Source organism: Pseudoclavibacter sp. 13-3 (genome assembly GCF_021168475.1).
GTDB lineage: Bacteria > Actinomycetota > Actinomycetes > Actinomycetales > Microbacteriaceae > Pseudoclavibacter_A.
Genome location: NZ_JAJOZT010000001.1, coordinates 286,184 through 343,854, shown reverse-complemented (window position 1 = coordinate 343,854; position 57,671 = coordinate 286,184). Strand labels below are relative to the sequence as shown.

The following is a 57,671-nucleotide window of genomic DNA, read 5'->3' as shown; positions in this document are numbered from 1 at the left end:
CACGTCGCGGGTGAGCTCCAGGGCGACGAGCACGTCGTTCTTGGCGCCGTTGGGGCTCGATCCGTCGAGGTTCGACATCTTGCGGATGATGCTTCCGGGCGAGCGTCGGAACAGTCGCGCCAGCTGCGGCACCGGTGGGGGAGCGGCGGTGATGTTCGCCCCGCCGTAGCCGTGCCCGTTGACGCGGAAGCTGGCGCCGAAGCACAACAGCGTCTCGACGGGGAGGAATGCCTCTTGCCTGCCACCGGGTGCTGTGGGGCTGCGTGTCTGGGTGCGCTCGAACTGCGCCCGCGCATCGACTTGCGACAGGTGCAGGTAGGCTGCGAGCGGGAAGGGCATGAGGCCAGGATAGTGCGCAAGAGTCCCCGGTCATGCCACCACAGTGAAAGACGGTCATCGAAGCATGCGCTAGACCTAGCCGTCTACTCAGTAGATCGATGCGGTGGTGTCGTCGAGGTCGCTGCTGGCATCTACACGCTGGCAGCCTAGACGTCTGTCAGGGAAGACTCCACACAGGTGATCGCGAACTCGATCTCTGGGTCTCTGACGTCGCTGGTGGCCTGCCTCGCAAGAGGTAGGAAGCTCTCAGCCCTTAGCCGGTGATGACGTTCCGGCGCGGGGCAGATGAACAGGGCGGCGACTCGTAGCGCTTGATGGATCTCGTCGGGGGAGAGTTCGGCGCTGAGAGAAAGCGTGACCTCTCTGATGGGACTCAGTGCCTTATACACTTGCGCTTTGATACTTGCAGTATCTGCGCTCGTGCTCATCTCTGGTAGGAGATCTGATGCTTCTTCTGTATTGAGCGTCGAATCGTCGGAAGGCAGGAGCAGAGTGCACCAGATATGGGACTGTCGAATGGCGTTCTTCTGATTATCTATTAGGTAGTTGTGTCTCAATAGTGCACCGCTTGGCTTTACTCCCTCTTCGAGAATTCTGTGCGTTGCGGTAAGAGTCCGTGCGTTGCGATGATCAAGCCTTGAAAGGTACCTGATGCTCTCGCTGAGCAGGAGATCGCTGGCCGGTTCTGCTGAGGCTACCGCTCTTCGTGATCTTGAACGTCGGCTGTGCGCTGACTTCAACGCCTTGTGAACTGTCTTTCTGCCACGCAGGCCCGGTGCTGAGGCGGCAGAACTGCAGACAGCGATTCTTCTCGTCTGTCGGGAGTCCATTTCCAATCGCTCAGGCCATTTCCCCAATCGAATGCTCTTCCATGTCGCGATTTTGTCTGGGTGTTGAGCGAGGTCCAAGAGCCCAGGCCAGCGATGCATGGCCCCACCACATGTTTTGCAGGCGCAGCTATGATGTCGCGCGTTTTCGCATTGGTCTCGGTTGCTCTTCCTGCTGTGCATAACGTCCCCTTCGTTTTTCCGAGGAAACCCTCGGAGGAAACAAATCTACCATCATTCCTCTAAAGCAGATTAGTTCAGCATAAATGTAGTGCTAGGCGACTAGGATTATTTGATGTCTGATCCTGCTGAATGAGGTGGGGTGATCCGTAATCTGCTTTCAGATAGGGAGCGGGATCATAAGATATCCCCGCCCAGGCGGGGGTGGGGCCTGTGTCCACCAACGTTAATTGGTGGACACAGGCTGTCCTGCCCTTGGTGGAAGAAATGCCCGTGGGCGGGGCAGGCTGCTCAGAACTGTTCCAGCAGCTGTCGCGCGATCGCCGACCCCAGTGGAATCGGAACGGCATTGCCGATCTGGTGGGCGATGGCTGTCTTCGACCCCACGAAGTGGTGGGAGTCTGGAAAGCCTTGCAGCTTGGCCGCTTCGTAGTGCGTGATCGCCCGGTTCTCCGTGGGGTGCAGGTAGCGGCCCTTCTCAGGCTTGAAGAACTCTGTGCGGATGGTCACTGACGGCCGATCCTCGTGAAGGCGGCCCATGACGTCGGCCGAACCGGTCTTGTGCTTGATCCAGCACGGGGCCAGCAGTGACTCGGGTAGATCGAAGCGGTTGCCGCCGACCGGAATCTCGGCGAACCGGTCCAGGGAGAGCTGCCGGTAGCTGCGGCTCCAGTGCAGCTCACGCGGGCGAAAGGCCCCAGCGAAGACACGACAGCCCACAGTAACTTCGCGCAGGTCGAAGAGCGCGTCTTTGTCCGGCGTCAGTGGGATGCCGATGAAGGCGTCTCTGACGGTTCGGTACGGTTTGAGCCCGTTACCGCCGGTGCGCGAATGCGTGGGCTCGGGGAACCCCGGGAACGGGAGGCTGCGCAGATATCCGATGACGACGGTGCGCTTCCTGGCTTGGGGCGCCCCGTAATCGGCCGAGTTCAAGACCTGGTACTGAAAATCGTAATCCTCGAGCTCGCCGCCCGGCTCGGTCGCCTTCTGAAACTGCTTGAACTGCGGAGATTTCGCGAAGGCGGCGACGTTCTCGACGACGAAGTACTTCGGTTTCACGCGTGTCAGTGTCTTCGCGTACTGCTTCCAGAGGAAGTTCCGTTCGTCCTCTTCGTCTTGCTTGCCGAGCGTCGAGAATCCCTGGCAGGGCGGGCCGCCTATGACGATATCTGCCGATTCCGGTACGAGGTCGGTCTCGAGCCAATCCTGGATCGTGCCCTGGTAGACGAGTCCTTCACCGAAAGTCGCCTCGTACGATGCCGCGGCAGCGGCATCCATCTCCACGGCCCCGATGGTCTGGAAACGCGGCGACGCCTCGTGGAAACCGGCGGTGAGACCGCCTGCGCCTGCGAAGAGGTCGAGTACCCGGATGCGCTCGTCGAACATGTCTTCGATCCTAGCCGGCCGGAGCCCGGCTTGCCAGCTGGCGCGCCGGCCCGTCGACGAGCGTTCTGTTCGCAGTGTCTGTGGCCCAGACTAAGATCGATGCTGTGAGCCCGCTGGGGAGTTTTCGGGCCTTGCAACCGAAGATTTTGGCCCGACCTGGAGTGGAATTGAAGAAGAAGCTGATCGAGGTGGCCCTGCCACTCGATGCCATCAACGCACAGTCTGCGCGCGAGAAGTCCATCCGGCACGGGCATCCGTCGACGCTTCATCTGTGGTGGTCGAGGAAACCATTAGCCACGGCGCGCGCCGTGCTCTTCGCACAGCTGGTGGACGACCCCTCGGCCCGCGAGAGAGAGTTCCGAACAGAGGCCGAGCAGCGCGGTGAGACGGATGCGGATGCGTACGTCGCGGCGCGGATCGAGTCGGAACGGGAGCATCTGTTCGCTCTGATCACGCGCATGGTCGACTGGGACAACCTCGGCGATGAGCGCCTGTTCGATGCCGTGCGTGCGGAGATCGACCGTTCCACGCACGGGAAACCACCGGCGATTGTGGATCCCTTCGCCGGTGGCGGCACGATCCCGCTCGAGGCGCAGCGGCTCGGTCTCGAGGCGCACGCCTCTGATCTGAATCCGGTTGCGGTCCTGATCGACAAGGCCCTGATCGAGATCCCGCCGAAGCTCGCAGGGCAGCCGCCGGTGTTCCCGGATGCGGCAGAGCAGAGCAACGATTGGCCCAAGGCGACGGGCCTCGCCGAAGACGTCCGTCGGTACGGCGCCTGGATGCGCGACGAGGCGCAGCGGCGCATCGGTAGTCTCTACCCCAAGGCCGTGCTCGACGACGGCACTGAGGCGAACGTCATCGCCTGGGTCTGGGTGAGGACTGTGACCTGCCCGAACCCGGCCTGCGGCATTGAAATGCCTCTCACCAGCAAATGGTGGCTCGGTAAGAAGAAGGGTAAGGAGGCGTACGTAATGCCCAGCGTCGTCGGCGGGCACGTGGAGTATTCGATTGGGCATGATCCGGCCAAGGCCCCGACAAAGGAGAATGACGGGACAGTAGGGCGGCAAGGCGCGACGTGCATCGCCTGCGGATCTGCTGTGCCGCTGAATTACATACGTCATTTCAGCAGAGAAACAGGTCTTGGCGCAGAGCTGATGGCCATCGTGGCGGAGGGAAAACGGAGTCGTATTTACCTGGCGCCGAACGAGGTTCACCGGCAGGCAGCAGAGGAGGCTGAGTCGCACGACGCGCCTCGAGGCGAACTGTTCGATTGGCCTGGGCGGATCAACGTGGTCCGCTATGGGTTGACTGAGTTCACCGACCTGTTCACGAACCGGCAGTTGACCGCGCTCACGACGTTCAGCGACCTGGTGAGTGAAGCGCGCGAACGGGTGCTCCACGATGCGCTGGTTGTTGGCCTGCCCGAAGGCGATCGCCTCGAAGCAGGCGGCACCGGTGCCGCAGCCTACGCTGATGCCGTCGCCACCTATTTGGCGGTAGCGACTTCTCGGTGCACGGATTATTTTTCAACTATTAATACTTGGGCGTCTACAGGCGAGTTCGTCCGAAATGTATTTGCACGTCAAGCTATCCCCATGGTTTGGGACTATGCCGAGACCAATCCTTTTTCAAGGTCCTCGGGTAACTTCGACGGCCAGATCGCATGGGTGATATCCGCGATAAAAAATTTGCCTTGTGGCTCTGGGATGTATGCCGAGGCGCATCAAGCGGATGCCGCAACCCGTAGCTATTCTAAGTTGCTCATTTCGACAGATCCTCCGTATTACGACAACGTAGGGTACTCGGATCTCTCCGACTATTTCTATGTTTGGCTTCGTCGTTCATTGAAAGACGTCCACCCTGAGCTGCTCAGTACAGTGCTTGTCCCGAAGACTGAGGAACTCGTCGCAAATCCATATCGACGCGACGGCAAAGAGGGGGCGAGAGAGTTCTTCGAAGACGGATTCGAGCATGTATTCGCAAAAGCTCGAGGAACCGCCTTGCAAGATTATCCGATCACTGTGTACTACGCGTTTAAGCAATCGGAGAAAGATCCTACTGGCCAAGCGTCTACGGGATGGGAGACCATCCTCGGCAGTATGATCCATGCGGGATGGATGATCACCGCGACTTGGCCCGTTCGTTCAGAACGGGGTGGCCGCATGAACAGCGTCGGCACCAACGCTCTTGCTTCCTCCATCGTCCTGGCCCTGCGGCCACGTCCCGAAGATGCCCCACCTGTTGACAGGCGCGGGTTCACCGCAGAGCTCCGGTCGACGCTGCCGGAGGCCCTCCGCTCGTTGCAGCAGGGGAGCGTGGCCCCTGTCGATCTGGCCCAGGCCGCGATCGGGCCGGGCATGGCCGTCTATTCGAAGTACTCCGAGGTGATCGAGTCCGACGGGTCGAGCATGCCCGTGCGCGAGGCGCTGCGGCAGATCAATACTGTGCTCGACGAAGTCGTCTCCGAACAGGAGGGCGAATTCGACGCGGATACGCGCTGGTGCGTCTCGTGGTACGAAGGCCACGGCTTTGACGAAGGCACCTACGGCGAGGCCGAGACGCTTGCGAACGCGAAGAACTCCAACGTCGACGGGCTCCGCCGCTCCGCCATTCTGCACTCCGGTGGTGGCAGGGTGAAGCTGCTGGCTCCTGCGGAGCTGCCGGCCGGTTACGATCCGATGGATGACGACCGCATCACGCTGTGGGAGGTCGTGCTGCACATCACTCGGGCGCTCGGCGACGAGCATGGCGGGCTCGATGCGGCCGGTCGCATCCTGGCACGGGGTGAGACACGCGGCGTCGATACCTCGTCGGCCAGGCAGCTCGCCTACCTGCTCTACCAGGTGAGCGACAAGAAGAAGCGCACGGCCGACGGCATCCTCTTCAACGATGTTGCTGCTTCCTGGACGGAGATCCGTGCAGCGGCGCGCGTCTACGAGCAGTCAGGGGCTCAGCTCTCGGCCACGGACGCTCAGCTCGACTTCGATTCGCTGGAAGAGGGGGAATGACATGGCGCTCAGCAACAGGGAACGCGTCGGACGTGGCCTCGAGGCGCTCAGCACGGCGCTCGGCCCGTTCATCGCAGAGGTACTCGCGCCGTATACGCCGAAGGGGTACGACTGGACGGTCATCCTCAAGAAGAAGGACGGCGGCACCCGCGCGGGGCAGAACTACGACCCGGGAGACCCCTCTGTGCAGCTCCGCGCGCTGACCGAGCGGCTTGACAGCTTCGGGTTCCCCTTCAGCGATCGGTTGTCGCGAGGTGAGCAGAACCTCGCCGGAGAGATGCGCGACTGGCGGAACAAATGGGCGCATGAGGCGAAGCCCATCAGCGGCGATGACGCGTATCGAGCGCTCGACACCTGCGAGCGGCTACTGCGTGCCATCGGTGCGCCTGCGCAGGCCGATCAGGTGCGGAAGCTGCGCAACGATGTGCAGCGTTCGACGTATAGCGAGGCGACGCGACGGGATGTGCGCGCCGCGGCATCGGACATGCCCGACCTCGCCGACGCGGAGCTGACGCCCTGGCGCGAGGTCTTGCAGCCGCATCCGGACATAGCAGCGGGAGACTTCGCCCGGGCTGAATTCGCAGCCGACCTGCACCAGGTCGCCACAGGCAAAGCCTCGCGGGAGTACAACGACCCGATTCTATTCTTCGACCGCACCTATCTGACCGAGGGCCTCAAGACGCTGCTCACCATGAGCGCGAAGCGCATCTCGGGCGACCCCAACGCGCAGGCCGTGATCAATCTGCAGACCACGTTCGGCGGCGGCAAGACCCACTCCATGCTGGCCGCATGGCACCTGTTCAGCGGCAACAGGCTTACCGATTTCACCCAGCAGGTGCAGGAGCTCATCGGTGCACCGGAGATGCTCGAGCGCGACGTGCACCGCGTTGCCATCGTCGGCAACGAGATGTCGCCGGGGCAGGCCTCGACCAAACCCGACGGCACGGTCGTCAACACCATGTGGGGCGAGCTCGCCTGGCAGCTCGGCGGTGTCGAGGGCTACGCGCTCGTCGCAGACGCCGACCGGACGGGCACGAACCCTGGTGAGGCACTGCGCACGATGATCGCTCGATACTCGCCGGCGCTCATCCTCATCGACGAGTGGGTCGCCTACGCGCGGGGGCTCTACGGCAGGGAAGGGCTGGTCGGCGGCACCTTCGACGACCAGTTCACCTTCGCCCAGCAGCTGACCGCGGCAGTGCAATCGGTGCCCGGTGCGCTGCTGCTCGTCTCGATCCCGGCATCGGACGTCCGCTTCGACGAGACCGAGGCGACGGCTTCCGACCTGGAGGTCGGAGGCAAGAACGGTCGAGAGGCGCTGCAGCGGCTGCAGCACGTGGTCGGTCGCGTCGCGCACAACTGGACGCCGGCATCCAGCGGGGAGTCGTTCGAGATCGTGCGGCGCAGGCTCTTCGTCGAGCCCGACGCCGACGCGCAACGCAAGATCGACGCGACGGTGAGGCGCTTCACCGAGTACTACCGGGGTCAGACCGGGGAACTGCCGCCCGAGACCCGCCAGCTCGAATACGAGGGCAGGCTGAAGGCCGCGTACCCGATCCACCCCGAGCTGTTCGACCGGCTCTACGGAGACTGGTCGACGCTTGAGAGGTTCCAGCGTACGCGCGGCGTGCTGCGCATGATGAGCGCCGTCGTTCACTCGCTCTACGAGGCAGAGGACGACTCGCCGCTCATCATGCCCGGGTCGATGCCGCTCGATGATCCGGCCGTTCGCGACGAGGTCACCGCCTACCTCGACGACGCCTGGCGCACCATCATCGAGACCGACGTCGACGGGGACAATGCGGCACCGCTGCTCGTCGACCGCGAACGTCCGCTGTTCGGCCGACGCGCGCTCACCAGACGCATCGCAAGGGCGCTCTTCCTCGGTTCCGCGGCCACCCTGGGCAGCGGGCACAAGGGCATAGAGCGTCAGCGGGTGTTTCTCGGCGTCGCCATGCCGGGCGATACCATCGGCAATTTCGGCTCGGCGCTGCAGATGCTCTCCGATAGGGCCACATATCTGTACTCGGAGGGGACTAGATATTGGTACGACCGGCAGCCCTCGGTCAACAGGATGGTCGCCGAGCACGCACAGGCCTTCGACGTTGAAGATGTCTACGCGAAAGCCGTGGAGTTGCTGCGCAGCGTCGCGGGCCGCGCGCCGGAATTCGGCGGCGTCGTCATCGCTCCGGCTGCGACGTCAGATGTTGCGGAGGCCGAGGAGGTGCGGCTGGTCGTCCTGCATCCGCGGTACACGATCGCCTCCCGTGGGAAGGATGGGACGGCCCGAGCATTCGCCGACGACCTCTTCGGGCACAGGGGGAGCGCCGCTCGGCAGAACGCCAATACCGTGATCGCACTCGCGGCCGATAAGAACCGATGGGACGAGGTTGAGGAGGCACTGCGCACGCACATGGCCTGGGCCGAGATCGCGGCCTCCGTGAAGGCTCTCGACCTGACGCAGAGCCAGGCCGATCACGCGCGCAAGATGGAGCACGAGACGCGGGCGCGCGTCGACCAGCGACTCTCGGCGGCCTGGTCGTGGGCGCTCTACCCCGTGCAGACCGACGGGGCACAGCCCGCGACGACGGACATCGTCAAGGTCGAAGGCGAAGACAAGCGCATCGCGGTGCGCGCCGGACAGCGTCTCGGGCGGGACGAGATCGTCTACACACAGACATCGCCGGTCTCACTCTGGCTGACGTTCGACAAGTACTTGCGCAGCCGGTGGAACCGCGGCTACCTCTCCGTCGGCGAGCTCTGGCAGTACCATCTGCAGTACCCGTACATGCCGCGACTCCGGGACAAGCGCGTGCTGCTCGACGCCATCCGCTCGGTGATGACCGACGCCGGGTGGAGCCAGCGCGGCTTCGCTCTGGCCGACGGCTACGACGAGGCGACTGGTGACTTCACCGGTCTGCGCGTGCCGTTCGAGCAGCTGGACGCCGGCACGATCGATGATTCGACGCTGCTCGTCGCACCGCGGCTCGCCGAGGAGCAGGTCGCCCGCGAGGAGGAGGCTGCTCGGAGTCTCGAGGAGAGCACGCGCGGGGATTTTGTGACACTGCCGGGGGCTGCTGTTCCCTCGGCAGCCGGGCCGTCGCGCACCCCGAGCCGGACCATGCCACGGCCAGAGCCCGTGGTCATCGAGAATGTGCGCTTCGAGAGCAACATCGATCTGCGGCCGCGGGAGGACCTGCGCGCCCAGGTGATCGAACTCGTCGACGAGGTGCTGGTGCACCTACAGGCGGCGCAGCCCGACGGACTCGAGATCCGCGTCGACGTGGCCGCAGACAAGGCCGATGGATTCGACCAGGGCACGGTCAGAACGGTCTCGGAGAACGCGCGACAGCTCGGCATGTCATCCAGCGAGTTCACGGAGGGGTGAGCGGTATGGGGGCGCAGGACGAGGGCGCGGTGCAGGCGATCGGTTCGCGGCGGGTGCCGCCCGACCCGAGCATCGCCGAGGCCGTCGGTAGGCATCATTCGCTCGCCACGGCCATCGCCGATCTGGTCGACAACAGCATCGACGCGGGAGCCGGGCACGTGCACATCCGCTTCCTCTCGCACAGTGGCGTCGTCGACGGCCTGCGGGTCATCGATGACGGGCGGGGCATGGACGATGCGGCTATCGATCGCGCCATGACGTTCGGCGGGCGCCGCGACTACGACGAAGACGACCTCGGTAATTTCGGTCTCGGCTTGAAGGCGGCCTCTCTGAGCCAGGCCGACGCCCTCGACGTCTACAGCATCGAGGCTGGCGGTTCTTTGGCTGTGGGCAGGCGCATTCTCGCGGAGGACCCCACGACAGTCGCAGAGCTCGACCCCGAGAACGTCGCAGCGGCACTCGAAGAAGGGCCTGCGCACATCCCCGGAACCGACCGAGAGCACGGGACAGTGGTCGAGTGGCGCAGTGTGCGCACTTTCCTGAGCTCGTCCGACGAGGACGATCGTGCGGCCTGGCTGGCGGATACAGTCGAGCGCATCCGCACCCATCTCGGACTCGTACTGCACCGGATCATTGCACGAGGAGACGTCGCTATCACCATCGACGAGTTCGACCTCGACGCGAGACGCCCGGGTGTGACCAGGTCGGTAGAGCCGATCGATCCGCTCGGATACCGTTCTGTCGGGCGACGGCCCGGAACGCTGCTCCGCGGGAGGATCGATGGCGAGGGCTTCGACCTCGATGCGCATGTCTGGCCGGCGTTGCAGAAGGGATCGCCTGCCTTCCGCCTGTTCGGGATCCACGGAGGCCAGTACCAGGGGTTCTTCGTCTATCGCAACGACAGACTGCTGCAGACGGGCGGTTGGAACGGAGTTGCGCACCGCAACCAAGACCTCGACTACGCTCGGATCGCGCTCGACATAGACAGACTGCCGCCGAAGCGGGTGACGATCAACCCCGAGAAATCTGGCGTCGAGTTCGATGCGGACTTCCGAGAGGCTGTGGAGGCGAGCATCGCATCCGACGGCACGGGGTTTCGCGACTTCCTCGAGTTTGCCGAGGGGGCATCCAGGATTTCTCGGAAGCGGCACCGACGGCCGGTGATTCTCTCGGGCGTGACACGGGGCCTCAGCCCTGCGCTCAGGAACGACCTCGAGGACATCGTCACGTCTCCTGAACAGGGACCAATCGAGATCCGCTGGCGCACGATGCGGGACGGTGCTCTGGTGCGCGTCGATCTTGAGAGGAGAACGCTTTGGCTCAATTCGACCTATCGTGAGTACCTCGGTGCCTCAACAGGCGAGGCCGATGACGCGCCGTTCGTGAAGATGCTCCTGCTGCTGGTCTACTCGAAATACTTCGAGGGCGAGATGCTCGGAGTCAGGGAGAAGGACGAGCTCAGGGCGTGGGAAGAGCTGCTGCATGGCGCTTTGGACGAGGAACTGGAACGCAGGTCGTATGGTGAGGAGACGAACGATGGACGTTGAGACCGGCCGGATGCTGAAGCCTGAAAACTTGGAGCAGTACCTGCGAGCGGAGGCAGAGCTAGTGCTGCCGCTGTCGGCGATGCCGCAGACGAGGATGCTCATTGAGCCACGCAATCAGACGCTGACGCTACGATCGCCGAAATCGGGGCCGTTGCCGGACGTGGGCGCCTACGACAGACTGTCGATCGATGTCGTCGAGGAGCCCGGTGAAGACGAGGATTGGTACGACCTGCGGGTCGACGTCGACGGCACCGGTTACGAGGGCTATTCCTTCATCATGAAGGTGGTGGACCAGCTCGAAGCTGGCCGTTCGCTGAAAGGCGCCATCGGCGAGGCCCTCGTAACGTTCAAGGAGCTCTTGTCGAAGAAGCGGAGACTCAGCGACGAGCAGGAGATCGGCCTGTTCGGCGAGCTCGGCATGTTCGCGCATCTGGTCGAGGGAATCGGTGAGGAGGCCGCTACTGCGGCTTGGCTCGGCCCGGACAGTGAGGAGCATGACTTTGTGCTGCCCGGGTTCGACGCGGAGGTGAAGACCACGCGCACGGAGGCGCGGGTTCATGTCATCGGCAGCGCGACGCAGCTTGAGCCCTCGCCGGGGCGGCCGCTCTACCTGGTATCGATCCAGGTGACTTCTGCAGGCGCTGCAGCCGAGGGTGAAACGCTGACCGAACGGGTGAGACGCGTCCGAGGGCTTCTGGAGCGCTCCCTCCGCGTCTTCGATGATCGGCTGCGGGGACTCGGATGGGATGTGCGCACTGCCGACGATCTCTACACGCGCAGGTACCTCTCCAGGAGCGAGCCGAGGGCCTACACTGTCGATGCTGACTTCCCGGCCATCGGTTCTGAGGACATCGCGAGTATCGTTGCCCGACCCGAGCTTGTCGTAGGTCTGGTCTACCGTATCGATGTGACAGGGCTGGAGGCCGCAGAGCCTCCGGCTGAACTCACTGGTTTCTGCGAGAGAAAGGCCGACCATGGCGAATGACGACGAAGCGGTCCGGACCGTTCTGAAGGTGCTCAGAGGGCTCAGAGGATACGGACCGGAGAACATCTTAGAGAAGGCGCAGTTCGAGCTGCGCCATTCTGACACCTCGCTCGGCGAAGAAGGACTGGTCGAGATCCTCACTGATGAGGACGTGAACAGCGCCGTCGTCGTGGAATTCCGCATACTGCTCGGGCAGTGGGATGCGGTGGACGACGAGCCTTGGAGCGCAGGGACGGCGCCGCACACCTCAGAGCGCAGAGCGCACGTCTATGACCTGCTCGGGTTCTGTCAGGCTGCAGTGGAGAGTATCGACGAGGCATATCCGCCGAGGCTCAAGGGGGATGTTTTCATCGTCGATAAGGATTGGACTCCGTGGTACACGCCGGAGCGGCGGCGCGATCACGACTTCTACTGGACCGAGTATGCGAAGGTGCTCGGTAGGAAGCTTCCATCCGAGTCTGTCATCGACATCGATACGGCGACGACAAAGATCGTGTCCCGACTTGCGGACCCGACGGCGGCGGCGCCGTATCAGTCGAAGGGACTGGTGGTCGGACACGTGCAGAGCGGAAAGACTGCGAACTTCACCGGTGTGATCGCAAAGGCGATCGACGCAGGGTACCGCCTCATCATTGTCTTGACTGGTACCGTCGAGCTACTCCGAACGCAGACGCAACGCCGGCTGGACATGGAGTTGATCGGCAAGGAGAACATTCTTGGCGGTCGTGACGAGAACAACTCTGATGCGCTGAGCGATGTCGACTACGCGCATGACGGCGATATCGATTGGTACGACGGAAAATTCGTCTCGCACGGCATTGACTTCGGCTCAGGAGGTGCGGCTCCCGCTATCAAGCGCCTCACCGGGAAGAGCGGCGATTACAAGAGTCTGAAAGCGGGACTGGATACGCTGGACTTCCGCAGTGGAAATGAACTGCGAAAGCCCGCGCTGCCTGTGTGGAATGAGCAGAACGTCTTTGGAACTGACGTGCGGATCGCCGTTGTCAAGAAGAACAAGAGCGTACTGAAAAAGCTCGTCCATGATCTGAAGAATGTTCGTGCCAGTCTGAATGAGATACCCGCGCTGATCATCGACGATGAAGCCGATCAGGCCTCGGTGAACACGGTGAATCCGAAGAAGAGACAAACCCCTGGGAACTCTGACAGGACGGCGATCAACAGTCTCATCTCGCAGCTACTGCACGAGCTCAAGAGAGCGCAGTATATCGGCTACACTGCGACTCCGTTCGCCAACGTCTTCATCTCTCCGGAGGACTCAGAGGACATCTTCCCGCGTGACTTCATCGTCAGCCTGACCCCTCCGAGCGAATACATGGGTGGGCGGAAGTTTCACGATCTTGAGCCGCTCTCGGCCGAGGCGAAGAGAGATCCTGCGTTCTCGAATGAGGCGGCCTTCGTCCGCGGGATGGTCGCAGATGACGAGCAGGGGGAACTCGATGAGCTCCGTGCTGCTCTCGACACATTCGTATTGACCGGAGCGATCAAGCTCTGGCGCAAGGCTCACGGGTTCAAGGTCAAAACAGACCACCATACGATGCTGGTGCACGAATCCGTCAAACAGATCGAGCACAAGGCGCTTGCATCCCTGATCGTACGGGAATGGTCTCGTGCGGGCTTCTCCTCTCCACGAGGGCTTGAACGTTTGAGGGATTTCTTCGAAACGGATATCCGCCCGGTCTCTGAGTCGAGGCTATGGGATGCCCCCTTGCCCGAGCGGTTCGAAGAGCTGAAACGGTTCATCGGTAAGGCACTCGATCAGATCACAGTTTCCAGGGACCCAGTTGTAGTGATCAACGGTGATAAGGAATCGGAGTACGAGCAGATCGACTTCGACAAGGAGCACGTCTGGAGGATTCTCGTCGGTGGCACGAAGCTGAGCCGGGGGTTTACTGTTGAGGGCCTTACAGTGACGTACTATCGCCGCCGGTCCATGCAGGCAGACACACTGATGCAGATGGGGCGCTGGTTCGGCTACCGTCCGGGCTATCAGGATCTCGTCAGGCTCTTCATCGCGCGCAAAGTCTTCGATGGCAGAGGTAAGGAATACGATCTCTACGAGGCGTTCCAGACCATCGTCGAAGACGAGGAGGATTTCCGCAACGAGCTGGAAACCTATGCCGGTGAGGACGACAGTGGTGAGCCTTTGGTTCGCCCCATAGACGTGCCTCCCATGGTGTTCCAACAGCTTCCTTGGTTAAAGCCTACGAGCCGCAACAAGATGTATAACGCTCAGATCGAGTACAAGGGTGTCGGAGGAAAGCTTCAAGACTTTCCGCGTCAGCCTGACCGAGGTAAAGGGGAGAATAACCGCGTACATTTCCGGGCTGTTGAGGACTGGCTGCTCCGGCTGGGCGACGTTGAGACCTTCGACTACTACGACAAGGTCACGGAGAAGACCAGGCATTTTCTGGCGCGATCGGTGATCGTCAGCGCAGAGGAAATGTTGAATGTGCTGGAGCAGTTTCGATGGGTGGACGGCTTCGACTTCCTTCCAACGCTGAAGATCATGCGGGATGCCATTACGAAGGGCCTGCTGCACGATTGGGCGGTTCTTGTGCCCTATCTCGGGAAGCAACCTGTACTTAGGGCCGTGGACAGCTTAGAGATTCCCATTCTCAAGCGGAAGCGCCGCGAGGATCGTGCGGGCTTCTCGGGCAGCTCCTTCCGGCAGAGAGGTGCTATCGAACGAATCGCCGGCAATACGCTTGCTGTCGGCGGTGAGAAGGCAGAGAAGTTGTACACTCCGACGCGGGGTGCCATGCTGTTGACCTTCGCGGCAGATCCGGCTAAAGGGAAGGATCGAAGCCCGGAGGGTCTGCCGTTGCACGTCAAAACTGAGGATATCGCGACGATCTTCTCACTCGCGATACCTAAGAATGCTGCGCCCAAGGGACGTATCGGTTTTACGGTGCGCAATCGCGAATACGAAGATCAACCGATCGTCTCGGCCGAAGACGGCGAGTGAAGCCTGCAGCTTTGGAGGAAGGGGCTTCCTGGGCGAGCTCACATGGCGTGGCGCGTTCGATGCGCTCGAACAAGCGTCGCGACACTAAACCGGAGCTCGCCCTCCGCTCGATCCTGCACAGGCACGGTCTGCGCTACCGTGTGGATTATGCACCGTTGAATGACCACCGGCGCAGGAAAGCCGACATCGTCTTCACCAAGGCGCACGTGGCGGTGTTCGTTGACGGCTGCTTCTGGCACAGCTGCCCGCTGCACGGGACTGTGCCGAAGACCCACGCTGACTACTGGGAGCCGAAGCTGTCGCGGAACGTTCAGAGGGACAGGGAGACAGACGCTGTTCTGCGTGAGGCGGGCTGGCAAGTGCTTCGGGTTTGGGAGCACGATCTGCCTGCTGATGCAGCAGCTGTAATAGAGGAGACAGTTAAGCGGGCTGGATCACGCTAAAACGGCGGCACGACGTCTGACCGAGCGCCTAACGTGCTTGTCGATTGGCACGGGGCGTTTCGGGCTGTCGAGTAGCTTCCAGGCGATAGCGAACGGAGTTCTTCCCACCTGCTTTGCGACCGATGGGACTGCGGAATAGGGGTCATCGGCAGTCTTGTAGGCGAGCAGAATGCGAGATCGTTCCTCAGGTGTGTACAGCATGCCATGATAGGGAGCGAGTGTCGCATCGTCTTCAAGCGCTTCTGGGCCGAACACAGACAGCACGAGACTCTTGACCACGGCATTGTCAGTCAGCTCGAGGGCGCTGGCGATTTCAGTGATGCTGTCCCTAGCACAGTACTTTTCGAATATCTCCAGGTCGAGTCGGTCGAGCGGAGCGCTGGGGAGCTTGCGCTTTTCGTGAGTGGCACGCCTGACGTCAGGGGGAACGAGAGCAGTCTTCGACGCTTCATGTTTTACTTCTCTCTCGAGCGGATCGAGTGCATCAGGAGCCGTCTCGGCGGCAACAGACGCTCGCTCTGTGACGTCCTCAGTGCGAACCTCTTCAGAAGGCAGGGAATCACCGGGCCGCATGCTCGTGGATGTCTCTGCAGGAGTCGTTTGAACAGGGGAGGCTGGCGGTTGCCGCCGCGAAGCAGTCAGCAAGGCAGCCAAGGCATCTTGAGGCATGCCTTTGAAATCTATCGACGGAGCATCGTCATTTGAAGCATGAATCGCGGCGAGGAGCGCGGTGTCTATCTGCTCCAGATGGTCGAGTGTAGAGGTGCGCAGATGCGATTCCCGAGTGAAATTGGCCTCGGTCAGCAAATAGAGCAGTGTGGAGAACAGGAATGAGCTCGGTGTGTCCTCACCTCCGAAGACATCCGAATAGAGCGAGTTGATCGTCAGAGTCCTGTCGGCCAGATCGACTTTGAAGAGGTCGTCCTCTGCAATCTCACGCCAGACGATATCGACGGGTTCCTTATTCGCCCTCCAACCGAAGCTATCGCAGAGGCCGTTGACCACATCAGAGGGCAGTCCGGAGCCGATCTCGGTGATCGGTTTTGCAGTGCTGCGCTTGTTCGAGTCCTTCCAGACCGAAACGGCTTGATCCAGATATCCGACGAAGTCGCCTCCAGAAGCAGCATCAGCGGCGGCCATGAGGGCGTTGCCGTACTCGGGCTTCAAAGTGACGTCGTTCTTTTCTGGAGTCGGGCTTGCATACGGGAGCAGATCGTCGGTGAGCTCTATCTCGACTCGCGCGAGCTTTAGGTCATTCTTCGGAGCGACCAGCCCGTGCCATCCTGCTTTCAGCGTAAGCAGGCGGTTATTGCGATAGATGTAGAGCCCCTGCCAGTCCACCTTTTTGCCGGGAAGCTTGTCATGGCCCTTCGGAGGCAGGATATGACAGGTCGCGCGTACCTCGGTGCTCCCTGGGCCTGCCGCAGAGAGCTGTACGGGGAATCCCCTTCTTCCAGGAACCTTGTATCCGAATGGGTCGAGGGGATCTACTGAGCGCGGTGCGCCGGAACCACCTGTTGCCAGGTCCAGCACATCCATCTCGATCCTGAGGTCTCCGGCGGAGAGCAGGCGATGGAACACCAAGCCCAGTCCGAGTCTCAACGACTCGATGGTCTGATTCAGCCACTCTTTGCGCTCTGCGGGTACGGGTGAGTTCGACGCTCCTTTGATACCCGCCCACTCGACGACGGTACCCGAGCCGAATGAATAGACGTCGTTACCGAAGCGATATCCCTCTTCCGCCCTATCGGGGGTAATCGACCTGGCCTGGATGTCAGTGTCGCCCTCGCGCGGACTGAGCTCCAGCCCAGCGAAGAGCTGCTCGCCCTCGACGACTGTGGTCGTATAGACGGTCAGTGTCTGTGCATAGCCCATGGATGCGTTTTTCAGGCCGATGCCGAAATGCCCCATGTCGGACGATGAGTATTCTCTGCGGCTCCCAAGCCTCAGTGCGTTCTCCAACGTCGCCTTGTCCATACCTGTGCCGTTGTCTCGGATCTGCATCCCCAGAAGAGAAGCGCCGCGCACGAGGAACCGGATGCGAACTGTGTCGGCCTGAGCATCGATGCTGTTGTCGATGATGTCGGCCACAGCGCTTTCGAGCGAATGCCCTCCGCCAAGAGCGAGAAGCAGCGCGGGATCGGGTGGAAGAACGATCCAAGGGCTTTCAGGGGTTGATCGTCTCGATCTTCTTGTATCCGGCGTCGGCATAAGTTCATCTTAAGACCACGGGTGGTCAAGTCCCTGATAAGCAGGTAGTGCACGGTGCTCTGAGGAGACGGGCTCAGACGCTGAGTTAGAGGACGATGTCGGTGGTCTCCCTTGGGGGTTGCAGATGACTTGAGCGAGGCAGCTTGTGGCGGGGATGTCGAGGTCGGGGCAGTGGATCTCCTCGGCGAACCCTGTGGACACAAAGATGTGTTTGCGACGGAGGAGTCGAGGTGTGCGACCTGTTGGAGAGAGCGCCTTCGACGCGGTCGAGATCTGGTCAGACTGGGCGTGGTGCGTCCGAGCCGGAGGGATCGTCGGCGGGGTATACCATGGGTTGTGCCGCTGGCCAGTGAATCTGGGGAATGACAGCCAAGACACTGAGCGTGTAGTGGGTGTGGCAGCGATTCCAGGCAGTGCCTGGTCGGTTCTAAGCGATTGTCTTGATCACTTTTGGTGCGCATCGCTGGTAACGAGGCACAGTCCGGAATGCAGTGAGTGACGAGAGCGGCGAAGAATCTGGATCATGCTGCACCGGTCTCACATGTCGTAATGCGGGTGTCGAAGTTTCGGCGGTGGTGGCCGTTTGCATCGGGGCTTGGGTTCGTCACTGGGCATTCTTCAATTCCTAGGCGACAACGGCATCGGCATCTACATGCATGAGCACGTTGACCGTGGCCTGTAGCAAGCGGAGCATCAAGTCCGGCGACATGTGGGAGAAGGGGGTTCGCTAGGCACACCGGCAGGCACAGGAATTTGGAGCTCGGCCATCGTGATGATTCCTTTTGCGAGTGAGAAGCAAGAGCCTTCTCGGAAGTTCACACGGTCACCGCACTCATGTCGTGAGCCACGAGCTCGATGGCTGGTGCGTCACACCACTTTGAAGGATTCACTTGAGAGGGCGGCCGCATCGTTGACGGGCGACGTATTGAAGCATCGCGTGTGGTTGTTCAATTCCGGCTGAGAGGCTGGGCTAACTTCGCGACCTTACGTCTCGTCGACTCAAGCTCGGGGACGCTTCCAGCCGCTCTATCTTTTCGGCACTGTCGACGCCCAGTTCCACGCATCGTCCGAGGACTCGGAGTGGATGGTCCGCCGGAAGCGGGTCTGCGCTTCCGAGAGCGGCACGTTGTTCAATAACCATGCCGGGCAGCGAAAACAGGTAGGCCAGGTCTGGAACGACCCGCAGCATGAATTTACGTGCGAATGTCAACTTCTTGTCCGCATTCTTTGCTAACTTGCGGGTGATTCCTACCTGTTGAATCTTCAAAAGTGACTCGCCGCGGAGCCACGGAGGCAAAAGGACCCGCAAATGTTGGACGAGCATGCTGCCCGACGTTACCCAGTCGTCGAGTTCTTCGGGAGCACCTGTGAGCGCGGCTCTGCTGCCGGCTCGAAGCATCGCCTCCGTCATGGCGGACCGCGTCTCTAGAAGGTTAAGGATCCAGGCAGACCACGACTCGATGGTCCCAATGCCCGCTGGTGCGGAGTTCAGCGACTCCGCGACAAACTGAATATCTGCGAGGGGAAGTCCGGAGATAAGCGCGCACTGCCGGACCCAAGGTTCGGCATCCTCAGCTTCGACTAAAGCAGATAGCTGCGCAACTTTCTGATTGATCCATGTCTCCATTTTCGTCCCTCGCGAGGTGTGGGCCAGCAGGCTGCTCTGAATGAGTCGAGGGCCAACTGTTGTGTCAGCAACGCTATCGAGGCGACGAGTGAGGTAGTCAACGAGCGGCGGGCGGTCTTCGCCGTCTAGTGCAGTGAGAAGAGGTTGAAAAGGGTCTGTAAGCGTAACACACTGGTCACTCTTGGAGAAAGCATCTTGGAGGGGGGCCACGCTGCACCAATCTGACCTTCACCGTCGTACTCGACGAGGTCTCCAGGGATCACGAGAACAAGCGCGTTCGCGTGGGCACCTGCGCGACCCGCCCTTCCTGCTGCGTTAAGCAGTTCATGGGACTCGACACGCGCGCGTGAGTTCGTTGCTGTATCAAATCTCCGATCGCTGGTGATGATCACGAACTCGCTGGGAAAATTCATTCCTTGAGCGATCGTTGATGTCGCAACCAGGACGGGCACGCCATCCGGGCGCTGGTAGAGCCGCTCGTGAAGCCGGCGTTCATCCGGAAGCAACAGGCTATGATGCGGGATCGCATCTCCTCGCACGCCGCCTTCATCGATGGCGAGGTACATCGCGGACTCAGTGCCAAGCGCGTCCACGATGCGCTTCATCAAGTCGCGTTCTGCGGAGACTAATCGAGTATGGCGCGTACCACCGGTTGATATATCTCGAGCAATCGATACAGTCCACGTTGGCTGGTTAGCGAACACGAGCGTCTTCATTCCAGAACGGGCAGAGGCCCGTGCGAGACTGGCAGCTACCTGGTTGGCATTGGGCGTCAGCCACCACGCATTGTCTTTGGATCGTTTGCCGCCAATGGCTAGCGGAACCTGCTCGTCGAGCAAGCGGACGAAGCGGTAGTCCCGTGTATTGCTCGACTCCCACGTCGACCGAAGACTAAATAATCCGTATGGGAATGCTGTCATCGTCTTGCGCGTTGCAGCCGGGACGCCTTGGGTGGTTGAGGACTGGAAGGCTTCATCAAGCTGGGCTCGGAGCTGCCGGACTCTCTGGGCGTCGTAGACGAGGGCTCCGCGAGCCTGGCGCGTGGGCTTCCACGGATCGTCGAGGGCGATCGCTTTTCGCTCGGTAATCGAGGCCAGCCAGGTGGAGAGCTCTTCTGCGTTTGCGATCATCGCAGACACTAGCAGTAGATCTGCTGCTGGGAATCTCGTCGCCAGAGTCAGGAAGCAGAGCGTTGCGTCGATTGATCGGCGCGTGGGCTCAGAGCCTTCTGAGTGCATAAGGTGCGCCTCATCGAACATGACGAGACCGACATCACCAAACCGTTGGAAGTCAAGACCAAGGGCCGCCAAACAGCTCTCGGGAGTCATAACGTAGATCTTAGGGCCAACGTTGCCAAGCCCTATAAGATCTTCGTCGGCTTCTCGTTGCGCAATTACTGTCGCCGTGGGTGCCACTTGCCTGAAGGCGCGGGCTAGCTGATCGACTAGTGACAAGGTCGGAGCCAGGCAGATGACGTTCTTTCCTCGAAGGACTGTGGCAACAACTTTGAGTTCTGACAGTGTTGATTTCCCTGCGCCCGTAGGGAACGCGAGCACAGCCGATGTGCCCTCGTCGAGGAGGCCTGAATCGAGGGCGGCGCGATGATTCCGCCAGAGCAACGGACGGCGCCGAGCTGTACGTACCAGATGTTGCGCCCATCCAGCGGCATCCACGTTGTGGGGCGCATCGATCGCAGCGGTAGAGGACAGGAGTAGCGTCGGTTCAGCCATCTCGAGAAGTCGTGCGAGGTGCCAGGGGCCGACGATTCGATTCGTGACAGTGCGAGTGCTGTCGCTGGAACCGAAAGTGAGAGTGCTCAACATACTTGAAGCGATGTCTGCAAAGGACTCGATGTCATGTTCGATAGAAGGTTGGCCATCCAACTTAGCTATCAGCGCTAGTAATGTCCTCTCACACTTCCAGTAGCCGATTGTTGCGCCAAGGGTTGAAGGGTCTTCGTCTGGATTGAGAATAATGGTTTGCCGAGAGTCATTGAGATGTACTTCCCCTCGTCCGAGGAGGCGTATCAGTTCCAACAAGGATGAGAGAGGTGTCTCGTTATTCTCTTCGACGAATGATGCCGCTTCTGACGCGTCCGGTGCCGCATCGGCGACTAAGAATAGCAGCGTTGCAGCGACAGCAGCGGAAATAGACTCAGAGCCCAGTGGCCGGGGGTTCCGCTGATCGTTCGAGAGCGCTTGGGACAGCGCATGGTATGCGCTGGCCGCTACATATGCGGCCGACTGCTGAACCTCTGGGTCATCGATTGCGAGGGCAATTGCTTCATTGGAAGCTCCGATAGATCGGAGCTCATCAAGTAGTCGATCCTCTGCACGTAGGTCAGTTCCGAGAAGAGACTTGGCTACCGTGACCTGGACGTATGCATCTGTGATCTGGTCGGCAAGTCTCTCGTTATCTACCCCGGTGAGCCGTGGCGACGCTGCGATGAGTGCGGAAGTAACTGAGTCAAACATGGCGGTCGGCCTTCAATATCTCGACGGCGCGGAAGCATAGCGCATCCATCCAGTCTCGAAGGTTATCAACTTCGAGAACGTTCCCTCGCCTACGTGCTCGGGAGCCTGGCACAGAGGACTCAAAATCGTTGAATAGGCCGTTGAAATCGCGCGCCTGAGTATGATACTGACCCGCCGTGACGGAGGCTCGATATGCCAGGCCCTCAGGGGTTCGGAGTAGACGATCCACAGCTTCAGTGACGCTTTCCAAAGAGTATCGACCATTCAAGAGTGCGCCGATTTCCACTGCGATTCTCGGATGGCGATCTCCACGCTCAATACTGACGAACTCGGGCCAGACCATTTCCCTAACCGTGTCCCTTGGCGAGTCAGTCGCCTTATCCTCCGATATGACTGCCCGAGCTACCTTGCCTGTGCCTGGATCAAATTCCAGTTGGAATCCATCGAAGCCCTTTGACGCTTGATCCATTTGAGGAAAACGAGTGAGGCCATCTGACTCTTCGATCGCTGCGATCCAAGAAATGAGCTGGAACACCCAGCCATCACGGTGCCATGGGTCCATACCCTGTGGAACCGTCAGCGACTTAATAGCGGAATCGATGCTATACGTGGCTGGGATGGATTGCCACGATCCGGTTGACTTTAGCAGCCTTTCGACATGGGCGCATTGGCCGAGCGCAAGGTCTGCAATGGCACGGGCGAGTGACTCACGGTCGTCAGACTTCCAGATCCGCCCACAGTAATCTGTTGGCTGTGGTCGAAGCGCTTCATGGTGGAAAAGTTTACCCACGGAACTCTTTCGGTTAGTTGCCAGTGTGTAGTTGTAATCAACAGACGACGATAATCTAGGAAGTCTAGGATCAAGGATACAACTGCCTGACGTCTTCTCCTAGACGATGATAAGACTCAGACGGAGCCGCTCAGGTCTATCCCAGCCGCAGCACTGAACTCCCGCTGCGCCCAGAGCCAGTCAACGGCAGCTCTGAGGTTTTGTCTATTGAGTGTCTTTCCTGCGTGGCTGTACCGTGCTCTGGCACTTGGCATAGTGATAAGCGACAGATCGGATACTCTCGCCGCTCGCCTTCGTCATTTTGATGGCGTACAAATCAGTGGACGTGCGTTGCGTACAGAATCTGTATCTTGTAGGACAAGCGAAATGTGCAGTGCTTAATTCTCCAGTGAGAAATTGCGCTAGCCACGCATCAACGTCCTGTGGGGCAGGCCCTGGAAACCGAATGTCAATGGACCAGATGAGTATGCTAGGTGTTCTTCCCATGGAGGTTCTGGGCAGCGTGACGGGATGAGGTGAGGACCTCCGGTATCGATGTGCGTCACGACACTCACTCGATTCCATGGAGGTCCTCGTGCCATGGGCTACTCATGCACGCGCCGCGCTCACGGTGGACGGGCGGATCAAGATCGCTCGGCTCGTGATCGACGATGGCTGGACGCAGGCGCGGGTCGCGGAGCGTTTCCAAGTCGCTCGCGGCAAGGTTTCGAAGTGGGTGGCACGGTATCAGGCCGGTGGCCAGGCAGCGATGGTGGATCGTTCCTCGAGGTCAGTCATGTCGCCATCGCGGACGTCGCAGCCCACGGAACGGCGGATCATCGGGTTGCAGATGAACCGGCGGTGGGGTCTGCACCGGATTGCCTATCACCTGCACCTGCTGCAGCCCGCAGCCTCGACAGTGCTGAAGCAGTACCGGATTCCGGTGCTGGGACAGGTCGACAAGAACGCTGGCATCCGTGCGTACAAGCCCCAGCCGGTCCGTTATGAGCGGCAGACACAGGGTGAGCTGGTGCACGTTGACGTGAAGACGATCGGCCGTATCCACAACGGCGCTGGCTGGTGCGTCCTGGGCCGTGAGGCGGGCCGAAAGCGACGGTCTGGGCCGGATACTCCTACCTGTATTTCGCGATCGATGCCAACGCCCGTCTGGTCTACTCGGAGATCCTCGACGACGAACGCAAAGACATCGCCGCTGGGTTCTGGGAACGCGTTCTACGCCCACCACGGGATCACCGTGCAGCGGGTGATGACCGACAACGGCTCCTGCTGCCGCTCGAAGGCGTTTAACGAGGCCCTTGGCGACGACGTGGAAGACAAGTACACCCGCCCCTGCCGACCGCAGACCAACTGGAAGATCGAACGGTTCCACCGCACCCTCTCCGACGCATGTGCCTACGCACGTCACGACGATTCAGACCAGCAGCGTGCCGCCAGCTACCACGCCAGCTGCACCACTACAATCATCTCCGACCTCGCACAGGCATCGGAGCCCTCTCACCCATCGATCGCCTCCACAACGTCAGTAGGAAGAACACCCAGGCATGCTGCTCGACAGGGAGATGATCGCCTGCACACACTGCAACAGGGTCTGCCTGCTTTTATTGCTTGAACGACAGTCCCTCACCTGGAGGAACACCTAGCCTGCTCCAACTGGACATTGGCTCATTCACATCCAGCGGTCGAATCAACGTCAGGTGCGATAGGCAGTGCTACACAGTCTCACTCTCATCGATGAGCCATGTCTTGCGCAGTGGGATCGCGCGCTTAACCGTATCGGGCATGACGTCGTAGTGCTCGAGCAGACGATTGAGCACCTCTTCGGCGTCCCACACTGCCACTCGGAGTCGCTGAGAATTCACCTTTTCGTTGGCTTGGGCCGTTAGCCCGCCCAATGCAACGAGGAGGCCGTGGTCTGCCTGGTGCTGGCTGACCACGCCGCCGAGTTGATCAAGCACTTGTGAGCCGACGTGAGTCGGCTGAGACTTCACCTGAACGATGATGGTCGGTGACGAGATCCCCAGGACTCCAGAACCCGCGATGATGTCGATCCCACCGTCGGCGCCCTTCGGCGGAACTTTGCACGTCATGCCTTCGGCACGCAGGATCTCTGCAATCAAATCTTGAAGCGCGTGTCCGGCGTACTGCTCACGAATGCGAACGAGAATCCGATCACGTGAGTAGCGGATGATATCTTGCCCGTCCGCAGCGATCGCCTCGTCAGAGTCCAGAACGTCGGCATCGGCCGAGGGGATGTTGAGTGGTGCTTTGGCTCGAGCACCGGGGTCGGTTTCAGCTCCGTCGTGCACTTGCCAGAGTCGCCATGCAGCGTCATTGCGTTTGATCTCACAGACCGTGCTGAACGCTCCAAGCGAATAGAGCAAATCTTGATTGATTGACCCCCGGCTGACGTCGACGCGATCCCAAGTCACCTTTCGAACATGTGTGAGCCCAGAAGACTCAGGAAGATACTCGTAGTCGCCCGTGACTGTGCCGAAGGCGAGCAGCCCCGCCTTTGTCTGCGGGAGAACGACGAGATCGCCGACGGCGATCTTGTTGACGAACGAGTTGAGCTGCGCTGCGTATGCGCTGATGCTGCCCTTCTTCATGCCGGGCATCTGCTGGGCAACCATCTTCTTCATCGCCTGAAGATCTGGTGCCTGAGCGAGCGAACCCAGTTCGGGGAAGCCGATGCCGGTGTACCCGCTCTCCAACATCCATGAATCGAAACGCACGTCTTTGGACCCACGCACCAACCATGCTCTGGGAACGTTCCCTCGGGCAACAGTCATAATTCCGCTCCTCACGTTCCATTGCTCTTGAGGAATCACACCGATGCTCAGAACGGCGTATGACTGGACGTCTGGCTGGTTGTGCGCGGTATTCTTCCTCAATGATTCTGCCAGTCACCATCGACTCCATACACCAAGCCCGTTGCGTGTCATCGAAACTCTGCGGCCTGACTGGTGGTGTGCCGGTCTGTCAACGGCCCGGCTGCTGCGGCGGCCACGGGCCGGCTGCATGACGTTGAGGGCTTGCGATCGATGGGGGTGTCAGCGCAGAGCACTCTCACGCAGCCCACCGATATTGCGCTCGTAGCGCTCCCGCAGGCGCTCAGGCGGATTGTTCGTCAGGTTCGACGTCATGTCGGCGAGCTTCACCGTGATGGCAACGTGATCATTCGAGGCGATAACTCGGTCGATGAACTCGTCATACGTCTCGTCTGGCCGCCGGCTGTCGATCTCGAGTGAGGGGATGAGCTCCGGGAACTCTGCTTCGAGCCGACCCCGAAACTCTGGATGGTCTTCGAGCACGTCGCGCAGAATGCTCTGCTGTATGCAGACTATTGCGCCCCCGTAGACGTCGTCGTCAACACGCGCACACCGGAGATGGTTCCACGCCTGCTGACACCGTCGTTGCGCCCAGAGGTCGAAGCCGCAAGCTCAGCGAAGCCATCTGGGCCTGGAAGTCGTCAAGATCTTTGTCGCTGCTGTCTGCTTGGGTGAAGAGCGAGCCCAGACGTTGCGACCAGGATCCAACGCAGAGGGGAAGCGGGCAGTGCATGGCTGAAGTACTTGCAGAGCGTCTGTCGCCATACCGATGTTCACGACTGGAGACGCGAACGTTGCTAGTCTCGAACGGGAGTCGCTGCACTGTGCAGCCGACTGGACAATCAGGGGGAACAAGTGAAACACCGAATCGCCGCCATCGCTCTCGTCGTCGCGACAGGCGTCGCAGGTTTGAGCCTGGTCGGCTGCACCTCGCCATCTGGAACCGGCTCGAACGACGGCCCGACCGCCGCTGAGTCGAAGGCACCACTCACGTTGACCGGAGAGTGGGTGGAGGCTGACTCCGGCACGACGACCATGATGCAGAGCGCCACGATCACCGACACGACCATTGAGATCAACTGGGAACAGTCTGATGGCACTCGTGCTCTTTACTGGTCGGGCAGCTTCGTCGCGCCGACTACCACTGACGATGAATATCACTGGGATTCCACGAACAACACTGAGAAGACGAAGAATGCGCTGTTGGCCTCTTCTGACGCCAAGAAGTCGTTCACTTACGACAATGGCGTTCTGAGTTACGAGGTGAGCGCTCTCGGCGTGACCAAGACTGCTCATCTGAAGCGCAAGTAGTGCTGGCTGGCTGCGGAAGTCCTGCAGGTCACGTGAGACCCATTCGTGGGGACGCTGTCGGCGGAAAGAATGGAAGAGGGCCGCTCGCGTCTGCCCTCACCAGATCGCTCCTACACTGACACAGAAGATGCCTTGATCACCGCCTGGACGCCTGGTGGATTGAACGGCGAGACCGGGAAGCCGCGTTTCCCGGGAGGAATGGAGAACGATGGATGTAACTGCAGAAGAGCAGCCGCAGGAGGTCGCTGTACGGCGCTTCGGCCGAGACGGAGAAGAACTCGCGATCTTCGAGTTCAATGGCGCCCTGCGTGAACGGATGATCTCGAGTCTTCAGACGGCCTATCTGACATCAGGGAGCTATCTGTCGGATGCCAGGGCCGTCTCACCTCAGGGGGCCATGTCACTGGCCGTCGCCGGAGCAGCCACTGGCGCTACTGCGCTGTCAGCCGCCTTCTCCTCGACTCTCTTCATGGCCACTGCGAATCCTGCGACGCTCATGACACTGGGCAACGGTGTCGGCAGCGCAGTCATGGGCGCCGGAGGCATCGTTGCGCAGGCGCCGTTCATTCCGATTGCGAGCATCCTGCCGACGGTTGCACCGATTCTCGCTGTTCAGGCACTCAATACCGCGGTCATGATGCAGCAGTTCAAGCAGATGGATCGAAAGCTCGACTCAATCAGGAACGCTCTGGACACGATCATGGCTCGAATCGAGGCGACGCATGCGGGTGAGCTCCTCGCTGCATGCCAGATCGTCGACGACGTCTACGAGCAGTACAAACTAGAGGGAGTCTTCTCCCATGACATGCTGATGCGCCTCGCATTCGCAGAGCGTGACGCTGGTGCCCTGTCCGTCCGATTCCGACAACTCGTCGACACCAACGACGTGACGCTCTCGGACGATGTGACGGACGTTCGACAGAGCAACTACGATGCAGACTGCGCGATGCTCGCCTCCTTTTTAGGGCTGCGGATCTCCTACCTTCGCGTGTGCGTCGACATGCAGGAGAATCCCAAGTCGGTCGGACGATCAGTGGAACGCCTGAAAACCGTCATCGATGACGGAATCGTGTTCTGGAAGAGCCTCCAGGATCGCTCGCGTCGTTTCAAAGCCGACATGGACAGTCTCGAGAAGGAGCTTACGGACATGAGTTGGGCTGAGCGCAGGACGCGGCGAGGTCTTGCCACTGAGAAAGAGCTCGATAAGCGCCGCGCCGCTTATGCGGCGACCATGGAGAGCGAACGGGCGAGCATGTCGGAATACCTCTCACTGATCGAATCGGCCAAAGAGACCCGACGGGCGTTGGACAATCCTAAGAGCACCGTAGACTCACCGACGCTTGTCGCCTGGAAAGACGACGCCGGAGAACACGCCTTTGTGACAGACCAGAGCCTGATCACTGTGTGACCGTTGCCATTTCGAGCCGCCGAGCGGCTCGAAAGCCAGAGGCCGGTCGTGCACACGGTGGATTTGAATGCCCCTGCTGATTCCACGTGCGAGATTGGTCAAGCCATTCCGAGCGCTTTTCGGGTCATCCACCGGCTGCCTAGCGCAATCACAAGTGTTGACAGATGCCGTGCTCGCGCTGGCAGCAGCGGGCTGAAGCACCGGTATATGAAGTTGCGGCGTCTCATCCAAATCTAATCACTCTCTGGCGAGGGTGGAGCGCGCCGTGTCGGTGGTGTCATCTAGGCTGAGCGGGCCGCCAGCTTTCCGCGGGTGGGATGACTGCTTGTAGGGGGATGGATCATGTCTGAGGGCCGAATCAGCGTCTTCGAATGGCAGAAGAAGGCGCTGGCCGCGTGGCGGAAACGCCGACACTGTGGCGTCGTCGAGGCAGTCACCGGCGCCGGCAAGACAATGGTGGGCCTGCTGGCGGCACAAGAAGCGCTCAAAGAAGGGCGCAAGGTGATCGTCGTGGTACCGACGATCGAGCTTCAAGAGCAGTGGATACGGTCGATTCGCTCAGCCATGCCGTGGTCAGCTGCAGGTCGTCTTGGCGGCGGTGGTGACGACAGTTTGTCCACCTGCGATGTGCTCGTGGGTGTGGTCCACAGCGTGGCCAAAGCCTCTCACGCAGCAAGCCGAGTGCGCCTCGTCTTCGGTCGTGGAGGACTGTTGATCGCTGATGAGTGTCATCGTTACGCTGCAGATGCATTCTCTGCGGCATTGAGCGACAGCCTCGATTGGCGTCTGGGGCTCACCGCGACGTATGCGCGAGAAGACGGACGCGATGTCACCGTGCTTGATGAGTATTTCGGCGGCATTGTCTATCAGCTCTGGTATGACCAGGCTTTGCAAGAGCGCGTCATTGCAGAGTTCGACATTGCACTCGTCGCTGTCGAGCTTAGTCCCGACCAACGTGCTGACTACGATCATCTGAGCGAACGGATCAGAGAGACCCGGCGATCCCTAAGCGGCTACGTGCACGAGAAATCGGAGAACCGTGAAAGCGTTTCATTCCGTGTCTTTCTGAAACTTGTTACCGCGTGGTCGGCAGAGCAGGACGAAAGCCCGCGTCGCACTCTCGCCCGACGCTACGTGGCACTGCTCGCTCAACGTCGCCACCTGCTCGCCGATGCCCGGTGCAAGGTGGAGGCATTGAATGCGTTGGCTCCTGGAGTTGCCGCGGCACAGGGCACGCTTGTCTTCACTCAGACCAAAGAAGCCGCAGAACGCGCTGTTGAACGGCTCTCTGATTGCGGACAGCGCGCGGTCGCGGTCTACAGCGGAGTCTCGCGCAGTGATCGTGTCGAAGGCCTCAGACGATTTCGTGATCGAGAAGTGAACGTTCTTGCCGCCCCTCGTGTGCTCGATGAAGGCATCGATGTGCCTGAGGCTGACTTAGGCATCGTGCTCGCGGCCAATCGAAGCCGTCGTCAAATGGTGCAGCGGCTCGGACGCGTCATTCGACGCAAAGCAGATGGCCGTCAGGGGCGATTTGTAGTGCTGTACGCCCGCGATACAGTGGAAGACCCTCATGTTGCTGGCGACGAACATCTCAACGACGTGTTGCAATACACCAGGCGTCTGCTCATGTGCAGCGACGCCCATGACCCTGCTCTTGCTGAATTCCTGGCTCGACCCTCTGAAGACGTTGAGGGGCAGCGCGCATTCCCCCCTAACACAGTGTCTGATCCCGATTTGGACCGCACAGCGAGAATCGCGGAAGAGATTTGGGCCGATGCAGAACCGTCGGAGCAGCTCTCAGACGTACCGCTGACGGCAGATATCGTACATGACTATTTGCAGCGCATAGCCCACTTTCCACTGATCGACGGTGATGAAGAGAAGCGATTGGGGAAGTTGCGAGAAGCGGGTGATGCCGCGGAATCCGCTTTGACGGAAGGCATCTATGCAACCCGGATGGAGCGGAGACGATTGGAGCGAGCTCGTCGCGTTGGCCAGAGGTCGTCGGAGCAGCTGTTCACAGCCAATCTTCGACTTGTCGTGAGCATCGCGAAACGATACGTCGGGGGAACCAAACCAGGGATCGACTTCATGGACATCATTCACGAAGGCAACATTGGTCTCATGCGAGCTGTGCAGAAGTTCGATGCTGGCATGGGGAACAAGTTCTCGACCTACGCGACTTGGTGGATTAGACAGGGGATTACCCGTGCCCTCGCCGATCAGTCCCGAACTATTCGCCTGCCTGTGCACATGGTCGAGAAGTTGTCTCGCATACGTGCCTCGCTGCGTACGTTGGAATGTTCAGTATCTGAGGAAGACGGTCGTCTGGAGCCGTCCCTGGCACAGCGTGTGCGTGAGGGTACGGCAACCCATGACGAGACAGTGGATGCGCTTGCTGCGTCCACGGAGTCGACTGCGGACGAACTGGCAGAGACTATGGGATATGACTACTCGGTCATCTCGCTTGACTCGCCAGTCTGGCTGAAGGATGGTGACCGTGTGTTTCTTGGAGCGATATCAGACACCATGAAATCGAGTTCGGAGCCGCTGTACGCAGCTTTGCTTCGAGCAGACCTTCGCTTTTGTGCGCAGAGGCTCTTGAGCACAGTGCCGCGCCGTGATGCGAAGATCATCAGTGCCCGTTTCGGTTTCCTAACCGGTGAAGAGATGACATATGACGCGATTGGTGCCCTCGTTGGTCTGACTCGTGAACGCGTGCGGCAGATCATCAACAAGTACCTCGCAACTTGGCGTCGTGAGTCGCAGTCTATGCAAGATGAGAGCCTCGTTCGCATAAGGCACGAGATGCGCATTGCGCACGTTGCGACTGTGCGCCATGGCGACGACGTCAGCTTCGCCGAGCCAGCCTGCAGATGATGCGGGGCGCCTTCAGCTGAGGGGAGCCGATGGAAGCCGCTCAGGCTCGGCCGAGTCGCCTCCTGCTTGTCTGTCCGCCTGACGTGGGCTCTCCTGCGAGCGACACTGGGCGGCCTTCCAGCGAGTAGACGAAGCAGCCATGCACCCCACGCAGTAGAGTCATCTGGTCATGAAAGTCGTCAAACTCTTCGTCGCCATCATCGTCGCCGTGTGCACAGGGCTGTTCTGGCTGGTTCGCCGGGCCTACCGGCGCTCACCGAAGGCCACGGTCATCACCGGCTCAGTCGTGGGAGCAATCGCCGTGATTGCCCTGATCGCAGGCATCGTCGGCGTCGCAGTCAACCCGACCTCGGCCTCCAAACAGGCCACCCAGATGTCCAATGCCGAGATCGCCAGTGCTTCGCCATCCGCTGAAGCCACGGCGAGCGACAGCGCCGACGACAGCAGCACCGACACAGCCGACACCGCGACCAGCGGGCAGCCGGGCGGGGGAGCCGAGGTGGCATCCACCGCACGCGCCGTGCTCGACAGCCTGCCGGTGAAGGGCCGCGCGCCCAAGACCGGCTACGCCCGCGACCAGTTCGGCACGGGCTGGAAAGACCCCGACCGCAACGGCTGCGACGCGCGCAATGACATACTTGCGCGCGATCTCACCGACGTGACGAAGAGCGGGCCCTGCAAAGTGGTCTCGGGCACGCTCGACGACGTCTACACCGGCAAGACTATCGGCTTCGTGCGCGGAAACGACACCTCGAACGCCGTGCAGATCGACCACATGGTCGCCCTGTCGAACGCCTGGCAGACCGGCGCGCAGCAGATCTCGGCCGAGCAGCGGGAGCGGCTGGCGAACGATCCGCTGAATCTGCAGGCCGTCGACGGCCCGACGAACCAGCAGAAGAGCGACGGCGACGCCGCGACCTGGCTGCCGCCGCGCAAGGGCTACCGCTGCGAGTATGTCGCCCGGCAGGTCTCGGTCAAGGCCGCCTACGCGCTGTGGGTGACGCCGCCCGAGAAAGAGGCCATCGGCCGCATTCTCGACACGTGCCCCGAGCAGCCCGCATATGTGAGCGCCCTGTCGGATGCCTCGGCCGCGCCCGCAGCGTCGGCGTCGGCCGGTGCGGCGTCGGGATCGAGCCCCTCGTCGAGCTCGGCTGCGGCTCCGGCACCCGCGCCGCAGTCGAACAGTGGCAGCGACAGCAGCAGCAGCCAGTCTCGCGGCTTCGTCGGCAGCTCGGGCAGCGGCTCGAACGGCTCGTCGGGCAGCTCGTCGGGCGGTGCGGTGACGTACAAGAACTGCGCGGCTGTGCGCGCTGCGGGCAAGGCGCCGCTGTACGCCGGCCAGCCCGGGTATGCCGCGAAGCTCGACCGTGACGGCGACGGCGTGGCCTGCGAATAGGGGAGCGGGTCAGCAGCCGAGCGATCTACCTGTCACAGAGGCGCTGCCTGCGCTGCTGCCGGCGCGGCTGCCGTCGACCGTGCCGCTCAACCGCCACATGCCATTCAGCCCACGTAGTCGCGCAGCGCCTCGGCCGTGTGCGAGCCGGGCACATGCAGAATCTCTTCTGGCGGCCCGCTGAAGAGCACCTGCCCGCCATACACACCAGCGTCAGGGCCGATGTCGATCAGCCAGTCGCTCTTCGTCATCACCTCGAGGTTGTGCTCGACCAGCAGCACGCTGTTGCCGGCGTCGACGAGGTCGCTGAACAGGCTGATGAGCCGATGCGTGTCTTGCATGTGCAGGCCGGCAGTCGGTTCGTCGAGCAGATAAACTTCGCCGGTGCGCCCGAGCTGCACGGCGAGACGCAGCCGCTGCAGCTCGCCGCCCGACAGCGTGGTCAGGGCCTGATCGAGGGCGAGATACCCCAACCCGACCCGATCGACATTGCGCAGCTTGTCGGCGATCTCGGGCGCATCGGCGAAGAACTCGCTCGCCTGGGTGACGCGCAGGGCCAGAACCTCGGCGATGGTGCGGTCGTGATAGCGATGTGCGAGTGCCTCGTCGCTGTAGCGCCTGCCGCCGCACTTCTCACAGACCTGCACCACTGGATCCATGAAGGCCATGTTCGTGATCGTCACACCCTTGCCCTTGCACAGCGGGCAGGCACCGCCACCGTTGTAGCTGAAGAGTGTGGCGGATGCTCCGCTCGCCTTGGCGAACCGCTTGCGGATGTCGCCCAAGACGTCGAGATAGGTCACGGGCGTCGACCTGATGTTCACCCCGGCAGGTGACTGTGAGAGGTCGATTGCAGAGTCTGCGAGTCGGGCTCGCACCTCGGCCATCAGTGAGCTCTTGCCCGACCCGGCCACGCCGGTCACCGTCGTGAGCACCCCGAGCGGCACCTCGACGTTGACGTCGTGCAGATTGTGCCTGGTCACATGCGCAAGACTCAGCGTGCTCGCGGGCGTGCGCGGTGTGCGAAAGCCGCGCGGCTGCCGCAGCCAGCGCGCCGTCAGGGTGTCGCTGGTGAGAAGTTCGGGATAGCTGCCGGTGAACGTCACCTCGCCGCCGGCGTCGCCGGCCGCCGGACCGAGTTCGACGATGTAGTCGGCGATGGCCATCACCGCCGCGTTGTGCTCGACGATCAGCACGGTGTTGCCTGCGCTCTGCAGTCTTCTGAGGCTGTGGGTCACCAACTGCACATCGTGCGGGTGCAGCCCGACCGTCGGCTCGTCGAGCACATAGACGAGGTCTGAGAGCGAACTCGTCAGAAACTTCGCGATTTTGATGCGCTGGGCCTCGCCGCCTGAGAGAGTGTCGGTCTGACGGTCGAGCGTGAGGTAGTCGAGGCCGATGTCGACCAGAGACCCCACCTTGGTCGTGAGCTCACGCACGACGTCTTGCGCCAGCGCAGCGTCCACACCCCCGAGAAAGGTCATCGCCTGCTGCAGGTCGAGAGCTGAGACCTCGGCGATGTTGCGCCCGTTGATGCGGCAGCTCAGCGACTTCTGATTGAGCCGCGCACCGTGGCATTCGGGGCAGACACGGTGGGTCACGATCGCAGCGAGTGCCTCTTTGTGGTGCTCGCCCTCTTTGCTGTTCACGATCGATCGGCGGATGCGCGGAACCAATCCCTCGTACAGCGCGGTGCGATGCCACGCCGGGGGAGCATCAGTCAGCTTCTGCTGCGGCGCGTGCAGCAGGAGCTCGCGCTGCTCGGGGCTGAAGTCGCGCACGGGTCGGTCGTTGTCGAACAGCCCGCTGTCGACGTAGCGTCGCCACCGCCATGTGCCGGGCCCGAAGCTCACGAACGTGATGGCCCCCTCGTTGAGCGACTTGCTCGTGTCGAGCAGACGGTTCTCGTCGATCTCGTCGACGGTGCCCAAGCCCTCGCAGCGCGGGCACATGCCCTGAGGCAGGTTGAACGAGAACACATCGGAGTAGCCGACGAACGGCGCCCCGACGCGAGAGAACAGCAGACGCAGCAGCGAATGGATGCCGGTGTAGGTCGCGAGCGTCGACCGTGCGTTGGCGCCGATGCGGCGCTGCTCGACGACGATCGCGACGGGGAGGTTCTCGATCGCCCCGACGTGCGGCTGGCCGTACTTCGGCAGGTACTGCTGCGTGAAACTCGGAAAGGTCTCGTTGAGCTCGCGCCGTGATGTCGCGGCCACCGTGTCGAACACGAGTGATGACTTGCCTGACCCCGACAGCCCGACGAAGACGCTCAGGCGGTGCTTCGGAATGCGCAGGCTGACATGCTTGAGATTGTTCTCGGTGGCATCGATGACGTCGATGCTGCCTCGGCTGAACAGGTCGGCTGTGGTGCGTGATGGCATGCGGCCATTCTGCCACCGGCCACCGACATGCCTGATGACACCGGCAAGGCGGCACGCGCCCGAGCGCGTGCGGGCGCCGAGGTCACTTGTGCCCGACGCGCCCCTGCAGGTTCTGAGCCACTATGTCGAGCAGCAGGGCGGCGAGACGATTCGACTCCAGAGCGTCTAAGAGGTCGAGGCGGCCGGCTCGATGGTTCTCGCACAGTTTGAGCCACGCGTAGCCGAGAGCCGTTGTGATGCCACCGGCGACGGCTCCAGTGATCACCCAGCCCGCACCCGGCACGAGCTTCAGCAGGCTCGTCGCGAGGGTCTTGCCCGCAAGGGCACCGGCCAGCTGCGCGACCAGTGCAACCGTCGCCTGTTTCGTCAGCGAGATGCCGTAGATCGAGGCGATGCGGCGCAGCATGCCCACCTGCACGGCCATCAGGGGCACGGCATCGGCGACGGGAATGGGAATCGCTCCGATGCCCGTCGCCGTCGTCGATGCGAGTGCGATCACCCTACGTGCGGCGCCACGCTTGACGTCGGTGCTGATGTCTTGGGCCGCGGCCAGAGCCGGGCCCACGCCTTTTGGGGCTGCTTGGAGTGACACCTCGACCAAGTGCTCGAGGCCGAAGGCCTGGGTGCCGGCGAACGGGTCGTCGACCGCGGCGACCGGCACCGGGCTGCCCGTCTCGATGGGCAGCTGCAACGAGGTCAGGTAGTCGACGAACTGCTGCACGTCAGCGGGAAAGCCGATGCCTGCCTTCCACGGTGTCTGGGTGAGCACGAGGAACACCGGAACGTCGAGAGCGGCGAGGTCTTCGACGAGACGTCGCTGCGTCTGATCGAAGCGTCGGTCGGCGGCCTTGACGCAGAACCAGATGCCGTGGATCGGCTCGTCGGCCTTCGCACGCTCGGCATAGGTCTTCTTGAAGGCGCGCACCACGTCGCGCAGATGGTCGAAGCTCTCGACGCCTGTGAAGTCATAGAGGCCGAGAGTGCCCTCGTCGTTCGTGTAGAGCGACACCTGCTGCGTGACCGGAGCGCCGACGCCGGTGGCTGCGAGATCTTCGCCGAAGACGGCGTTGATCAGCGTGCTCTTGCCGGCACCGGTCGCCCCGATCACCGCGAGGTTGTATCGCGGCAGGCGGGCGTCATCCCACGCCTCGCCGAGACGCCCCTGGGCGTCATCACCCAGCTGCCCGGTCATGCCCGCTTCTGCAGCCCGTCGACGAAGCCCTTGACCCGGTCGAACGACTCTTTGCGGCCCACCAGCAGATAGGCGGTCGGGCCGACCCAGTTCAGCGCGAGCGCACCGGCCCAGAGCGCCTTCGGGCCGTTGATCTGCGACTCGGGGCGCTTCACGAGATCTGACCCGGCATAGGCAGCCAGTGCGAGCTGCGCGGCACCGACGACGAAGCCGAAGACCTTTGCGCCGCCTTTGACTCTGCCTTTGACTTCGCCCTTGGTCTCGAGCGCCTGATCTTTGACCTTTGCCATTGCTGCCTCCTCGATGTGCCGTGACCGCATCGGCCGATGCCGCCATGTGCCCAGCCTAGTGCGCGAGTTGTGCTGTGACGATGAGCGAACCGGTCTGACTCGCGACGCGATGCGTGCACCGCGCTGCATGTGCGTGCGTGGGCGAGATCGTCTGCGGATCGTATCTGCGGGTGTACGCGAGGCAGCCATCCGGCTACCGTGAGTCTGACCTGGACGATGCGATGATGCGCGCCTGTCAACGTGCCCGCGTGTGGATGCCGTGAGCCGGTGAGCTCTCAGCGCGCAGAGACGCGACGAACACTCGATGAGGAGCACATCATGGATATTTTCATCAATCTGCCGACCAGCGATCTCGACCGTGCGAAGAAGTTCTACACAGATCTTGGCTGGAAGATCAACCCGCTGTTCAGCGACGAGAACGCTGCAGCCATCGTTCTCGACGAGGGAAAGGTGCTCATGCTGCTCAAACGCGAGTTCTATGCGACCTTTGTCAGCGACAAGCAGGTCGGAGACCCCGCTGTGACCTCTCTGGCACTGATCTCGTTCGATCTGCCCTCACGCGCTGCGGTAGATGAATTCGCTCAGCGGGTGGAGTCTGCCGGAGGCACTCTCTCTGATGCCGTCGACTACGGGTTCATGTATCAGCGTGCATTCGACGACCCCGACGGCAATCATTTCGAACCGTTCTGGATGGATCCGAAAGCCGCTGAACAGGGGCCGGGGGCAGTCTGAGAGCCGCGCGCGCAGCCATCGCCTGAAGCTGAGGGTGTGCTACCTTTTCGAAGTCGGTTGAACGACTGTGCCTTTTCTGTGCGCAGTCGCCGGCACTGCAAAGGAGCAATGCGAATGAGACGAATGCTGACGAGCGCTTTGGGGGCAGCAGCTGCCCTTGCGCTGCTCGGCGGGAGCGCGGTCGCCCCGGCGGCTGCGGATGACGCGACGATCACCCCGGCCTCCGACCCCGCGGTCACCTATACCGCAGCGCGTGCGAGTGCCGGTGGTGCTGCGGTGGGAACCGGTGCCTGTGACGTGACCGGTGACGGCGTCAGCGACGCGATCACCACCGCGTGGATGTGGAAGCGCAGCGGCATCGTGGGGTCGCAGAAGATGACTGGCGCCACATACGTGATCCCGGGCGGCGAACCTGCACACGGCGGCGCCCTTGACGACCCGGCTTCTGGAGCGATTCGCATCGAGGGGCCGTTGGAGAGCACGCTGAGCGCGTTCAGCGTCAGCTGTGCCGGCGATGTGAACGGCGACGGCATCGACGATCTGCTGATCGGTCAGTACCTGCAGGCTCGCGCGTACGTCGTGTTCGGCTCGAAGACGCTGTCGAACATGTCGCTGTCGTATCTCGGCTCCCATGGATTCATCGTGCAGGGCGGCGCCGCACCGAACGATCGAACCGGAAACGGCCTGGCCGGGCTGGGCGACCTCAACGGTGACGGCAAGGCCGAGATCGGCGTCGTCTCACCCGGTGCCCGCGATGCGGCGGACAAGACCGTCGGCCGAGTCACGATCATCGCCGGCGCAGACGACATCTCGACGGTCACCATCCCGGGCACCGGCCAGAGTCTCGCATCGCAGCCGCGCGTGCTCGCGCAGATCTCGGGTGCTGAGAATCGCGCGGTGACGGCGGTCGCGAGTGTCGGAGACGTCGACGGAGACGGGCTGGCCGATGTGGCCGTGAGCGGGTATACGGCGAAGGGTGCGAACGGTGGGAGTGCCTCTGGCGCCGCATGGGTCGTGAGCAACCCGCACGGTGCGGTGAGCCTCAGCGAGGGCTTCGACGGGTTCACCGTCGAAGGCCCGTCGCGCGGCCGTGACCGGCTGGGCATCTCGATCGCTGCACTGGGCGACGTCAACGGCGACGGGCTGGCAGATCTCGCATTCGGCGCTGACGGTGTGAGCGCGGCTGACGCGCCTCGCGCAGGAGGCGTCGCACTCGTGCTCGGCAGCACATCCCGTGACACCGTGTGCACTGATGCGGATGCCTCGGGCCAGGCTTCGGTGTACGTCTGCGCGTCGGATGCCGGAGCGACGGATGCTGCAGATGCGAATGCTGATCAGGCTGGCGCTGACCAGACTGATCAGACTGACCGAGCGCCGCGTGGGCGCTGGCTTCGCGGCGACGAGGCAGGGGATCAGACGGGATACTCCCTCGCCGCGTGGAACGACGGTCATGATCGCCGTCTGCTGGTCGGCTCGTGGGGAGCCGACGTCGGTTCCGGCGACAGCCTCGTCGCCACGGCAGGCCGTGCGGTCGCCTTCGACCCCGCGATGCTCATCGGCGACGACGCGGTCAACGACGGCGCGGTGAGCATCGCAGACCTGCCGTCGGAGGCTCTGCAGGTCTGGCAGGGAACAGCTGTCGGGCAGCGTCTTGGTCGGGGAGTCGGGATCGTCGGGCGCCTGCCGGGTGCCTCCGGATCGACGACCTCACTGGTGGCCGTCATCGGCGGAGACGCCGTGTCTGCGTCGCCAAAGCTCGGGGTGACGCTGCTCACCTCCCTGGACGGCACGACCGAGGCGACGCCTGGCACTGAAGACCCCGGCACTGAAGAGCCCGGCACTGTAGACCCCGGCACTGAAGAGCCCGGCACTGTAGACCCCGGCACTGAAGAGCCCGGCACCGTAGACCCCGGCACAGGAGGCGACGACGACCAGACCGGTGAAGACGGCGAAGAGGAACTGACCCCAGACGGGCCGCGGCCCGAGGGCGACGACGCGACAGAGGAAGCCTCCCTGAACGCGGCCCCGAATTCGGCGGCGCCGGAGTCATCGACACAGGGCACCGAGAGACGCGGAGGACTGGCCGCCACCGGCCTTGAACTGACCTTTGTGGCAGCTGCGGCGGCGATGATCATCGCCGGCATCGCGGCCGGAATCATCGTAAGACACAGAAGGAAGAACGCATGACCACCCTGAACACTGCACGACGTGTCACACGCGCTCGCAGCGCCGTCAGCGCTGTCGCGGCGCTGCTGGTGACGGGCGCCCTCATGGTCGGCGTGTCTGCGGCCCATGCAGACGGCGACGGCCTGACGCACACCGACTCGACGCAGCCGGCGACAGCATCCGCAGACTCTGCAGGCGGCATGGACGCAGCAGGCAGCACGGGCACCGATCACGACGCTGGCCACGACACCGGCCACGACACCGACGACGCTGCCGCCACGTCTTCGAACAGCGGCGCAGACCTCGGCGATGCCGATGCGGGCGCCGGCGAGAGCGCACAGAGCGACGTCGGTGAGACGAGCGAGCACAGCGGGCACGGCGACGACGCAGGTGCGGCCGCAGATCCAACGGAGCAGTCGTTCGTCACCGGCTGGTCGCCCGAGGGTGCGACCAAGGTGTCGGGCACCATGCCGGAGTGCAGCGTTGAACTGCACGCCCAGTACGCCGTGCACGGTGCCGACGGCCGTCTCTATGACGGGTGGCATCCCAGCGTGGTGACGGATCCGGCGACGGGCGCGCAGTGCACGTTCGGACACGAGCATGGCGACGACCCGAAGAGTTCAGACATCTACGAGTTCGCTGCTGCCCAGTTCGGCAGCGGCGAGGGCATTCCGTTCGGAACGGTGAACCATGCGTCCGATGAGTACGCAGAGGCGACGGGCGAGACGGTGAAGCACCGGCACGAAGACCACGTGGGGCACAAGGTCTTCGTCGCGAATGACGTGGCACTGGTTCGAGAGGATCGCGCCGGGTACGCCACCGATGCCGCCGGGGCGCCGATCGTGTGCGACTACCTGATCGAGTTTCATCAGGGGTCGCATTCGGCCGACGCGCTGAGCAACAACGCCCACCAGATCATGTACGCGGCGAAGTGCTCCGACGGCACTCAGGTCGCCATGCAGGCGCTGGCGCGCATGGGTCAGGCGAACAGCTTCACCGAGAAGTGCTCGGGTGCCCTCGTGCAGACCTCCGGGTCAGGCCTGGAGTCGTCCGATGTCGGTCTGCGCGTGATCCCCGACGTGGCATGCGCCACGAGCGCCGCGCAGTCGGGGCCGGCCGCAGATGCTGACGTGTGGGGGCTCTACGAACTGTGGGAGACGGACACCACCGTCGAGATGCCTGACGGCGGTTCCGTGCGCTTCGACCCGTGGTTCGGCGTGCGCAATCCTTCCAGGGTCGCCTCGGTGACCGGCGGAGTCGGCTCGGCGACCGCCACGGTGTCGCTCTTCGACAGCACGACGTCGCAGGGATGGCCGTGGAGCGCGATCGCTCCGGGTCTCGAGCTGAACCAGAAGAGTGCCGCATCGCCGTTCAACGGCGCACAGCGTGACTTCTACCTGGGGCAGACCACCGTGACGGTCGGCTCGACGGCGCACGACCACGGCACCGAGGGCGTCTTCTACACGGATCCGTACGGCGGGCATGCCAGCACGACGGCGTTCCCGGGCTCGGTGCGGCAGTACGCGGCTCACCACGACACCAGCAGTCTGCCCGCCATCGAACGCTGGAACTCGGGGTTCGGCAAAGACTACGGCAGCGCGCAGACGGGAGTGCACGCGGCCAACTGAGCGTCGTGCCGGGTACGTACGTTACCGCTTGTGACTCACAGGCGGGCGCGTGGTCGCATGTCTGTGGCTAACTGGACCAGTTCACCGAACGCCATGAGGCCACCAGTGAGTCGCCGTCGCCGCTCAACCGTGCCGACGCAGGTGCTCTCGCACGACCGCATCGACGGTCTCGGCGAGCGGCGTCTCCTGTTCGCCGAGTTCAGCCCTGGCCGCAGAGTCGTCCATGACGAAGGGCGCTGTGAACTGATAGGAGACAGTCCGCATCTGTCTCAACATGGGAGAGACCACGCCCAGCGCGGCAAGCATCCATGTCGGCACGGGGCGGAGTCGGGGACCGACATCCGTGGGATCTCTGTCTTCGAGTTCTGTCTGCGCCCGCAGGATCTCGGTGGCAAGGTCGCGCAGCGTGCACGCTGGGGCGCTCGGCACGTGCCAGGTGCGTGCCCACATCAGGGGGTCGAAGGCGGCGCGGGCGAGGAGTCTGCCCATGTCTGCGATCGCGGTCCAGGTGTGCGGCTGATCGGGATCGCCGATGGGGTAGGCGGTTCTGCCGGCCAGCACCGGGCCGACCAGTCGATCGCCGGCATGCGCTCCGGCGCCCGCTCCAGGGCCGAAGTAGTCGGAGCCGCGGATTTCGACGCCGCGGATGCGACCCGCTGCATCGGCGACTCGCACGGCCTCCCAGACGGATGCGCGCACTCTGCCAAGAGCTGACGGCGGGTCTACGAGAGAGTCCTCCCGTAGGGGGTCGGCGGTGCGAGCGTAGGTGTAGAGGTTGCCCGCGAGCACGAGCACGGCGTCTGACCGCTCGGCCATGGCGATGAGGTTCTGCACCGCACGTGGCCACATCTGCTGCCACTGCTGGTACGGCCAGTTGCAGCAGGCGACGATTGCGTCTGGGCGCAGCGCGGCCACGGCATCCTGCGATTCGGGGGTCGTGACGTCGAGGCGGGCGGATGCGGCGCCGACCGCTGCCACCGGATCATCCGCGGGCAGCGGGTGTCGTGCGGCGATGGTGACGGCATGGCCGCCGTGGAGGAGATGCTCGGCGGTGGCGCGCCCGAGCGGGCCCGCTCCGATGACGAGTGCGTGTGATGACATATGTGCTCCTGGGCGGTAAGGGTGCGGATGTGCGTGCGGTCGGGTGTGGTGAGGGGCATCGCGCGGTCTCGTTGCCGAGCTCGGCGAGCGCGAGCAGTGAACAGTGTTCACGGATTGTCTTCGACTATAGTGAACAGTGTTCACGCGGTCAAGGTGCTGCGTGCTGCACAACGCGAGAACAGCGGGGCGAACTCATGACGACGCACAGATCGGGCGAGGCAAAGGCAGAAGCAGAAGCCATCGCCACATCCGAGCGCGCTGAGACGCGTGTTCGAATCATCACAGCGGCAGAGCACGAACTCGCTGGAGTCGGCGCGGCCCAGCTCTCGATGCGGGCCATCGCCCGGGAACTCCATCTCACCGTAGGGGCGCTCTATCGATACTTCGACGGCCGTGACGATCTGCTGACCGAGCTGATCTCGCGTGCTTACAGCAGCATGGGGCGGGCGATGGCGAAGGCAGACAGCGTGCAGACGCGGTCGGGAGCGTCGCATTTGCGGCGTTGGGTCGCCGTGTGGAGCGCCGCCTTCGCGTGGGCTCAGGCGCACCCGCAGCAATTCCAGCTCATCTACGGCACGCCGGTGATCGGCTACTCGGCTCCCACCTCGACGGTGGAGCCTGCGACCACCGTCATTCGGGTGCTGCTGCAGATCGTGCTCGACGCCCGAAGCTGCCGCCGGCCCGCGCCCGACGACGGCGCGCAGCTGATCGACGCCGCGCAGCTGATCGACGCCGACGACCTGGCCCGCGTTCGCGAGTGGGTGCGGCACGAGTCGGCGTCGGAAGACGCCTCTGCAGACGCCGCCTCACTTGGAGCCGCGGAAGTCTTCGCCCTCATCAGTGCCTGGACCTCGCTGGTCGGCACGATCTCGTTCAGTCTCGGCGGGCACTATCGCGGGTCGATCGAGAACGTGCCTGTCTATCTGCAGGGGCTGGCTGTCGAGCACGCCCGACACCTCGGACTGCTGCCAGAGCCGAGCGCCGCAGACGCACGGCTCGGCGAGCGGACAGCAGCCTCGACTCCGCCTCGGCGGAGCAGACGAGGCGGTGCACAGTAGCCGAAGGCACGTACTCGGCGTCCAGGGTCAGAACCCCAGGTATCTGCCCGGCCTGTGGTTCAACGCGATGACGAGATTCATGATCACCGCGCCGATGGCCGAGAGCAGCACGTTGAACGGCGAGGTCACCGTGAGCGCGGCGACCACGATGACGACGTCCAGGGCCATCTGCACGTAGCCGGCTCGCCACCCCCATCGGTCTTGCATGATCAGCGCCATGATGTTGAAGCCGCCGAGACTGGCGTGGTGTCTGAAGAGAATCAGCAGGCCGATGCCGGCCAGCAGGTTGCCGGCGACGGTGCCATAGATCGGATTCTCAGCGAGTGGGCCGAGCATGGCCGGGTGCAGCGGGGAGAGCGCGGAGACTGCTGTGACGGCGAGGACGGTGCGGATCGTGAAGTTCCAGCCGCGGTGTCTGACCGCGAGAATGAAGAACGGCAGGTTGACCGCCAGGAACAGCACGCCGAAGGGCACCGGCGTCGCATATGCCAGCAGCAGGGAGAGGCCTGCGGTGCCTCCGGTGACCACCCCGGCCGAGTGCAGCAGGTAGAGCCCGAGCGACGCCGCGAACACTCCGCTCGAGATGCCGACGACATCTTCGAGAACGGTGTGATGCTGCGGTGCGTATCGCTGCTGAGCCGGATCGCTCTCAGAGCTCGAATCTGCTGCATCGGGAGAGGAAGTCATAGATGCGTATTCTACCGACCGTCCGAGACAGGCCGGCGACCGGCCTCACTCGGCAGAGTCGGATGCTGCCTGCGCGTCCGTCGTGCTCGGCGCGTCTGGGTGCACCGGCTCGTCGTCGGCGAGGATGCGGAAGAGCGCCTTGCGTGTGCGGGTCAGCTCCTGGATGGCCGCCTGGCGCTGGCCGGCGGTGGCGTGCCGGAAGTCTCCGATGACGCCGAAGAGTGCTTCGGCGGCGTCCCGGATGCCGCCATGCTCGCCGCGATGCGGGCGTGCATCCCAGATGTGTGCGATCTCATCCGCGTGCTCGGCGACGTACTTCTTGCCTGCCGCGGTGAGCTCGTGCGCACCGTCGGCGGCGGATGCCGCGATCAGGCCCTCTTCGGTGAGCTGCTGCAGCGTGGGATAGATGGAGCCGGGGCTCGGCCGCCAGCTGTCATCGGTGCGTTCGGCGATGCGCTTGATGATGCCATAGCCGTTGGAGGCCTCGTCGCTGAGCAGAGACAGGATGGCCAGCCGTGTGTCACCGCGGCGAGCGCGTCCGTGCGCGCGGGGGCCGTGACCGCCGGGGCCGTGACCACGGCGCCCGCCGAAGCCCGGGCCGCCGAAGCCTGGCCCGCCGAAATCGGGCCCACCATGCTGTGGGCCGCTGTAGCGAGATCTCGTGTGCTCTGCGCATTCCCAGCCGAAGGGTTGCCGTCCGCCGTCAGGCGCTGAATGGTGGTGGAATCGTTCGTTGTGCATGTGTTCTCCTCGAACAGTCGTGGTGGTGTCGGGAGGACTCCCGACTATCCCGATATATCGGTATCGGGAACATGATTGAATATATAGCGATATATCGTAATCTGCAAGAGGCTATTGCACGGCAGAGGTGAGACGGGCAATGCCGTCCAGAGCCTTCTCGCGCAGCGGCCGGCTGTTCCACTGCTCAAGGTCGAGGGAGCGGCTGTTGCGACGGTAGCTGTCTTCGATGAGCCGCAACCGGTCGACGAAGCCGCGGCTGCGAACCAGCACCGAGACCTCCATGTTGAGGCTGAACGAGCGGATGTCCATGTTGCTGGAGCCGATGACGGCGACCTCGTCGTCGATGGAGAAGTGCTTCGAGTGCAGCACGGTGGGAGCACGATAGAGATGAATCGACACCCCGGCCTCCAGCAGCGCGGCGTAATAGGAACGCTGTGCATGGTGCACGAACACCTGGTCGCCCACCTCCGAGACGAAGAGCTCGACGTCGAGCCCTCGCGAGGCCGCGGTGACGAGTGCGAGCAGCGTGGATTCGTCTGGGACGAAGTACGGGCTTGCGATGCTGATGCGGCGACGAGCGTTCTGGATGAGCATGACGAACAGCTTGAGTGTGTTGTCGTTCTCGAAGCTCGGCCCGCTGGGCACGACTTGGGCGTCGACGTGGGCCACCTCGGCTCCGGCAGGGCCCTCGGTGATGCTGGGGCCATCGAGCGCAATGGGGGTCTCCGACTGGGCGGGGGAGGTCTCGTCCGGCCGGCTCAAAGCTGCTGCTGCGGATGCTGGCCGAGCCTGGCCATGCGCAGCCGGCGTGAGCATGTGGCCAGATTCGCTGTACCAGTCAGAGACGAAGACGGCGTCCAGCTCGGCGACCAGAGGGCCCTCGGCACGCATCATGACCTCATGCCAGTGGAGCCCGCGCCGGAGGTTCTTCGGCTTCAGATAGGACTCGTCGATCAGGTTCTGCGACCCCGTGTAGGCGACTGCGCCGTCGATCACCAAGACCTTGCGGTGATTGCGCAGATCGGGTCGCTGCCACTGCAGCGAGAACGGGCGAAGCGGCAGCATCGGGCGGTATTGCGCTCCCATGTCGCTCAGCAGGCGCTGGGTCTCGCGCCGGTGCGGGTACATGAAGCCGGAGAGGTGGTCAGAGAGCACTCTGACGGTGACGCCACGTGCGCAGGCTCGCCGAAGTGCGTCGAAGAACGGCTGCGTGGTGCTGTCGTGCACCAGGATGTAGAACTGCACATGGACGAAGTCGACGGCGTGGTCGATGTCTTCGGCCATCGCGGCGAACGAGGCATGATAGTCGTCGATCAGTCGCACACGGTTGCCGCCCACCATCGGCAGGGCGCCGAGACGCTCATTGAGCACCAGGCCGGTGGCCAGCCAGTCGGGCGACTCAGGCGTCACACGGTGAGCGGCGACGCCTGAGCGGCCGAGCATCATCTCGTTGACCTCGTGCTGTCGCTCACGCCGCCAGCGCGGCAGCCGCCCGACGCCGACGGTCAGAAACCCGAGCACCCCGACGAGGGGGATGAAGACGATGGTCAGAATCCAGGCGATCGCGGTCGCCGGCTTGCGGCGCAGCGAGATCGCGATGGCGGCGACGAGCACGATCAGAATGTGCGCGATGAGGGCGAGAGAGCTGACGAACTGCACTGCTGACATGGCTGCGCTCCTGCGTGCCCGAGGTGAAGAGCGGGGGAGCCGGCTCCCGGGGTGCAGCCGACCACGGCCAGTCTACGGTGCGTGCAGATTCCCGCGGCGCCTGCCGAGGCGACAGGGCCGCGGGTGCACGGTCGGCATGCTCAGCGAAGAAACAGCGAGAGTGCGTAGACCCACAGCGACAGCACGACCAGCAGCCCGAGGCTGTATGGGAGCGCGGCGCGCATGATCGCCGACTCCTTGCCTGCGAGACCGACCGCGGCAGATGAGACGGCGATGGACTGCGGCGAGACGATCTTGCCGATGCCGCCGCCGGCCACGTTCGCCGAGACCAGCAGGGTCGGATCGGTGCCGATCTCGGTTGCCGTCACCGACTGCAGGTGAGCGAAGAGCGTGTTGTTGTTGACGACCGAGCCGGTGATGAACACACCCAGCCAGCCGATCACCGGTGAGAGCAGCGGGAACAGCGCGCCGACGCTTGCCAGGGCATGGCCGATGGTGGTCGAGCCGCCGGAGAAGTTTGCGATATAGGCGACGATCATGATGAGCAGGATCAGCAGGATCGGCTGCCAGAGCATCTTGACCGATGCGATGAACTCCTCGCCGACCTGCTTCCAGGAGAGTGCGCTGCTGGTCAGCGCGGTGAGCAGCACTGACACCAGAATCGCGGTTCCGGCGGCGCCGATCGGCGACCACGTCCACACCGCAGTCATCGGTGCATCCGCACCTGCAGCCATGACCTGGCCGTCGAGACCCGGGATCGCAACCGGCACGCTCAGCGCAGAGAGTGCGCCACCCTTCGACCGATCGAAGAGGTTTGTGAAGAAGGGGGCGCTCCAGATCAGAATGAGCACGGTCAGAAACAGGAACGGCGACCAGGCGCTGACCAGCTGACGCGGGGTGTAGTGCTCGCTGATCGGCTCGGGAGCACCGGGCATGCGGAAGGTGCGCTTCGGCTTCCAGAAGTGCGACAGCACGGCGAGGGCGGCGAGAGCGACGATCGACGGGATGATGTCGGCGAGGTCGGGCTGGCCCAGCACGAGCAGCAGCAGGGCCTGCGAGCCGCTGAACGCGACGACCACGGTGATGAGGGCGGGCAGCACCTCGCGGATGCCGCGGAAGCCGTCGAGAATGGCGACCAGCAGGAACGGGATGATGATCGTGGGCAGCTGACCGACCACCACCATCATGCCCGACAGCTCGGGGATCGGGACGTCGCCCTGGCGTGCGGCGATGATCACGGGAATGCCGATGGCGCCGAAGGCACCGGCCGCGGCGTTCGAGATGAGTGCCAGCACGGCAGCCTTCAGCCCGGGAAAGCCCAGTGTCACCAGCAGCGCGGCGCAGATCGTGATCGGCACGCCGAAGCCGGCCGCGCCCTCGAGAAATGCTCCGAAGCAGAATGCGATCAGCAGCACCTGGATGCGCTGGTCGGCGGCGATGCCCGAGATGCTGTTGCGAATGATGTCGAACTTGCCGCTGCGCACGGCGAGTTTGTAGAGCCACACCGCCATCAGAATGATGTAGCCGATCGGCCACAGGCCGTTGAGCACACCGTCGAGGGCGGCGCCGCCGATGGCCACCGCCGGCATGCCGAAGCCGACGAACGCCACGATGATGGCGAGCACGGCCGAGATCGCCGCAGCGGTGGTGCCCTTCATCTTGAAGCCGACCAGTGCTACCAGAAAGAAGATCACCGGTACAGCGGCGAGTCCCGCTGAGAGAGCGAGATTGCCGGTCGGATCAAGCGGTTGTATCCACATGACAGGGGCCTTTCGTGCATGCTGGACAGCACACACGAGCGCCGTTCAGTCTGGGGATGAGCGACGTCGTCGTCAGGATCGGTCGGGTGCCAGTGGTGGCATTTGTGGTCAGACCACATCAGGACCACATGACACAATACCGTCACTTGCACGCCGATGGGGCGAGGCAGACCTCACTCGTTCTCTCGGGCGCGGCTCGGGTGCGATGCGAAAGCCCGAATGGCCGAGGCTGGGAGGCAGTGAGCGGCTCAGGCCAGACCGGGAACGAACGTGGCAGGAGTGTTGCTCTTGGGGCCGTGACCAGATTTCGTCGCGACACTGGTGAGCGTCTGAGTGCTGGCACTCGAGTCGTCGTACGAGGCGTTCACCAGAATCGGGTGATGATCTGAGAGCCCCTGCGGCAGCGAGGTGACGCGATTGACCGTGAAGCCGGTCGACGTCGCCATGTCGTAGCGGCCGCGGAAGATGCGATAGCGCTGATAGGTGCGCTGCTCGGTTGCGGTCAGCTCGTAACCGTGCGTGCGCACGCGCTGCTGCAGGTGACGCTGGAAGAACGGATAGTTGTAATCGCCGACCATCAGCGACGGCAGACCGGCACCGAACTGCGCGAGTCGTTCGAACGACGTGCGAATCTGGTTGCGTCGCAGCGAGTTGAGCGCGGTGAGCGGGGCCCCGTGAAAGGATGCGACCATCAGCTCGCGATCGCGGGTGAGATCCATCAGGCGGGTCGCGACCAGGCGTTCGTGCGCGGGAGCGGCGACGCGGTCGTGCAGCGACTTCTTGAGCTGGTGCGTCTGCGAGTCGATCAGCCGGAAGCGATCGGCGCGATAGAACACCGAGATGCCGAGCCGATTGCCGCGGGTCGCCTCTGCGAGTCGCAGCGACCCGATCTCGGTCGGCAGGGAGTCGATGTCGCACTCTTGCAGACACAGCACGTCGGGATCGAATCGACTGGTCAGATCATCGAGCTCGCACAGAGCACGGTTCTTGCGCAGGTTGTAGCTGACGACGTTCATCACGACAGTTTGCCTCCAAAGGGTGGAACCTCTCTCACACTACCGTTCGAATAGCCGGACCGGGTGCTCTGTGGCCGCAATGTGCTGTGAATTCACCAGATCGTCACAGTGCCGCAGCTGCGAGGGCCAGACGGGGGTTTCGCGAGTCACCATGACGGTCATAGAACCTCATGCCGACGACGCCGATGATCAGCGCGACGACGATCGCCGATGATCCGGTGACGACCGCATGCCCGAGGCCGGCATCCCACGCCGCGTCGTAGAACAGCACGGAGCGCACGCCGACGTAGATCTGGTGCAGTGGCTCGAAGCCCGCCAGCCAGCGGAAGAATCCGGGCAGGGCCTCGAGGGGGACGGTGCCTCCAGAGCTCGGCAGGCCCAGAATGATGAAGATGAACAAGTTGAGCAGCAGGCCGGCGCTGCCCAGCAGGGCCTGCACGGTCTGTGCGACCAGCGAGACCGCGAGAATCATCAGCAGGCTGAGGCACCACAGAGTCCACGGATGGTCGACGGGCATGCCGACGGCCTGACTGATGATGACGAAGAGGGTGGCGACGACCAGAGAGATCAGGGTCATCACGCCCCATTTGAGCGCAAGTGTGCGGAGCCGACTCAGACCGGCGAACGGCTGGAAGCCGTAGGCCGGCCCCATCTCGCTCGGCGTGGCGCCGAGCATCGAGTCGATCACGGTGCTCGCTGCCATTGAGCCGGTGAAGCCCGCGAGCACCAGCAGCAGGGCGAAGAAGAACGCGGCGAGGCCGTCGCCGGTTCCCGAAGGCAGCGGGTTGTACATCTGGACGTCGACGTGCAGGGGCTGCGCGAGGGCGGCCTGGGCCGTGCCGGTGAGCGATGTCTGGAGGGCGGCGCTCTGCTGCTCCACCACAGTGGTGAGCTGCTTGCCGAGCGCGGAGTTGGCCTGGGCCAGCGCCTGCTCGCCGACTCGTGTGCCGATCGATGCGCCTCCGCTGCCGTTGCGGGGGTTGACGAGCACAGTGGCGCTCGGCTGCGTCACCGGAGTGGCCGAGAGCGTACCGGCACCCCAGGCGGTCAGCTGCTGGCTCAAGTCGTCGGGCAGCACGATCGCCGCATAGAGGTCTCCGGCAGACATGCGCTGCTGCGCCTCGTCGAGGGTGATCTCGGCCACGCTGAACTGGTCGCTGTCGATGCCGTCGACGATGCCCTGGGCGATCTGTGCGCCGGCGTCGAAATGCTCCCCGTCGGCGAGGGTCGTGCCGGAGTCCTGGTCGACGACGGCGATCGGGAAGTCATGCAGGTTGTCGGCCGCGTTGATGTTCGAGGCGAGGTACATGAAGGCGAGGACGGCCATCACGATGGAGACGACGACCGTGGGCGCGGCCCACATCAGGGGGCCGCGATGCGCGGGAGGTTTCGGGGTGGAGTGTGTCGGCATGATCCTGCGCTTTCGAATGAGAAATGAGACGAGTGAGACGAGTGAAGATGAGTCAGCAACCGGCGATGAGGGTCGGCTGGGGACGCTGCGGCGGGGCATGCTGAGCAGCCTTGCGCCGCGCTGTGCTGCGGGGAAGGCTGTGCTGCGGGGAAGGCTGGGACGAGATGTCTGGGGTGAGATGTCTGGGGTGAGCGGCGGTGCCGGAAGCAGGATGCTCGCCCTGCGGAACGGGTATGGTCTGGCTGCTACGGCGAGTGCTGCGACGCGAGACGGAGGACTGCGCTGGGCCCCGGAGTGGCAAGGCCGCCGATCACGCAGCGCGTGAGGTATTCGCGCATCTGCCGGGCAATCGTGGGCACGTCGCAGCGGTCGTCGGCCTGGAGCCAGTCGATCAGCATCCAGATGAGCCCGGCAGAGAGTGCATGGCTGGTGGTCGAAGCTGGCAGCGGTGAGGTCTCCAGCGCGTCTGCGATCGGCGTGTCTGCACTGATGCGCTGGGCGAGAAAATTGGTGAAGGCTGCGACGACACGGTCGCCTCCTGGGCCGTGAAAGACCCGTAGAAAGAACGCTCCGTGGTCGAGCACGGTGTTCAGCACGGTGGCGAACGCCTCGTGCATGGCGTCGGCGATCTCTTCTCCGGGTTTCAGATCGTGTCGCACCGCGACGAAGGCCACGCGCAGGCGGGCCATGGCGGCTGCAGCGAAGATCGTGGGCAGGTCGCCGAAGGCCTGGTAGAAGGTGGGGCGGGTGACGCCGGCGACGTTCACGATGTCGGTCACCGAGATGTCGCTCGGGTCGCGCTCGTCGAGGAGGTCACTTGCGGCAGCGAGCAGGATGTCACGTGAGCGGCTTCCTCCGCGTGCACTCGCCGTGGCATCCTCATGCACATGATCTTTACGCATGTAAAGAACTTATCAAGTGTAAAAAATCCAGTCAAGGCGTCCGGTCATCGTTTCTGTCAGACGGTGCAGCTCTCGACGCAGCGCCCCAGCAGTGCGGCCCCGGCGTCATCGTCTGTGAGAATGCGCTGGGGATGCGCCGGGTCGGCGATGAGCAGAACCGGATAGGGCTTCTCGAGCGTGCCGTCTGGGCGCGCGCCGGTCGTCTGCGGATCACCGGGTTGTACGTCGACATGCGTGGGCTGGTAGCCCTGCGCATACAGCCAGTCGGCCATGGCATAGTCACTGCGCGAGTCACCGACGGTGAACCATCGATCTGGCAGCGGCCCGTCATCGCCGAGCATCTGCAGCGCTCGCTCGGCGCCGAGAGCCTTGCCGCTGCGCTCGACTTCGACGTCGCAGCTGATCACCGTCGGGTCGATGCGCAGATCATGGGCGCCCAGTCTGTCGCAGAGCGCAGCAAGCTGGCGCACCAAGGCGTCGCGCTGCCGGAGGAATGCACCGTGGTCGCTGCCGGCGATCATCTCGACGGAGAGCATCGTGCGCTTGGTGTCGTCGAAGAACATCGTTGCAGCGAACTCCCCGGCGGCCGCTGACCGCCCGAAGTCGATCACGGGTTCTGGCACCCGCATCGTCTCGTCGACGCGCAGATCGCGCAGACCTGCTGGGCCGATGCGTGCCCAGACGGCGCCCTTCTCACCGATGACGACCAGGGGGCGAGCACTGTCGCGCAGTCCCGCGTCTGCCAGCTCGGGGACGATCTGCTCGCTGACGAAATCGGTGGAGCGCCCGGTGTTGAAGGCGATGGGCACATCGTGGTCGGCCAGCCAGACGAGTCGCTGGGCGATCTCAGGCAGGTGCAGCGTGCGCGTGACCGGGCTGGCGATCGGGCCGTCGACATCGAGCAGCAGACCGAATGGGGCGGTGGGAGTGGTCATGATCCCATTGTGCTCGCTGACCTCGTCGTGTGCACAGCCCGCTGCCGAGGTCATCGCCTAAACTGACCGGGCAGCGACGTCGCATCAGGTGACGTGCACGCGCTGTCGTCGAGTCTGGCGGACTGCATTGACCCGAGAGGATCCGTTGCCGGTGAAGAGCGAGTTATCGATCAGAGCAGTGCCAAACAGAGCAGAGCTGGGCAGAGCAGAGCTGGGCAGAGCAGCACACAGTGGCGCGTTGCCAGGCAGCGCAGGGCCGCGCGGGCAGGCAGCGTTTTGCAGGTGGTTTCGCCGGTGGCTGCGGGAGGCTTCCCTGCGGCGCGCGAAGACCGTCGCCGTTCTCGGCCTGCTGGCGCTGTGGGCGACCGCCGTCTCGGCGGGGGCGACCCCCGCGCAGGCCGAAGAGCCTCCGACGTTCGGCGCGTCGTCGATCGTCGACACCGCCGGCGTGCTCTCGGCGAGTGACGAACAGCAGATCAGCGAAGCTTTGACCGGGCTGGCGCGTGACCATGGCATCCATCTGCTCGTCGCCTTCGTCGAGACCTTCGAATCGCCATCGGACAGACAGCAGTGGACGCAGCGAACGGCGACTGTGAACCAGCTGGGCGATGACGACGGGGTCTTCGGCGTGGCGGTCGATCAACGGTTGTACAGTCTCACCGTCGCCGATGCCTTCCCGATCTCCGACAGCGACATCGCGACCATAGAGACACGCATGACCTCGTCCCTCGCCGATGACGACTGGGCGGGAGCGACGCTCGCGCTCGTCACCGGGCTCGACGCTGCGGCATCCGCTGATCTTGCCGCCGACGGCACGGTGAAGCAGCCCGTCTCGGCGTGGCCATTCGTGATCGCGGTGGCCGTGATCACCGTCGTCGCCCTCGGCATCGTACTGGTGCTGCGGTTGCGTCGACGTCGCCGTGATCGCCAGACGCAGCGGGTCAGGCAGCAGGAGCTGCACGACTTGGAACGCCAGTCGGGCAGCGCACTGGTGCGGCTGGATGATGCGGTGAAGACCAATGAGCAGGAACTCGGTTTCGCGATCGCCCAGTACGGCGAGCAGGCGGCACAGCGCTTCTCGCGTGCGCTCGACCAGGCCAAGCGCAACTTGAGCGAGGCATTCGCGCTCCGGCAGAAGCTCGATGACGCGATTCCCGACACGGAGGATGAGCGGCGATCCTGGGCTCAGCGAATCCTGCAGCTCGTGCAGCAGTCTGATGCAGAACTCGACTCCTGCAGCGAGGAATTCGAACAGTTTCGCCAGCTGGATGCGCAGGCCGCACATCTGCTCCCGCAGCTGCACCACAGCCTGGACGAGATACGTGCCCGAGTTCCTGACGCGCGTGCGCGACTGGCGAGACTGCGCACGGTCTATGACCCCGCCGAGACCGACATGATCGAGGGCAACGTCGACCAGGTCGTCTCGCTGGCTGGCTTCGCCGAAGAGCATCTTTCGGCTGCGGGAGCAGCGTTAGCCTCGCCCACGGGGTCGGCCGCGTCAGACGTGCGTGCCGCCCAGCAGAGTCTGGGGCAGGCAGACGACCTGTTGTCGGCCGTCGGCGTCGCTGAGCAGGATTTGAGCGCTGCACTGCGACAGCTGCCGTCGGTGGTGGCTGATCTGCGGCAGGATGTCGCTGCGGCGCAAGGCGTTCCCGCTGCGGCGCGATCTGCGGAGTTCGACGCATGCCTGAACGAGGCGCAGCAGGCGATGGCCTCCGATGGCACGCGTCGACCGCGCAGCACGATGAACAGCGTGCTGGCAGCGGATGCGAAGCTGACGTCTGCAATGCAGCTGGCCTCCCAGAGGGTCGTTGAGCTCGATCGTGTACGGTCGCAGCTCGCGCAGCAGATTCCAGCGGCGCAGGCGCTGATCGCCACTGTGCACGACTTCATCACCACCAGGCGCGGAGTCATCGGCGCCACGGCGCGAACGCGTCTCTCAGAAGCCGAACGGGCATTGGCAGATGCTCAGTCGCTCGAGACGCAGGCGCCTGCCCAAGCCCTGGCGGCCGCCCAGCAGGCACGGATGCGCGGCGAGCAGGCGCTGGACGCCGCGCAGCAGGACGTGCGCGGCTCCGATGACCGTTTCGACTCGGATGGCCGCGGAGGCGGTTCAGGCGGAGGCCGTGGTGGTGACACCGACTGGGGAGCCGTGCTCGGCGGCATCATCATCGGCGGGCTGCTCAACGGCGGTCGAGGGGGAGGATCCGGCGGAGGCTACGGCAACGGATCCCGGAACGGTGGTGGCTTCGGCGGCGGAGCTGGGGGAGGCTTCGGCGGTGGAGCTGGTGGTGGCTTCGGCGACGGTCGCGGGTTCGGCGGGAGTGCCGGGGGTGGTGGCTTCGGCGGCGGGCGTGGCGGAGGCGGGCGGTTCTGACGACCGGCTGTGGCATCGGGATTCGTGGCATCGGGATGTGCGATCCAGGCAGGTCATGCACGCGGTCGACGTCGTGCACGCGGTCGAGCCCATGCACACTGGCGACCCCATGCACACTGCTGAGCTCAGACAGGCGGGCCAGGATGGCGAACCGAAGGGCGGCAGGCGCGCTGGGCAAAGGTGATGCACAACGAGTGCACAGCAGTTCGCCTTGCTCTGGCGTCGGAGCACGCCTGTAACCTGATGCTGGTGCCAATGCCGGAACCAATGCAGCATGACGAATCATGCAGCACGACGAAAGGAACCACCCATCATGGCGAAGCAGTCCATCCTCGGTCGAATCGGTCAACTGATCAAGGCGAATCTGAACGCACTGATCGACTCCGCCGAAGACCCGGAAGTCGCGCTCAATCAGCTGGTGCGTGATTTCACCGACAACATCACAGACGCTGAGAACGCGATCGCGCAGACGATTGGCAATCTGCGACTGCTCGAGCAGGATCACGCTGAGGATGTCCGTGCTGCGCAGGAATGGGGCACGAAGGCCAAAGCCGCCAGCGTCAAGGCCGACGAACTCAGTGCGGCGGGTGATGTGTCCGGTGCAGAACGATTCAACGCCCTGGCCAAGGTCGCGCTGCAGCGGCAGATCCAGGCCGAGCAGGAGGCAAGAGCCGCCGAGCCCTCGATCGCCAGCCAGAATGAGGTCGTCGACAAACTCAAGTCGGGTCTCGACGCGATGCGCACGAAGCTCGAGCAGCTGCGTTCGAAGCGCGACGAGCTGATCGCGCGCAAGAAGAGCGCCGAGGCGCAGTCGCAGGTGCATGACGCCCTCAAGAGTGTGAACGTCTTTGACCCTACCAGCGAGATCAATCGGTTCGAAGAGAAGATCCGCAGGGAAGAGTCACGCGTGATCGGGCAGAACGAGCTGGCCGCGTCGAGTCTCGATGCGCAGTTCGCCTCGCTCGACGACTTGGGCACGCAGGCGGAGGTCGAGGCGCGTCTCGCCGCGTTGAAGGCCGACCAGGACTCCTGACGCAGACCACCCCCAGTCGCGTTTGTCGCGCGGCGCATCGTGGCCAGTCGCACACGGAGGCATCCGGTGACCTGTCTGCGAGACTGGCCGGTGACCCGGTGGCGTGTCGGTACCGGCGCCTAGGATGACAGCATGTCGTCTCGTGTCTCATCCAGCAGCCTGTCGGAATCGCCGAATGCGGCGCCGGTGCCGGAGCTGACCGAGTTCTCGGCGCCCACCCGCGCATGGTTCAGCGCAGCCTTCAGCCGGCCGACCGAAGCGCAGAGCGGAGCGTGGGCCTCGATCGCCGCAGGACGCCACACGCTGGTGGTCGCGCCGACCGGCTCTGGCAAGACGCTGGCTGCGTTCCTGTGGTCGATCGATCGTCTGGTTCGCGAGCATCGCGAGGGGGCGGCGTCGGCGGACACAGCCGCGGTTGGCGTTGACAACGGGCCGCATCCGGCATCCGCAGCGCCTGAGCCTGGGGTGCGTATTCTCTACATCTCGCCGATGAAGGCGCTGGGCGTCGACGTCGAGCGGAATCTGCGCGCACCGCTTGTTGGCATCGCGCAGGCAGCCGAGCGGCTCGGCGAGCGACGGCCGCAGATCAGCGTCGGGGTGCGCTCAGGCGACACGACGCCGAAAGAGCGGCGTCGTCTCGTGGCGCACCCGCCTGATGTGCTGATCACCACACCCGAGTCGCTCTACCTCATGCTCACCAGCAAGGCGGCCGAAACCCTGAGAACGGTGCACACGGTCATCGTCGACGAGATTCACGCACTCGCTGACGACAAGCGCGGGGCGCATCTCGCTCTCTCGCTCGAGCGCCTGGAAGGGCTGCTCGAGACCTCGCCGCAGCGCATCGGTCTGAGCGCGACGGTGCGTCCGATCGATGCCGTCGCGAGATTCCTCGGCGGGTCGCGCCCGGTGCAGGTGGTCGCGCCCGATCGCCGACGGAGGTTCGACCTGACGGTCGAGGTGCCCGTCGACGACATGTCGAACCCGCCGCTGCCCGAGAACGATGCATCGACGGGTGCCGACGGCGAGACGACCGGCGACGGCGAGCACCGGGTGGGCTCGATGTGGCCTGCGATCGAGGCCTCGCTGCTCGAACGCATTCACCGCGTGCGCTCGACGATCGTGTTCACCAACTCGCGACGTCTGGCCGAGCGTCTCACCACGCGTCTCAACGAGCTGGACGCCCACGGGCGAGACCCCGCAGCCGAGGTCGAACCGCTGGCTCGGGCGCACCACGGGTCGGTCTCGAAAGATCAGCGTGCCGATGTCGAGGAAGCGCTCAAGACCGGCAGACTGCGCTGCGTGGTGGCCACGTCGAGCCTGGAGCTCGGCATCGACATGGGGCTCGTCGATCTGGTGGTGCAGATCGACGCTCCGCCGTCGGTGGCCAGTGGTCTGCAGCGGGTCGGCCGAGCCGGGCACCAGGTCGACGGCGTCTCACGGGCCGTGTTCTACCCGACGCATCGTCAGCAGCTGCTCGAGACGGCGATCATCACCGAACGCATGCTCGGCGGCGAGATCGAGCACCTGCGCATGCCGGGCAACCCCCTCGACGTGCTCGCTCAGCAGACCGTCGCCGCAGCCTCGGTCGCCACGCTCGACGTCGAAGTCTGGTACGAGACCGTGCGGCGGGCGGCACCGTTCGCATCGCTGCCGCGCAGCGCCTACGAGGCCACGCTCGATCTGCTCAGCGGCCGCTACCCGTCGAGCGAGTTCGCCGAGCTGCGGCCGCGCGTGCTGTGGGATCGTGACGAGCACACGCTCGAAGCACGGCCCGGGGCCAAACGGCTCGCAATCACCAGCGGCGGCACGATTCCCGATCGCGGGCTGTTCCGCGTCGTGGCGATGGGCGGCGACGAAGACGACGGCACCCGAGTCGGCGAACTCGACGAAGAGATGGTCTATGAGTCCAGGGTCGGCGACGTCTTCACGCTGGGTACGACCTCCTGGCGCATCCGTGAGATCACGCATGACCGCGTGAACGTCGTGCCCGCCTTCGGTCAGCCCGGGCGCATGCCGTTCTGGCGCGGCGACAGCGCCGCACGGCCCGCCGAGCTCGGCGAGGCCCTCGGCGAGATGCTGCGCGGGCTCGAAGACGCAGGGGCCGCCGAACGGCTGCAGCGCGCCGGTCTCGACCAGCGCGCGGTGCGCAACGCCCTGACCTATCTGGCCGAGCAGCGCGAGGCGACCGGCCTGGTGCCGACCGATCGTGCACTCACGATCGAGCGCACTCGAGACGACGTGGGCGACTGGCGCCTGGTGCTCGAATCGCCGTATGGGCAGGCGGTGCACGCGCCCTGGGCACTCGCCGTCAACGCACGGGTGCGCGAGCAGCTCGGCATCGACGGCAGCGCCATCGCGAGCAACGACGGCATCATCGTGCGCATTCCCGACACCGAGAGCACGCCGCCGGGCGCCGAGCTCTTCGTCTTCGACGCCGAAGAGATTCGTTCGATCGTCACCGCAGAGGTGAGCGGGTCTGCGCTCTTCGCAGCTCGCTTTCGCGAGTGCGCCGCGAGAGCGCTGCTGCTCGGGGCGTCCAAACCCGGCAGCCGGTCACCGCTGTGGCAGCAGCG

General features: G+C 63.4%; 38 protein-coding genes and 1 pseudogene (2 of these 39 running past the window's edge). 18 read left to right on the top strand and 21 right to left on the bottom strand.

Features of this window, described 5'->3' with window-relative positions:
• From LRX77_RS01530 to LRX77_RS01520, 3 genes are all read right to left on the bottom strand, one after another.
• Positions 1–339 carry the 5' end (the start) of an HNH endonuclease gene (locus LRX77_RS01530; RefSeq protein WP_231831085.1) on the bottom strand. Its footprint begins 678 nt before the window's first position, so the window shows 339 of its 1,017 coding nt (coding positions 1–339); it begins with the start codon at positions 337–339; the stop codon falls past the left edge of the window.
• A 146-nt stretch (positions 340–485) separates the two neighbouring features.
• Complete coding sequence (locus LRX77_RS01525; protein WP_231831084.1) at positions 486–1,169, bottom strand: hypothetical protein; 684 nt, start codon at positions 1,167–1,169, stop codon at positions 486–488.
• 468 nt (positions 1,170–1,637) lie between these two features.
• Positions 1,638–2,732, bottom strand: coding sequence for a DNA cytosine methyltransferase (locus LRX77_RS01520; protein ID WP_231831082.1), 1,095 nt, complete (start codon positions 2,730–2,732; stop codon positions 1,638–1,640).
• A gap of 161 nt (positions 2,733–2,893) precedes the next feature.
• On the opposite strand from LRX77_RS01520, the gene LRX77_RS01515 reads away from it, so the two are divergent.
• Genes LRX77_RS01515 through LRX77_RS01490 form a run of 6 tightly spaced genes read left to right on the top strand, consistent with a single transcriptional unit; the run spans position 2,894 to position 15,092 of the window.
• On the top strand, positions 2,894–5,743 hold the full coding sequence (locus tag LRX77_RS01515) for a DUF1156 domain-containing protein (protein ID WP_442961601.1): 2,850 nt from the start codon (positions 2,894–2,896) through the stop codon (positions 5,741–5,743).
• Between the two features lies 1 nt (position 5,744).
• Positions 5,745–9,131, top strand: a complete 3,387-nt coding sequence (locus LRX77_RS01510) for a Swt1 family HEPN domain-containing protein (protein ID WP_231831079.1) — start codon at positions 5,745–5,747, stop codon at positions 9,129–9,131.
• 5 nt (positions 9,132–9,136) lie between these two features.
• Positions 9,137–10,678: an ATP-binding protein gene (locus tag LRX77_RS01505; RefSeq protein WP_231831078.1), complete on the top strand. Its 1,542-nt coding sequence runs from the start codon at positions 9,137–9,139 to the stop codon at positions 10,676–10,678.
• The gene (locus tag LRX77_RS01500; RefSeq protein WP_231831077.1) at positions 10,668–11,663 is read left to right on the top strand and encodes a PD-(D/E)XK motif protein; all 996 of its coding nucleotides are present in this window, start codon (positions 10,668–10,670) and stop codon (positions 11,661–11,663) included. Before LRX77_RS01505 ends, LRX77_RS01500 begins: the two co-directional genes overlap by 11 nt.
• Complete coding sequence (locus LRX77_RS01495) at positions 11,653–14,649, top strand: Z1 domain-containing protein (RefSeq protein ID WP_231831076.1); 2,997 nt, start codon at positions 11,653–11,655, stop codon at positions 14,647–14,649. Before LRX77_RS01500 ends, LRX77_RS01495 begins: the two co-directional genes overlap by 11 nt.
• Before the next feature lie 59 nt (positions 14,650–14,708).
• Positions 14,709–15,092, top strand: a complete 384-nt coding sequence (locus LRX77_RS01490; protein ID WP_231831074.1) for a very short patch repair endonuclease — start codon at positions 14,709–14,711, stop codon at positions 15,090–15,092.
• Here the strand turns inward: LRX77_RS01490 and LRX77_RS01485 are convergent.
• The 4 genes from LRX77_RS01485 to LRX77_RS01470 form a co-directional block, all read right to left on the bottom strand.
• Complete coding sequence (locus tag LRX77_RS01485) at positions 15,084–17,303, bottom strand: ATP-binding protein (RefSeq protein WP_269453597.1); 2,220 nt, start codon at positions 17,301–17,303, stop codon at positions 15,084–15,086. The two genes, LRX77_RS01490 and LRX77_RS01485, sit on opposite strands and share 9 nt — an antisense overlap.
• Before the next feature lie 970 nt (positions 17,304–18,273).
• The gene (locus LRX77_RS01480) at positions 18,274–18,930 is read right to left on the bottom strand and encodes a hypothetical protein (RefSeq protein ID WP_231831071.1); all 657 of its coding nucleotides are present in this window, start codon (positions 18,928–18,930) and stop codon (positions 18,274–18,276) included.
• A gap of 125 nt (positions 18,931–19,055) precedes the next feature.
• Entirely contained in the window at positions 19,056–21,404 is a 2,349-nt protein-coding gene (locus tag LRX77_RS01475; RefSeq protein WP_231831070.1) for a DEAD/DEAH box helicase, read from the bottom strand.
• Positions 21,397–22,194: a hypothetical protein gene (locus LRX77_RS01470; RefSeq protein ID WP_231831068.1), complete on the bottom strand. Its 798-nt coding sequence runs from the start codon at positions 22,192–22,194 to the stop codon at positions 21,397–21,399. The genes LRX77_RS01475 and LRX77_RS01470 overlap by 8 nt, the downstream gene beginning before the upstream one ends.
• Positions 22,195–22,756: 562 nt before the next feature.
• Between LRX77_RS01470 and LRX77_RS01465 the strand changes: the two are divergent.
• Positions 22,757–23,757 (top strand): annotated as a pseudogene (locus LRX77_RS01465) (IS481 family transposase).
• Positions 23,758–23,903: 146 nt separating this feature from the next.
• Here the strand turns inward: LRX77_RS01465 and LRX77_RS01460 are convergent.
• Together LRX77_RS01460 and LRX77_RS01455 are read right to left on the bottom strand one after the other, a co-directional pair.
• Complete coding sequence (locus tag LRX77_RS01460) at positions 23,904–24,983, bottom strand: restriction endonuclease (protein WP_231831067.1); 1,080 nt, start codon at positions 24,981–24,983, stop codon at positions 23,904–23,906.
• Positions 24,984–25,244: 261 nt separating this feature from the next.
• Positions 25,245–25,505 carry a hypothetical protein gene (locus tag LRX77_RS01455; RefSeq protein WP_231831066.1) on the bottom strand — a complete coding sequence of 87 codons (261 nt, stop codon included), beginning with the start codon at positions 25,503–25,505 and terminating at the stop codon, positions 25,245–25,247.
• A 372-nt stretch (positions 25,506–25,877) separates the two neighbouring features.
• On the opposite strand from LRX77_RS01455, the gene LRX77_RS01450 reads away from it, so the two are divergent.
• The 4 genes from LRX77_RS01450 to LRX77_RS01435 all read left to right on the top strand — a co-directional run bounded on the left by LRX77_RS01450 (position 25,878) and on the right by LRX77_RS01435 (position 32,020).
• Entirely contained in the window at positions 25,878–26,333 is a 456-nt protein-coding gene (locus tag LRX77_RS01450; RefSeq protein WP_231831065.1) for a hypothetical protein, read from the top strand.
• A gap of 208 nt (positions 26,334–26,541) precedes the next feature.
• Positions 26,542–27,741 carry a hypothetical protein gene (locus LRX77_RS01445; protein ID WP_231831064.1) on the top strand — a complete coding sequence of 400 codons (1,200 nt, stop codon included), beginning with the start codon at positions 26,542–26,544 and terminating at the stop codon, positions 27,739–27,741.
• A 342-nt stretch (positions 27,742–28,083) separates the two neighbouring features.
• Positions 28,084–30,624: a sigma-70 family RNA polymerase sigma factor gene (locus LRX77_RS01440; RefSeq protein ID WP_231831063.1), complete on the top strand. Its 2,541-nt coding sequence runs from the start codon at positions 28,084–28,086 to the stop codon at positions 30,622–30,624.
• 169 nt (positions 30,625–30,793) lie between these two features.
• Complete coding sequence (locus tag LRX77_RS01435; protein WP_231831062.1) at positions 30,794–32,020, top strand: GmrSD restriction endonuclease domain-containing protein; 1,227 nt, start codon at positions 30,794–30,796, stop codon at positions 32,018–32,020.
• A gap of 104 nt (positions 32,021–32,124) precedes the next feature.
• Here the strand turns inward: LRX77_RS01435 and LRX77_RS01430 are convergent, their stop codons facing one another.
• The 3 genes from LRX77_RS01430 to LRX77_RS01420 form a co-directional block, all read right to left on the bottom strand.
• On the bottom strand, positions 32,125–34,401 hold the full coding sequence (locus LRX77_RS01430; protein WP_231831060.1) for an ATP-binding cassette domain-containing protein: 2,277 nt from the start codon (positions 34,399–34,401) through the stop codon (positions 32,125–32,127).
• 82 nt (positions 34,402–34,483) lie between these two features.
• Positions 34,484–35,593, bottom strand: a complete 1,110-nt coding sequence (locus LRX77_RS01425) for a YcjF family protein (protein WP_231831059.1) — start codon at positions 35,591–35,593, stop codon at positions 34,484–34,486.
• Positions 35,590–35,883 carry a PLDc N-terminal domain-containing protein gene (locus tag LRX77_RS01420; RefSeq protein WP_231831058.1) on the bottom strand — a complete coding sequence of 98 codons (294 nt, stop codon included), beginning with the start codon at positions 35,881–35,883 and terminating at the stop codon, positions 35,590–35,592. The genes LRX77_RS01425 and LRX77_RS01420 overlap by 4 nt, the downstream gene beginning before the upstream one ends.
• A 318-nt stretch (positions 35,884–36,201) precedes the next feature.
• Between LRX77_RS01420 and LRX77_RS01415 the strand changes: the two genes are divergently transcribed.
• The 3 genes from LRX77_RS01415 to LRX77_RS01405 all read left to right on the top strand — a co-directional run bounded on the left by LRX77_RS01415 (position 36,202) and on the right by LRX77_RS01405 (position 40,409).
• Positions 36,202–36,615, top strand: coding sequence for a VOC family protein (locus tag LRX77_RS01415; protein ID WP_269453596.1), 414 nt, complete (start codon positions 36,202–36,204; stop codon positions 36,613–36,615).
• A gap of 114 nt (positions 36,616–36,729) precedes the next feature.
• Positions 36,730–38,802 carry a hypothetical protein gene (locus LRX77_RS01410; protein ID WP_231831057.1) on the top strand — a complete coding sequence of 691 codons (2,073 nt, stop codon included), beginning with the start codon at positions 36,730–36,732 and terminating at the stop codon, positions 38,800–38,802.
• Positions 38,799–40,409, top strand: coding sequence for an MSCRAMM family adhesin SdrC (locus tag LRX77_RS01405; RefSeq protein ID WP_231831055.1), 1,611 nt, complete (start codon positions 38,799–38,801; stop codon positions 40,407–40,409). The genes LRX77_RS01410 and LRX77_RS01405 overlap by 4 nt, the downstream gene beginning before the upstream one ends.
• 123 nt (positions 40,410–40,532) lie before the next feature.
• On the opposite strand, the gene LRX77_RS01400 is transcribed toward LRX77_RS01405, so the two are convergent.
• On the bottom strand, positions 40,533–41,510 hold the full coding sequence (locus LRX77_RS01400; RefSeq protein ID WP_231831054.1) for an NAD-dependent epimerase/dehydratase family protein: 978 nt from the start codon (positions 41,508–41,510) through the stop codon (positions 40,533–40,535).
• 194 nt (positions 41,511–41,704) lie between these two features.
• On the opposite strand from LRX77_RS01400, the gene LRX77_RS01395 reads away from it, so the two are divergent.
• Complete coding sequence (locus LRX77_RS01395) at positions 41,705–42,568, top strand: TetR/AcrR family transcriptional regulator (RefSeq protein WP_231831052.1); 864 nt, start codon at positions 41,705–41,707, stop codon at positions 42,566–42,568.
• Positions 42,569–42,595: 27 nt separating this feature from the next.
• Here LRX77_RS01395 and LRX77_RS01390 read toward each other — a convergent pair whose 3' ends face one another.
• The 8 genes from LRX77_RS01390 to LRX77_RS01355 all read right to left on the bottom strand — a co-directional run bounded on the left by LRX77_RS01390 (position 42,596) and on the right by LRX77_RS01355 (position 51,688).
• The gene (locus LRX77_RS01390; RefSeq protein ID WP_231831051.1) at positions 42,596–43,255 is read right to left on the bottom strand and encodes a YitT family protein; all 660 of its coding nucleotides are present in this window, start codon (positions 43,253–43,255) and stop codon (positions 42,596–42,598) included.
• A gap of 45 nt (positions 43,256–43,300) precedes the next feature.
• Complete coding sequence (locus tag LRX77_RS01385) at positions 43,301–43,996, bottom strand: PadR family transcriptional regulator (protein ID WP_231831050.1); 696 nt, start codon at positions 43,994–43,996, stop codon at positions 43,301–43,303.
• Positions 43,997–44,107: 111 nt separating this feature from the next.
• The gene (locus LRX77_RS01380; protein WP_231831049.1) at positions 44,108–45,664 is read right to left on the bottom strand and encodes a phospholipase D-like domain-containing protein; all 1,557 of its coding nucleotides are present in this window, start codon (positions 45,662–45,664) and stop codon (positions 44,108–44,110) included.
• Between the two features lie 140 nt (positions 45,665–45,804).
• Positions 45,805–47,424 (bottom strand): L-lactate permease, encoded by a 1,620-nt coding sequence (locus LRX77_RS01375; protein WP_231831048.1) that lies wholly within the window; start codon positions 47,422–47,424, stop codon positions 45,805–45,807.
• Between the two features lie 248 nt (positions 47,425–47,672).
• Positions 47,673–48,440 carry an endonuclease/exonuclease/phosphatase family protein gene (locus LRX77_RS01370; protein WP_231831046.1) on the bottom strand — a complete coding sequence of 256 codons (768 nt, stop codon included), beginning with the start codon at positions 48,438–48,440 and terminating at the stop codon, positions 47,673–47,675.
• A 103-nt stretch (positions 48,441–48,543) separates the two neighbouring features.
• A complete protein-coding gene (locus tag LRX77_RS01365; RefSeq protein WP_231831045.1) occupies positions 48,544–49,851 on the bottom strand; it encodes a DUF3533 domain-containing protein in 1,308 nt (435 codons plus the stop codon).
• Positions 49,852–50,096: 245 nt separating this feature from the next.
• Positions 50,097–50,753, bottom strand: coding sequence for a TetR/AcrR family transcriptional regulator (locus LRX77_RS01360; protein ID WP_231831044.1), 657 nt, complete (start codon positions 50,751–50,753; stop codon positions 50,097–50,099).
• A gap of 56 nt (positions 50,754–50,809) precedes the next feature.
• Complete coding sequence (locus tag LRX77_RS01355) at positions 50,810–51,688, bottom strand: trehalose-phosphatase (protein WP_231831043.1); 879 nt, start codon at positions 51,686–51,688, stop codon at positions 50,810–50,812.
• A 238-nt stretch (positions 51,689–51,926) separates the two neighbouring features.
• On the opposite strand from LRX77_RS01355, the gene LRX77_RS10305 reads away from it, so the two are divergent.
• The 3 genes from LRX77_RS10305 to LRX77_RS01340 form a co-directional block, all read left to right on the top strand.
• On the top strand, positions 51,927–54,065 hold the full coding sequence (locus LRX77_RS10305) for a TPM domain-containing protein (protein WP_269453595.1): 2,139 nt from the start codon (positions 51,927–51,929) through the stop codon (positions 54,063–54,065).
• A gap of 313 nt (positions 54,066–54,378) precedes the next feature.
• Positions 54,379–55,098 carry a PspA/IM30 family protein gene (locus LRX77_RS01345; RefSeq protein WP_231831042.1) on the top strand — a complete coding sequence of 240 codons (720 nt, stop codon included), beginning with the start codon at positions 54,379–54,381 and terminating at the stop codon, positions 55,096–55,098.
• A 132-nt stretch (positions 55,099–55,230) separates the two neighbouring features.
• A protein-coding gene (locus LRX77_RS01340; RefSeq protein ID WP_231831041.1) for an ATP-dependent helicase crosses the window boundary here: on the top strand, positions 55,231–57,671 show its 5' portion. Its footprint extends 2,338 nt past the window's final position; the window shows 2,441 of its 4,779 coding nt (coding positions 1–2,441); its start codon is at positions 55,231–55,233; its stop codon lies beyond the right edge, outside the window.

Coding starts and splice junctions, on each gene's coding strand:
- LRX77_RS01525 (WP_231831084.1), bottom strand. CDS start 1,169: ATGGACTCCCGACAGACGAGAAGAATCGCTGTCTGCAGTTCTGCCGCC.
- LRX77_RS01520 (WP_231831082.1), bottom strand. CDS start 2,732: ATGTTCGACGAGCGCATCCGGGTACTCGACCTCTTCGCAGGCGCAGGC.
- LRX77_RS01510 (WP_231831079.1), top strand. CDS start 5,745: ATGGCGCTCAGCAACAGGGAACGCGTCGGACGTGGCCTCGAGGCGCTC.
- LRX77_RS01505 (WP_231831078.1), top strand. CDS start 9,137: ATGGGGGCGCAGGACGAGGGCGCGGTGCAGGCGATCGGTTCGCGGCGG.
- LRX77_RS01500 (WP_231831077.1), top strand. CDS start 10,668: ATGGACGTTGAGACCGGCCGGATGCTGAAGCCTGAAAACTTGGAGCAG.
- LRX77_RS01495 (WP_231831076.1), top strand. CDS start 11,653: ATGGCGAATGACGACGAAGCGGTCCGGACCGTTCTGAAGGTGCTCAGA.
- LRX77_RS01490 (WP_231831074.1), top strand. CDS start 14,709: ATGCGCTCGAACAAGCGTCGCGACACTAAACCGGAGCTCGCCCTCCGC.
- LRX77_RS01485 (WP_269453597.1), bottom strand. CDS start 17,303: ATGCCGACGCCGGATACAAGAAGATCGAGACGATCAACCCCTGAAAGC.
- LRX77_RS01480 (WP_231831071.1), bottom strand. CDS start 18,930: ATGGAGACATGGATCAATCAGAAAGTTGCGCAGCTATCTGCTTTAGTC.
- LRX77_RS01475 (WP_231831070.1), bottom strand. CDS start 21,404: ATGTTTGACTCAGTTACTTCCGCACTCATCGCAGCGTCGCCACGGCTC.
- LRX77_RS01460 (WP_231831067.1), bottom strand. CDS start 24,983: ATGACTGTTGCCCGAGGGAACGTTCCCAGAGCATGGTTGGTGCGTGGG.
- LRX77_RS01445 (WP_231831064.1), top strand. CDS start 26,542: ATGGATGTAACTGCAGAAGAGCAGCCGCAGGAGGTCGCTGTACGGCGC.
- LRX77_RS01440 (WP_231831063.1), top strand. CDS start 28,084: ATGTCTGAGGGCCGAATCAGCGTCTTCGAATGGCAGAAGAAGGCGCTG.
- LRX77_RS01435 (WP_231831062.1), top strand. CDS start 30,794: ATGAAAGTCGTCAAACTCTTCGTCGCCATCATCGTCGCCGTGTGCACA.
- LRX77_RS01430 (WP_231831060.1), bottom strand. CDS start 34,401: ATGCCATCACGCACCACAGCCGACCTGTTCAGCCGAGGCAGCATCGAC.
- LRX77_RS01425 (WP_231831059.1), bottom strand. CDS start 35,593: ATGACCGGGCAGCTGGGTGATGACGCCCAGGGGCGTCTCGGCGAGGCG.
- LRX77_RS01420 (WP_231831058.1), bottom strand. CDS start 35,883: ATGGCAAAGGTCAAAGATCAGGCGCTCGAGACCAAGGGCGAAGTCAAA.
- LRX77_RS01415 (WP_269453596.1), top strand. CDS start 36,202: ATGGATATTTTCATCAATCTGCCGACCAGCGATCTCGACCGTGCGAAG.
- LRX77_RS01410 (WP_231831057.1), top strand. CDS start 36,730: ATGAGACGAATGCTGACGAGCGCTTTGGGGGCAGCAGCTGCCCTTGCG.
- LRX77_RS01405 (WP_231831055.1), top strand. CDS start 38,799: ATGACCACCCTGAACACTGCACGACGTGTCACACGCGCTCGCAGCGCC.
- LRX77_RS01400 (WP_231831054.1), bottom strand. CDS start 41,510: ATGTCATCACACGCACTCGTCATCGGAGCGGGCCCGCTCGGGCGCGCC.
- LRX77_RS01395 (WP_231831052.1), top strand. CDS start 41,705: ATGACGACGCACAGATCGGGCGAGGCAAAGGCAGAAGCAGAAGCCATC.
- LRX77_RS01390 (WP_231831051.1), bottom strand. CDS start 43,255: ATGACTTCCTCTCCCGATGCAGCAGATTCGAGCTCTGAGAGCGATCCG.
- LRX77_RS01385 (WP_231831050.1), bottom strand. CDS start 43,996: ATGCACAACGAACGATTCCACCACCATTCAGCGCCTGACGGCGGACGG.
- LRX77_RS01380 (WP_231831049.1), bottom strand. CDS start 45,664: ATGTCAGCAGTGCAGTTCGTCAGCTCTCTCGCCCTCATCGCGCACATT.
- LRX77_RS01375 (WP_231831048.1), bottom strand. CDS start 47,424: ATGTGGATACAACCGCTTGATCCGACCGGCAATCTCGCTCTCTCAGCG.
- LRX77_RS01370 (WP_231831046.1), bottom strand. CDS start 48,440: ATGAACGTCGTCAGCTACAACCTGCGCAAGAACCGTGCTCTGTGCGAG.
- LRX77_RS01365 (WP_231831045.1), bottom strand. CDS start 49,851: ATGCCGACACACTCCACCCCGAAACCTCCCGCGCATCGCGGCCCCCTG.
- LRX77_RS01360 (WP_231831044.1), bottom strand. CDS start 50,753: ATGCGTAAAGATCATGTGCATGAGGATGCCACGGCGAGTGCACGCGGA.
- LRX77_RS01355 (WP_231831043.1), bottom strand. CDS start 51,688: ATGACCACTCCCACCGCCCCATTCGGTCTGCTGCTCGATGTCGACGGC.
- LRX77_RS01345 (WP_231831042.1), top strand. CDS start 54,379: ATGGCGAAGCAGTCCATCCTCGGTCGAATCGGTCAACTGATCAAGGCG.